Source organism: Novosphingobium mangrovi (genome assembly GCF_022818885.1).
In the GTDB taxonomy this organism is placed as follows: domain Bacteria; phylum Pseudomonadota; class Alphaproteobacteria; order Sphingomonadales; family Sphingomonadaceae; genus Novosphingobium; species Novosphingobium mangrovi.
This window is the reverse complement of record NZ_JALHAT010000003.1, coordinates 279,237-334,976: the sequence shown is the minus strand read 5'-3', so window position 1 is coordinate 334,976 and position 55,740 is coordinate 279,237. Positions and strand designations below refer to the sequence as shown.

54 protein-coding genes, 5 tRNA genes and 1 riboswitch (2 of these 60 running past the window's edge) are annotated in these 55,740 nt (G+C 64.4%); of the genes, 34 read left to right on the top strand and 25 right to left on the bottom strand.

Annotated elements, in window-relative coordinates; all coding sequences use genetic code 11:
* The 7 genes from mrdA to MTR65_RS03830 form a co-directional block, all read left to right on the top strand.
* Positions 1 to 1,786, top strand: the 3' portion of a protein-coding gene (mrdA, locus tag MTR65_RS03860) for a penicillin-binding protein 2 (protein WP_243797217.1). 320 nt of this gene lie to the left of the window's left edge; the window shows 1,786 of its 2,106 coding nt (coding positions 321-2,106); its start codon lies off the left edge, out of view; its stop codon occupies positions 1,784 to 1,786.
* A complete protein-coding gene (gene rodA, locus MTR65_RS03855; RefSeq protein ID WP_243797215.1) occupies positions 1,783 to 2,907 on the top strand; it encodes a rod shape-determining protein RodA in 1,125 nt (374 codons plus the stop codon). The genes mrdA and rodA overlap by 4 nt, the downstream gene beginning before the upstream one ends.
* A gap of 115 nt (positions 2,908 to 3,022) precedes the next feature.
* Positions 3,023 to 3,098: transfer RNA gene (locus MTR65_RS03850), tRNA-Lys, on the top strand.
* Between the two features lie 39 nt (positions 3,099 to 3,137).
* Positions 3,138 to 3,213, top strand: a tRNA-Thr gene (locus MTR65_RS03845).
* Positions 3,214 to 3,252: 39 nt separating this feature from the next.
* Positions 3,253 to 3,328: transfer RNA gene (locus tag MTR65_RS03840), tRNA-Thr, on the top strand.
* A 39-nt stretch (positions 3,329 to 3,367) separates the two neighbouring features.
* A tRNA-Thr gene (locus MTR65_RS03835) sits at positions 3,368 to 3,443 on the top strand.
* Between the two features lie 41 nt (positions 3,444 to 3,484).
* A tRNA-Lys gene (locus MTR65_RS03830) sits at positions 3,485 to 3,560 on the top strand.
* Between the two features lie 24 nt (positions 3,561 to 3,584).
* Here MTR65_RS03830 and MTR65_RS03825 read toward each other — a convergent pair.
* From MTR65_RS03825 to MTR65_RS03810, 4 genes are all read right to left on the bottom strand, one after another.
* The gene (locus MTR65_RS03825; RefSeq protein ID WP_243797213.1) at positions 3,585 to 3,917 is read right to left on the bottom strand and encodes a PilZ domain-containing protein; all 333 of its coding nucleotides are present in this window, start codon (positions 3,915 to 3,917) and stop codon (positions 3,585 to 3,587) included.
* Between the two features lie 76 nt (positions 3,918 to 3,993).
* On the bottom strand, positions 3,994 to 4,158 hold the full coding sequence (locus MTR65_RS03820) for a hypothetical protein (RefSeq protein WP_243797211.1): 165 nt from the start codon (positions 4,156 to 4,158) through the stop codon (positions 3,994 to 3,996).
* Positions 4,159 to 4,208: 50 nt separating this feature from the next.
* On the bottom strand, positions 4,209 to 8,459 hold the full coding sequence (locus MTR65_RS03815) for a translocation/assembly module TamB domain-containing protein (RefSeq protein ID WP_243797209.1): 4,251 nt from the start codon (positions 8,457 to 8,459) through the stop codon (positions 4,209 to 4,211).
* Complete coding sequence (locus MTR65_RS03810; RefSeq protein WP_243797206.1) at positions 8,459 to 10,783, bottom strand: autotransporter assembly complex protein TamA; 2,325 nt, start codon at positions 10,781 to 10,783, stop codon at positions 8,459 to 8,461. Before MTR65_RS03810 ends, MTR65_RS03815 begins: the two co-directional genes overlap by 1 nt.
* A 104-nt stretch (positions 10,784 to 10,887) precedes the next feature.
* Here MTR65_RS03810 and MTR65_RS03805 point away from each other — a divergent pair, with 104 nt between their 5' ends.
* The 5 genes from MTR65_RS03805 to MTR65_RS03785 all read left to right on the top strand — a co-directional run bounded on the left by MTR65_RS03805 (position 10,888) and on the right by MTR65_RS03785 (position 15,046).
* Positions 10,888 to 11,931: a YihY/virulence factor BrkB family protein gene (locus MTR65_RS03805; protein WP_243797203.1), complete on the top strand. Its 1,044-nt coding sequence runs from the start codon at positions 10,888 to 10,890 to the stop codon at positions 11,929 to 11,931.
* 75 nt (positions 11,932 to 12,006) lie between these two features.
* Entirely contained in the window at positions 12,007 to 13,308 is a 1,302-nt protein-coding gene (gene ribB / locus MTR65_RS03800; protein WP_243797201.1) for a 3,4-dihydroxy-2-butanone-4-phosphate synthase, read from the top strand.
* A gap of 13 nt (positions 13,309 to 13,321) precedes the next feature.
* A complete protein-coding gene (gene ribH, locus MTR65_RS03795; RefSeq protein ID WP_243797199.1) occupies positions 13,322 to 13,744 on the top strand; it encodes a 6,7-dimethyl-8-ribityllumazine synthase in 423 nt (140 codons plus the stop codon).
* 304 nt (positions 13,745 to 14,048) lie between these two features.
* A complete protein-coding gene (locus MTR65_RS03790) occupies positions 14,049 to 14,213 on the top strand; it encodes a hypothetical protein (protein ID WP_243797197.1) in 165 nt (54 codons plus the stop codon).
* Between the two features lie 227 nt (positions 14,214 to 14,440).
* Positions 14,441 to 15,046: a helix-turn-helix domain-containing protein gene (locus MTR65_RS03785; RefSeq protein WP_243797195.1), complete on the top strand. Its 606-nt coding sequence runs from the start codon at positions 14,441 to 14,443 to the stop codon at positions 15,044 to 15,046.
* A gap of 96 nt (positions 15,047 to 15,142) precedes the next feature.
* On the opposite strand, the gene eno is transcribed toward MTR65_RS03785, so the two are convergent.
* Positions 15,143 to 16,429, bottom strand: a complete 1,287-nt coding sequence (gene eno, locus MTR65_RS03780; RefSeq protein WP_226635587.1) for a phosphopyruvate hydratase — start codon at positions 16,427 to 16,429, stop codon at positions 15,143 to 15,145.
* Positions 16,430 to 16,626: 197 nt separating this feature from the next.
* Here eno and MTR65_RS03775 point away from each other — a divergent pair, with 197 nt between their 5' ends.
* The 5 genes from MTR65_RS03775 (at position 16,627) to MTR65_RS03755 (ending at position 18,767) form a co-directional block, all read left to right on the top strand.
* Positions 16,627 to 17,148 (top strand): hypothetical protein, encoded by a 522-nt coding sequence (locus MTR65_RS03775; RefSeq protein WP_226635589.1) that lies wholly within the window; start codon positions 16,627 to 16,629, stop codon positions 17,146 to 17,148.
* Positions 17,149 to 17,174: 26 nt separating this feature from the next.
* Entirely contained in the window at positions 17,175 to 17,570 is a 396-nt protein-coding gene (locus tag MTR65_RS03770; RefSeq protein WP_226635591.1) for a phage holin family protein, read from the top strand.
* A complete protein-coding gene (locus MTR65_RS03765; RefSeq protein ID WP_243797193.1) occupies positions 17,567 to 17,884 on the top strand; it encodes a hypothetical protein in 318 nt (105 codons plus the stop codon). Before MTR65_RS03770 ends, MTR65_RS03765 begins: the two co-directional genes overlap by 4 nt.
* Positions 17,877 to 18,416: a hypothetical protein gene (locus tag MTR65_RS03760; RefSeq protein ID WP_243797191.1), complete on the top strand. Its 540-nt coding sequence runs from the start codon at positions 17,877 to 17,879 to the stop codon at positions 18,414 to 18,416. The genes MTR65_RS03765 and MTR65_RS03760 overlap by 8 nt, the downstream gene beginning before the upstream one ends.
* A gap of 126 nt (positions 18,417 to 18,542) precedes the next feature.
* On the top strand, positions 18,543 to 18,767 hold the full coding sequence (locus MTR65_RS03755) for a DUF4170 domain-containing protein (RefSeq protein WP_039393863.1): 225 nt from the start codon (positions 18,543 to 18,545) through the stop codon (positions 18,765 to 18,767).
* A 108-nt stretch (positions 18,768 to 18,875) separates the two neighbouring features.
* Here the strand turns inward: MTR65_RS03755 and greA are convergent, their stop codons facing one another.
* The 4 genes from greA to carA all read right to left on the bottom strand — a co-directional run bounded on the left by greA (position 18,876) and on the right by carA (position 24,305).
* Complete coding sequence (gene greA / locus MTR65_RS03750; protein ID WP_226635597.1) at positions 18,876 to 19,352, bottom strand: transcription elongation factor GreA; 477 nt, start codon at positions 19,350 to 19,352, stop codon at positions 18,876 to 18,878.
* Between the two features lie 137 nt (positions 19,353 to 19,489).
* Positions 19,490 to 22,813, bottom strand: a complete 3,324-nt coding sequence (gene carB, locus MTR65_RS03745) for a carbamoyl-phosphate synthase large subunit (RefSeq protein WP_243797188.1) — start codon at positions 22,811 to 22,813, stop codon at positions 19,490 to 19,492.
* Between the two features lie 29 nt (positions 22,814 to 22,842).
* On the bottom strand, positions 22,843 to 23,142 hold the full coding sequence (locus MTR65_RS03740; protein WP_243797185.1) for a hypothetical protein: 300 nt from the start codon (positions 23,140 to 23,142) through the stop codon (positions 22,843 to 22,845).
* Positions 23,139 to 24,305 carry a glutamine-hydrolyzing carbamoyl-phosphate synthase small subunit gene (carA, locus tag MTR65_RS03735; RefSeq protein WP_243797182.1) on the bottom strand — a complete coding sequence of 389 codons (1,167 nt, stop codon included), beginning with the start codon at positions 24,303 to 24,305 and terminating at the stop codon, positions 23,139 to 23,141. The genes MTR65_RS03740 and carA overlap by 4 nt, the downstream gene beginning before the upstream one ends.
* 160 nt (positions 24,306 to 24,465) lie before the next feature.
* Here carA and MTR65_RS03730 point away from each other — a divergent pair, with 160 nt between their 5' ends.
* The 4 genes from MTR65_RS03730 to MTR65_RS03715 all read left to right on the top strand — a co-directional run bounded on the left by MTR65_RS03730 (position 24,466) and on the right by MTR65_RS03715 (position 29,616).
* The gene (locus MTR65_RS03730; RefSeq protein ID WP_213501649.1) at positions 24,466 to 24,918 is read left to right on the top strand and encodes a GatB/YqeY domain-containing protein; all 453 of its coding nucleotides are present in this window, start codon (positions 24,466 to 24,468) and stop codon (positions 24,916 to 24,918) included.
* 38 nt (positions 24,919 to 24,956) lie between these two features.
* A complete protein-coding gene (gene dnaG / locus MTR65_RS03725) occupies positions 24,957 to 26,843 on the top strand; it encodes a DNA primase (RefSeq protein WP_243797180.1) in 1,887 nt (628 codons plus the stop codon).
* Between the two features lie 54 nt (positions 26,844 to 26,897).
* Complete coding sequence (rpoD, locus tag MTR65_RS03720) at positions 26,898 to 28,907, top strand: RNA polymerase sigma factor RpoD (protein ID WP_243797178.1); 2,010 nt, start codon at positions 26,898 to 26,900, stop codon at positions 28,905 to 28,907.
* Between the two features lie 118 nt (positions 28,908 to 29,025).
* The gene (locus MTR65_RS03715) at positions 29,026 to 29,616 is read left to right on the top strand and encodes a hypothetical protein (protein WP_243797175.1); all 591 of its coding nucleotides are present in this window, start codon (positions 29,026 to 29,028) and stop codon (positions 29,614 to 29,616) included.
* Here the strand turns inward: MTR65_RS03715 and MTR65_RS03710 are convergent, their stop codons facing one another.
* Both MTR65_RS03710 and MTR65_RS03705 read right to left on the bottom strand, forming a co-directional pair.
* On the bottom strand, positions 29,617 to 30,072 hold the full coding sequence (locus MTR65_RS03710) for a DUF3237 domain-containing protein (protein WP_243797173.1): 456 nt from the start codon (positions 30,070 to 30,072) through the stop codon (positions 29,617 to 29,619). It lies immediately after the preceding gene.
* A complete protein-coding gene (locus MTR65_RS03705; protein WP_243797170.1) occupies positions 30,069 to 31,376 on the bottom strand; it encodes a flavin-dependent oxidoreductase in 1,308 nt (435 codons plus the stop codon). Before MTR65_RS03705 ends, MTR65_RS03710 begins: the two co-directional genes overlap by 4 nt.
* A gap of 252 nt (positions 31,377 to 31,628) precedes the next feature.
* Here MTR65_RS03705 and rpiB point away from each other — a divergent pair, with 252 nt between their 5' ends.
* From rpiB to MTR65_RS03665, 8 genes are all read left to right on the top strand, one after another.
* Positions 31,629 to 32,066: a ribose 5-phosphate isomerase B gene (gene rpiB / locus MTR65_RS03700; RefSeq protein WP_243797168.1), complete on the top strand. Its 438-nt coding sequence runs from the start codon at positions 31,629 to 31,631 to the stop codon at positions 32,064 to 32,066.
* 20 nt (positions 32,067 to 32,086) lie between these two features.
* Complete coding sequence (gene glyA / locus MTR65_RS03695; protein WP_243797165.1) at positions 32,087 to 33,385, top strand: serine hydroxymethyltransferase; 1,299 nt, start codon at positions 32,087 to 32,089, stop codon at positions 33,383 to 33,385.
* A gap of 4 nt (positions 33,386 to 33,389) precedes the next feature.
* Positions 33,390 to 33,617 (top strand): hypothetical protein, encoded by a 228-nt coding sequence (locus tag MTR65_RS03690; RefSeq protein ID WP_039393887.1) that lies wholly within the window; start codon positions 33,390 to 33,392, stop codon positions 33,615 to 33,617.
* 37 nt (positions 33,618 to 33,654) lie between these two features.
* Positions 33,655 to 34,143, top strand: coding sequence for a transcriptional regulator NrdR (nrdR, locus tag MTR65_RS03685; RefSeq protein ID WP_243797162.1), 489 nt, complete (start codon positions 33,655 to 33,657; stop codon positions 34,141 to 34,143).
* Positions 34,136 to 34,912: an RNA methyltransferase gene (locus MTR65_RS03680; protein ID WP_243797160.1), complete on the top strand. Its 777-nt coding sequence runs from the start codon at positions 34,136 to 34,138 to the stop codon at positions 34,910 to 34,912. Before nrdR ends, MTR65_RS03680 begins: the two co-directional genes overlap by 8 nt.
* 107 nt (positions 34,913 to 35,019) lie before the next feature.
* A riboswitch (SAM-I-IV-variant riboswitch) is annotated at positions 35,020 to 35,125 on the top strand.
* 39 nt (positions 35,126 to 35,164) lie between these two features.
* The gene (locus tag MTR65_RS03675) at positions 35,165 to 36,091 is read left to right on the top strand and encodes a homoserine O-succinyltransferase (protein ID WP_243797158.1); all 927 of its coding nucleotides are present in this window, start codon (positions 35,165 to 35,167) and stop codon (positions 36,089 to 36,091) included.
* Positions 36,092 to 36,334: 243 nt separating this feature from the next.
* Positions 36,335 to 36,946 carry a 30S ribosomal protein S4 gene (gene rpsD / locus MTR65_RS03670; protein WP_148626548.1) on the top strand — a complete coding sequence of 204 codons (612 nt, stop codon included), beginning with the start codon at positions 36,335 to 36,337 and terminating at the stop codon, positions 36,944 to 36,946.
* Positions 36,947 to 37,092: 146 nt separating this feature from the next.
* The gene (locus tag MTR65_RS03665; RefSeq protein ID WP_243797156.1) at positions 37,093 to 37,281 is read left to right on the top strand and encodes a hypothetical protein; all 189 of its coding nucleotides are present in this window, start codon (positions 37,093 to 37,095) and stop codon (positions 37,279 to 37,281) included.
* A 13-nt stretch (positions 37,282 to 37,294) separates the two neighbouring features.
* Here MTR65_RS03665 and MTR65_RS03660 read toward each other — a convergent pair whose 3' ends face one another.
* The 3 genes from MTR65_RS03660 to MTR65_RS03650 form a co-directional block, all read right to left on the bottom strand.
* Positions 37,295 to 39,286: a S9 family peptidase gene (locus tag MTR65_RS03660; RefSeq protein ID WP_243797154.1), complete on the bottom strand. Its 1,992-nt coding sequence runs from the start codon at positions 39,284 to 39,286 to the stop codon at positions 37,295 to 37,297.
* Between the two features lie 144 nt (positions 39,287 to 39,430).
* Positions 39,431 to 40,066, bottom strand: coding sequence for a ParA family protein (locus MTR65_RS03655; RefSeq protein ID WP_243797153.1), 636 nt, complete (start codon positions 40,064 to 40,066; stop codon positions 39,431 to 39,433).
* 107 nt (positions 40,067 to 40,173) lie between these two features.
* Positions 40,174 to 41,334: a L,D-transpeptidase family protein gene (locus tag MTR65_RS03650; protein WP_268739216.1), complete on the bottom strand. Its 1,161-nt coding sequence runs from the start codon at positions 41,332 to 41,334 to the stop codon at positions 40,174 to 40,176.
* A gap of 81 nt (positions 41,335 to 41,415) precedes the next feature.
* On the opposite strand from MTR65_RS03650, the gene MTR65_RS03645 reads away from it, so the two are divergent.
* Both MTR65_RS03645 and MTR65_RS03640 read left to right on the top strand, forming a co-directional pair.
* Positions 41,416 to 42,015, top strand: coding sequence for a murein L,D-transpeptidase catalytic domain family protein (locus tag MTR65_RS03645; protein WP_243797148.1), 600 nt, complete (start codon positions 41,416 to 41,418; stop codon positions 42,013 to 42,015).
* A gap of 132 nt (positions 42,016 to 42,147) precedes the next feature.
* The gene (locus MTR65_RS03640) at positions 42,148 to 42,474 is read left to right on the top strand and encodes a DMT family transporter (protein WP_243797146.1); all 327 of its coding nucleotides are present in this window, start codon (positions 42,148 to 42,150) and stop codon (positions 42,472 to 42,474) included.
* A gap of 4 nt (positions 42,475 to 42,478) precedes the next feature.
* Here the strand turns inward: MTR65_RS03640 and tgt are convergent, their stop codons facing one another.
* The 9 genes from tgt to MTR65_RS03595 form a co-directional block, all read right to left on the bottom strand.
* Positions 42,479 to 43,612 carry a tRNA guanosine(34) transglycosylase Tgt gene (tgt, locus tag MTR65_RS03635; protein WP_243797144.1) on the bottom strand — a complete coding sequence of 378 codons (1,134 nt, stop codon included), beginning with the start codon at positions 43,610 to 43,612 and terminating at the stop codon, positions 42,479 to 42,481.
* A gap of 84 nt (positions 43,613 to 43,696) precedes the next feature.
* Positions 43,697 to 44,752, bottom strand: a complete 1,056-nt coding sequence (locus MTR65_RS03630) for a DUF481 domain-containing protein (RefSeq protein WP_243797141.1) — start codon at positions 44,750 to 44,752, stop codon at positions 43,697 to 43,699.
* Positions 44,753 to 44,769: 17 nt separating this feature from the next.
* The gene (locus tag MTR65_RS03625; protein WP_243797139.1) at positions 44,770 to 45,543 is read right to left on the bottom strand and encodes an ABC transporter permease; all 774 of its coding nucleotides are present in this window, start codon (positions 45,541 to 45,543) and stop codon (positions 44,770 to 44,772) included.
* Positions 45,540 to 46,490 carry an ABC transporter ATP-binding protein gene (locus tag MTR65_RS03620; protein WP_243797136.1) on the bottom strand — a complete coding sequence of 317 codons (951 nt, stop codon included), beginning with the start codon at positions 46,488 to 46,490 and terminating at the stop codon, positions 45,540 to 45,542. Before MTR65_RS03620 ends, MTR65_RS03625 begins: the two co-directional genes overlap by 4 nt.
* A gap of 72 nt (positions 46,491 to 46,562) precedes the next feature.
* A complete protein-coding gene (gene queA, locus MTR65_RS03615; protein ID WP_243797134.1) occupies positions 46,563 to 47,603 on the bottom strand; it encodes a tRNA preQ1(34) S-adenosylmethionine ribosyltransferase-isomerase QueA in 1,041 nt (346 codons plus the stop codon).
* 61 nt (positions 47,604 to 47,664) lie between these two features.
* Positions 47,665 to 48,354, bottom strand: coding sequence for a peptidylprolyl isomerase (locus tag MTR65_RS03610; protein WP_243797131.1), 690 nt, complete (start codon positions 48,352 to 48,354; stop codon positions 47,665 to 47,667).
* Between the two features lie 95 nt (positions 48,355 to 48,449).
* Positions 48,450 to 48,977 carry a pantetheine-phosphate adenylyltransferase gene (gene coaD, locus MTR65_RS03605; RefSeq protein ID WP_226635642.1) on the bottom strand — a complete coding sequence of 176 codons (528 nt, stop codon included), beginning with the start codon at positions 48,975 to 48,977 and terminating at the stop codon, positions 48,450 to 48,452.
* Positions 48,978 to 49,047: 70 nt separating this feature from the next.
* Positions 49,048 to 49,956 (bottom strand): polyprenyl synthetase family protein, encoded by a 909-nt coding sequence (locus tag MTR65_RS03600; protein WP_243797128.1) that lies wholly within the window; start codon positions 49,954 to 49,956, stop codon positions 49,048 to 49,050.
* A 3-nt stretch (positions 49,957 to 49,959) separates the two neighbouring features.
* Positions 49,960 to 50,214, bottom strand: coding sequence for an exodeoxyribonuclease VII small subunit (locus MTR65_RS03595; RefSeq protein ID WP_226636511.1), 255 nt, complete (start codon positions 50,212 to 50,214; stop codon positions 49,960 to 49,962).
* A 138-nt stretch (positions 50,215 to 50,352) separates the two neighbouring features.
* Between MTR65_RS03595 and purL the strand changes: the two genes are divergently transcribed.
* Complete coding sequence (gene purL, locus MTR65_RS03590; protein ID WP_243797125.1) at positions 50,353 to 52,512, top strand: phosphoribosylformylglycinamidine synthase subunit PurL; 2,160 nt, start codon at positions 50,353 to 50,355, stop codon at positions 52,510 to 52,512.
* A gap of 85 nt (positions 52,513 to 52,597) precedes the next feature.
* On the opposite strand, the gene MTR65_RS03585 is transcribed toward purL, so the two are convergent.
* Positions 52,598 to 53,302, bottom strand: coding sequence for an HD-GYP domain-containing protein (locus MTR65_RS03585; protein WP_243797123.1), 705 nt, complete (start codon positions 53,300 to 53,302; stop codon positions 52,598 to 52,600).
* Positions 53,303 to 53,539: 237 nt separating this feature from the next.
* On the bottom strand, positions 53,540 to 54,436 hold the full coding sequence (serB, locus tag MTR65_RS03580; protein ID WP_243797120.1) for a phosphoserine phosphatase SerB: 897 nt from the start codon (positions 54,434 to 54,436) through the stop codon (positions 53,540 to 53,542).
* Between serB and miaA the strand changes: the two genes are divergently transcribed.
* Together miaA and ilvB are read left to right on the top strand one after the other, a co-directional pair.
* Positions 54,429 to 55,415, top strand: coding sequence for a tRNA (adenosine(37)-N6)-dimethylallyltransferase MiaA (miaA, locus tag MTR65_RS03575; RefSeq protein WP_243797118.1), 987 nt, complete (start codon positions 54,429 to 54,431; stop codon positions 55,413 to 55,415). The genes serB and miaA overlap by 8 nt on opposite strands.
* A 177-nt stretch (positions 55,416 to 55,592) precedes the next feature.
* A protein-coding gene (gene ilvB / locus MTR65_RS03570; RefSeq protein WP_243797116.1) for a biosynthetic-type acetolactate synthase large subunit crosses the window boundary here: on the top strand, positions 55,593 to 55,740 show its 5' end (the start). It continues 1,595 nt past the right edge of the window; only the first 148 of its 1,743 coding nucleotides appear in the window; its start codon is at positions 55,593 to 55,595; its stop codon lies off the right edge, out of view.

Genomic DNA, 55,740 nt, shown 5'->3' with positions numbered 1-55,740 from the left:
CGTCGCGATGCTGGGCGATCTACTCGACCTCACCCCCGTCGCGCGTCAGGACCTGCAGGACAAGCTGGAGGACGCCCGTGGCTTCGCGCCCGTCCAGGTCGCGAGTGGCCTCGACCTTGACCGCTTCTCGGCCGTCAGCGTGCGCCTGCCCGAGCTGCCCGGCGTCGTTACCCAGCGTGGTTACTCGCGCTATTACCCCGACGGCGTGAACGTCGGCCACCTTATCGGTTATGTCGGCGCCGCCTCGGCCGAGGAATACGAGAAGGACCGGGATCCGCTGCTCCTGACGCCGGGCTACAAAGTCGGCAAGGACGGCCTGGAGAAGGTGTTCGAGAAGGAACTGCGCGGCAAGCCGGGTGCGCGCCGCACCGAAGTCACCGCGCGCGGGCGCATTATCCGCGACCTCGAGACCCGCGACGACATTCCCGGTGACACCGTCAAGCTCACCATCGATGCGGGCCTGCAGTCCTATGCCGCCCGGCGCATCGGCACCGAGTCCGGCTCGGTTGTCGTGATGGACTGCCACAACGGCGACATCCTCACCATGGCTTCGATGCCGAGCTTTGACCCCAACAGCTTCTCCGATGGCATCGGCCGCCTGGAATGGAAGATGCTGTCGGATGATGACCATGTGCCCTTGCGCAACAAGGTCCTGCGCGGGCTCTACCCGCCGGGGTCCACCGTCAAGCCGATGGTCAGCCTCGCCTTTCGCGAAGCAGGGCTTGACCCGAACGAGACCGTCTATTGCGGCGGTGGTCTGCGCGTAGGCAACCGCGTATTCCACTGCTGGAACCGGCGTGGCCACGGCCAAGTCGACATGGCCAAGGGCATCTACCAGAGCTGCGACGTCTATTTCTACGCGATGGTTCAGCGCATGGGCATGGACGTCGTGGCTGCGATGGCGCGCAAGCTGGGCCTGGGCCAGGAATTCGACCTGCCCGTCGTCGGCCAGTCCTACGGGACGGTGCCGGACCCGGCCTGGAAGCTGCGCAAGTACGACCGCGAATGGCAGACCTTCGATTCGGTGAACGCCACCATCGGCCAGGGCTACTTCCTCGTGAACCCGCTGCAGCAGGCGGTCATGGCCTCGCGCATCGCGAGCGGCCTCAACCTGCAGCCGCGCCTGATCCACACGGGCAAGCCCCAACACGCTGAATCGCTGGGTATCCCGCAGGACCACCTCGACTACATCCACAAGGCGATGTCGGACGTGGTCAACGGACCGGGTACCGCGCACCGCGCCGCGCTGCCGATGAAGGACGTGCTGCTGGCGGGCAAGACGGGTACCGCCCAGGTCGTCAGCCTCAGTGTCTCGAACGGCAAGACCGGCCCCTTCAAGTACCGCGACCACGGCCACTTCATCTGCTTCGCGCCCTGGGACAAGCCCCGCTACGCCTGCGCCGTTGCCATCGAGCACGGCGGCGGCTCGGGCGCGGCCTACCCCATCGCGCGCGACGTGATGACCTACCTGTGGGACAAGGAGGCCGCGATGGAGCGGCTGACCGAATATGAAAGCCAGTGGGGCGGCACCGCACAGGAGCGCGCCGATTCGCGCTACGCCTCCTATGTCCAGCAATACGGCGTCTCGGCTCCCAAGGTCTCGACCGAACAGGAAGCCGAAGCCGTGCGCGACGCTGAAAACACGCAGAGCCAGCCACAGCCCATCATGAGCGAAGCCCAGAGCCCCCGCCCCGAGCCGGTTGCATCGCCAAGCGCGAACGCGTCGCCGGATACGTCAGACGCGGCGTCCTCCGCCGCCACCAGTACCGGGCAGTCCACGCAATGAGCCTGATGAACCTGCCTGCGGTCTTTGCACGCCAGCCCTGGATCGTGCTCATACCACTTTTCGCGCTCGTGGGCCTGGGCGGCGCCGTGCTCTATTCGGCGGCCGGGGGCAGTCTGCAGCCCTATGCGCAGAGCCACGTCCTGCGTTTCGGCCTGTTCCTGGTGATGGCCTTCGTCATCTCGATGTTCAGCCGCAATTTCTTCCGGATCATGGCTTATCCGACCTACGCACTGATCCTGATGCTGCTTGTGCTGGTGGAACTGGTCGGCGCGGTTGGCATCGGTGTCGGCAGCGGCAGCCAGCGCTGGCTGGACCTCGGCTTCATGACGCTCCAGCCCTCCGAACTGATGAAGCCCGGTATCGTCCTCGTCCTGGCCAAGTTCTACGAGACCCTTCCCGCGCCCCTTACCCGCAGCTGGCGCGGCCTGGTGCCGGCCTGCATCCTGATTGGCATTCCGGCCGTTTTCGTGCTGATCCAGCCCGATCTGGGTACAGCGCTCGCGATCTGCTTTGGCGGCGTCGTCATCATGTTTCTCGCCGGGCTGCCGATCAGCTGGTTCATCGGCGCCACGGTTCCACTCATCGCCATTGTCCCCGCCGCCTTCTTCTTCGTGCTCCACGACTACCAGAGGAAGCGCGTCCTGACGCTGTTCGACCCCGAGGCCGATCCGCAAGGGGATGGCTATCACATCATCCAGTCGAAGATTGCGATCGGATCGGGCGGTGTGTTCGGCAAGGGATTCGGCAACGGATCGCAGAGCCACCTGCAATATCTCCCCGAGGCCCATACCGACTTCGTATTCGCCACCATGGCCGAGGAATGGGGCATGGTGGGCGGCCTCTTCGTGATCGCGGTCTTTGCGATCATCCTGGGATGGGGGCTGCGCGTAGCGGCCAAGGCTCCGGACCGCTTCTCCAGCCTGCTGGCGGCCGGAATGAGCACGACGATCTTCTTCTATGTCGCCATCAACCTGATGATGGTCATGGGCATGGCGCCGGTCGTTGGCATCCCGCTTCCGTGGATGAGCCATGGCGGAACCTCGATGCTCACCAACATGATCTGCCTTGGCGTTTTGCTCGCCGTAAACCGCTGGAACCGTGGACCTTCATCATTCAGCTGAAAAAAATTTAAGTTTTCTCTTCCCTTCCTCGAATGAGCCTGTATAGGAGCCACTCCGCCGCCGAATCGGCGAAGCCAAACGGCTTCACACCGGCTCACGGCAGAAGGCTAAAAGTGGACGCATAGCTCAGTTGGTAGAGCAGCTGACTCTTAATCAGCGGGTCCTTGGTTCGAGCCCAAGTGCGTCCACCAAGCCTTCATCAACCACTCTTCGGAGTGGCCCTTTCGTGGGGACGCATAGCTCAGTTGGTAGAGCAGCTGACTCGTAATCAGCGGGTCCTTGGTTCGAGCCCAAGTGCGTCCACCACGCCGGCACAACCCACACGTCGGAGAGGCCCTTTCGAGGGGACGCATAGCTCAGTTGGTAGAGCAGCTGACTCGTAATCAGCGGGTCCTTGGTTCGAGCCCAAGTGCGTCCACCACGCCGGCACAACCCACACGTCGGAGAGGCCCTTTCGAGGGGACGCATAGCTCAGTTGGTAGAGCAGCTGACTCGTAATCAGCGGGTCCTTGGTTCGAGCCCAAGTGCGTCCACCACTACCTTACCAACCATCCTTCGAAGGATGGCCCTCTCGTGGGGACGCATAGCTCAGTTGGTAGAGCAGCTGACTCTTAATCAGCGGGTCCTTGGTTCGAGCCCAAGTGCGTCCACCACCCCCCCTCTCCTGACATCGACGATCACGCTGGGTCCTGTGGCACCGCCATGGACAGTCCGTAGCGGGCATTGAGTTCGGTTATCGTTGCCGGCGCAAGTGCGCGCACGAATTCGATGCCGACAGCGCCATCGCGCACCCAGCGTACACGCGCCTTGCGCGGCTTGAGATGTGCGAATCGCAAAGTGACTTCTTCGCCTTGTGCAAAGCTTTCGCGGCTCCGCAGGATCGAGCAGCCGCCAGCTCCAAGATTACCGATCTCGACATCAAAGACCTTCCAGGGTGACTTGCGGCAGCGCGCGCTTAGCAGCACCTCATGGCGACCGGACAGCCGATCACCGGGATTTCCGGCGTACATTTCAAAACCTCTCGTGATGCGCGACCTTGTGCTGCAATCGTTAGCAAGTGCAGGTAAACACGAGGTTGCCTCAGGCCTACCTGACAGGCGCCGTGGTAACGCCCTCGCCGCCCGTGGGGGCGGTCGTAGGTGCCAGAGGGGTCAGCTGCGCATCAATCGCCTTGCTGCTCGCCTCAATGCGCTTCGTGGCGTCCTCGTAGCGCTCCTCGAACCCGGGCTCCTGCTGGCAGGCAGCGAGCAAGCCCGCTCCTGCCAGCACCAGAGTTCGCAAGACAAGAGCACATCGCGGCATCAATAATCCTTCCGGATGCGCACGTTGACGCTGTTGACGCCCGAACCACCGGCCTGGCTCAGGACCGAGAGCCAGTTGGTCACGCTGACCTCCAGCTGGGTCGCGGTGAACCCGCGGGCATCGGTGATGAGTTCGACGTAGATGTCATCGGTCAGGTACTGACCTGCGGCAAGCGCCGTTCCGCGCCCGCTGTCCTCATCCGCGCCCAGAATACGCAGACGGTCGACCCCGGTCGCCGAGCGCAGCGATCCGAGCGGGTTGAGACCGCCCCCCGAAGCGCGCAGCGAGTTGAGCGAGGAAGCGAGCTGAACGGCCTGGATCGCCGAGAGGTTCGCCACCGAGCTGCCGAACAGGATGCGCGAGACGATTTCGTCGTCGGGCAGGCTGGGCGAGGAGTTGAAGTCGAACTGCGGATCGTAGGCCTGGCCCGAGACAATCACGCTGACCTGGACATCCTCGATCGATTCGGTCGCCGTGATGGCAACCGTGGGGTCGATTGTGCGGCCACCATTGAAGGTGATGAGACCCTCGCTGAGATCGAAGGAGCGCCCTGCGAAACCCAGGGTCCCGCGAACAAGCTCCACTTGCCCTGCCATCGTCGGCTCACTGCTGGTACCATTGATGGAGAAGTCCGCTGACCACTCCGATTCCAGGCCCATGCCGGAGACGTAGAGCTTCTCAGGCGCAAGAAGATGAAGGTCGAGCCGGATGTTGCCGAAGGCGCCCGCCATGCTTTCCGCTTCCTCGTCGCCCGTCACGCGCACCGGCCCACGGCGCGGCTTGAAGCGCACACCGGTCAGCTTGGGCACCTCGGAGACGCTGTCCATCACGATCTGGTAGCGCGTTTCGGGAAGCCGGATTTCACCCGACAGGAGCGGCGTTTCGCTGGGCTTCTTCTGGAAACGCAGCGAACCGCTGGCGCTGGCGGACAGCGAACTGCTCTTGGCGAGGCGCGCATCGTCGAGTTCGACCTTGATGTCCATCGGATAACCGCCGGCTGCAGAGAGGCTGACAAAGCCGCTCGCCTGGATCGTGCCATCGCCAGCCTTGCCGGTCAGCGAGCGCAGGGCAAAGCGATCCCCGGTAAAGGCGCCTTCCAGATCCATCTCCGAGAGGCGCGTCCCGTAGGCCTGGTTCTCATAGGTCAGCCCTCGGCCCTTCACCACACCCTCCAGGCATGGGTCCATGAGCTTGCAGGAGAAGTCCGCAGCGAGCCCCACAGAGCCCGTCAGCGACTGGCCAGGCTGGCCCGCAAAGGAAAACAGCGTCGCAGCAGGCCCGTTGTAGCGGATACCACCGCTCAAGGGCGCCTCGAGAAGCCGCGTCATCCACGGGCCTTCGCTCGCCGGAAGCGGCCGCAGGTTGGCAGCCATACGGCCGATCACGCTGCCTCGGCGGCGCACGACCGAGCGCACTTCTGCCCCGTCGGCCAGCAACTTGCCGACAAGATTCATGTTCACCGGCTCGCTCACAGTGCTGGAACTGGTCCGCGTGAAGTTCGCAAGCGTCAGGCGTGCATCGGCCTGCGGGAAGGCAGCTGCATTCTCCTGCGCGAAATCGACGCTGCCATTGACCGTGCCCCCAAGGCCGAGGCCCGGCATGAAGGCATTGGCCATGGCGACATCGAGCCCTTCGAGCCGCGCCTTGAGAGACATGCCCGCGTCATAGTCACCCGAGAGGCGCAAGGTGCCTCCGCCAATCGAGACGGCGCTGGGCAGAAGCTCGTAGCCATCCTCCTTGATCGCGATGCGGGCCGGGTTGATCGTCTTGACGGTCTGTCCGCGCATCCGACCGCGCAGGGCAACCCGCCACAACTCAGGCTGCATCTCGGCGTTGAATCCAAGCCGGAAGGGAATGCCGCTTACACCCTCGATCAGCCCCTTCGCCTTCCCCGCACCGTCGCGGTAATCGATCAGCACGCGGCCTGCAGCCAGATCGTATTCGCCCATGCTGACGCCCGACACCTGCGCGTCCGCGACGAGCAGTGGCTGATCGTAGAGCACCGCACGCCCATCAATGATAGCCGATCCGATGGCGAGATTTGCAGGCCCCTGGAATACCGTGTCCTTGGCGCGAAGGTTGAACTTCGCCGCCTGGTATTCGCCGTCCGCCGAAAGATCGACCTTGCCGCCGACCCCATTGCCCGAGGCGCTCAGCTGACCTGCGAAAGGCCCACTGGCGGTCTGGACAAGGCGTCCGGCGAAATCGATTCCTGAAAGCGTAGCGGAATTGATTTGCACCGCCATGGCCTTGGCCATTTCCAGCGTGACGTCGGCCTTGAGCGGGCCATAGTCGGTATCGCTCGTCATATCGAGACGATAGCCGCCCTTCGCCCCGGTCACGCGCGCATCGACATTGGCCAGCCCAATGCCGAGCCCCGGCCGTTCGGCCGTGAGGCGTGCATCGGGATCAGTCATGGTACCCTTTACCCGCACCGCAATAGCGCCGTACTGCTCGGACGTGCCATCGGCGTTGAAGGCGATGCGGCCATCGGGCGACCACAGGCCCGATCCGCCACGCACGTTGAGATAGGGCGCGGTCAGATTGACATTCGAAAAGCGCGCCACACCGTCCGCACCATAGCGCACCCGCGAGGAAACCGCGAAATCGCCACCAAGGTAGGTCGCGACGTTCTCGTTCAGGAGCTTGGTCGAACGCGCCTTGACTGTACCGTCGAGACCGTAGTTCGCACCCTCGCCCTTCAGCTCCATGTCGGCGTTGATCGTGAAGATGCCGACGCTGGAAAGCTCGTAGTTGTCGATCCGGCCATCGAGCGCGCCGGTATAGAAGCCCTCGCTCATGTCCGCGGCCAGGAGCAGCCCGGCATCGATGCGGTCAGAGCGCAGGCGCATGTTGTCCGAGAGGATGCGCGTCCCCTTGATCGCAACATCGCCATCAAGGCGCACCTGCTCCAGGGTTCCTCCGGCGACCGCGTCGAGCCCGGTAATCCGGGCGACGCGTGCCGAGACAGGAATGAGAATCCGCTCGGCATCGACCGTAGCCGCCCCGCTGGCGGTGAAGCCCTGCAGGCCCATATCGTTCATGACGAGGCGCGCAGCCGTGATTTCATAGTCCACGGACGGCGTCGTAAAGGCGCCATCGAGGGCAAGATGGGCATCGACCCCGGAACCGTGCAGGTTCTCGGTCAGCACCGAAGGGCTGAGCAAGGTGAAGTCGAGCGTGAAGTCCTCGAAGGTGTTGTCGGACAGGTCAATCCGGCCCGCAGGCACGAGACGGAAAGCATCACTGCTGACCTGCCCCTGGAGCGCCATGCTGCGCTCGGCCAACGCGGCGGTTACATCAAGTCGGGTGATCGGCCCCAGCAGGGCCGCTGTCGGCCCTTCGAAAAGACGCGCAACCTGCGTGTCTCCGCGGACCTGGAAGGTGCCGTCGCGCGCGCGCAGAGCGAGATCCGCCAGCGGTGCGCCGCCGTAAGTGCCTTCCAGCGTGCCATCCCAGCTCGCCCAGTCACCCTTGCCGGTCAGCGCCAGATCCATCGGCTGCGTGAAACCGGCCAGCGCGGCAATGACACCCTCGGTGGGCGCCTTCAGATCCAGATCGATACCAAGGCGGTTCTTCGCAGGCTGAGCGTCGAGTTTCACGAGGAAACTATCGCCCCCCTCCTTGCCTTCGATGGGGATCGTCGCGCCCTTGGCATCGACGATGGCCCGGCCATCGGAAATATGCGTTTCGCCCGAGAGTGCCATGATCCGGCGCTCGCCCGAAACCGGCGCCTCGGCGATGAAACGGTCGATCCGCAGCTCGCCGATGTCGATGTCGAGATCGGGAAGCAGCGGGCCTTCGCTCGGCGGGGTTTCCTTGAACACCGGCACGCGGCGCAGAACCATCTGGTCCGCGGTCGCACTGCGCACATCGACGTGGTTCTGGAGATAGGCAAAGGGCCGCCAGTCGACGTGGATCTCGGGCGAGAAGAGGAATTCCCCCTTGGTGTCACGCACCGAGAGGTCATGCAGCGTCATCTCGCCGTAGAGGGAGCCCTCGATCCGACCTACGCGAAGCCGCATGCCGTTCTCGAAGGTGAGGCCCGCGATCTGCTCGGCCACGAAACGATGTCCTGGTCCCGTGTCGATGCCGAAGATCACGGCCGCAACAAGCACCACGATACCCAGTACCGCCGCGACGACCGTCTTCACGAGCCGTACGCGCGCGCGATGCCACAGGCTCGGCTTGGTCGGGGTGGTTTCCACAGCGTCGGTTTCGCCGGTGTCGGGAAGTTCGTCCTGGGCCATCAGAAGGCCTGCCCGATGGAGACATAGACGTTGATGGAAGATTCTCCTGGGCGCCGGTTGATCGGCGTCGCCACATCAAGACGCATCGGTCCGAAATTGGTATAGAAGCGGCCGCCGATACCCACGCCGTAGCGGATATCGTTGAACTGGGGCATGGTCTCGCGATAGGCTTGGCCCGCGTCGACGAAAGCAACCACACCGTAGTTTCCGAAACGGTAGCGGGCCTCGACGGAGCCCTCGTTGAGGCTGCGCCCACCGACCGGACGGTCATCGGGGGCCTGCTCGCCAAGCCCCTGATAGCTAAAGCCGCGCACCGAGCCACCGCCACCGGCATAGAGGCGCCGCGAGGGCGCGAGATCGAACAGACCGACCCCCTGGATCGTGCCGAACCGGACGCGCCCGGCGATCACCAGGCTGTCCGTCACCGGGTAGTAGGCCGAGCCATCGATGCGCGCGCGCAAGTAAGGATTGAACCCCTTGTTGAGGGTCGCCTCTGGCTGGATCAGCGTGGTCAGGCGAAAGCCCCTGGTCGGATCGAGAAGGCTGTCGGACGTGTCCCATCCAACCTGACCGTTGACGCCCGCGATGTAGTAGGTGCGGCGGCTGCGATCACCCGTTTCCGGACGATAGTCGGTCTCGGCCGTACCGATCAGTTCGACACCGACGCCATAGGTCAGCCGTTTCTGCCACAAGGGCGTGGAATCGCGGCTGATGCGCGCCGCGAGGCGTCCGGTGTAGGCGTCATACGCGTCGTAATCGTTGTAGAAAGCTTCGGCGGTCAGTTCGAGCGTGCGGTCGCGTTGGCCCGCATTGGAGCGACGGAAGGTACTGCCAAGCCCCATCTGCTGCGTGCCGAGGATTCCGTTGAAGCTGACAGCGCCTTCGGGCGGGAACATGTTGCGGTGGGTCCAGGCCGCCTGCGCGGTGATGCCCTCACCCGCCGCATAGCCGAGCGAGCCGGCAATCGTGCGGGCAGGTCCCTTCTCCTGCTTGACGTGGAGGCGCACCGCCTCGGTGCAGTCCTCCAGCACCTCGCCGGTCTGTTCAGGCTCGACCGCGACCGTTGAGAACAGGCTCGTGCCGATGAGTGCCTTGCGCAGATCGTCGACCATGCGGCTGTCGTAGAGATCGCCCTCCTCGAAACGCGCCAGCACTTCCACGTGGTCGGCATCGAAGGCCGTGTCGCCATCGGTGGTGATACCGCCAAAACGTCCGCGCGGACCAATCGCGACGGGCAGTGTGTAGACGCCATCGCCCGTATCGCGGTCGAGCAGGATATCGCGCTGGCCGACCTTGGCGAAAGGATAACCGTTCTGCGGCAGGGCTACTGCCACGCGCGCTTCGGCCCCCTGCACGCGCTGCGCCACGATCGGCTCTCCGACCTTGAGCGGCATGTTGTCCGCAATCAGGCCCTCCGGCTCGGTCGGATCGGCCTCGATCACGATGTCCGAGAACGTGAAGCGTTGCCCGGGAACTACCGAAATGCGCGCGGTGAGATCGCCCTCGTCGCTGTCGCGCGCGGGCGCAAGGCGCGTGCGGATACGCGGGGTGTACCAGCCATCGGCTTCGAGCAGGCTCTGGAGAAGCTGCGCATCCTCCTCAAGACGGGCCGAAACCATGGCCGAGTTGTTCGCCTTCCCGTCGCCCTTCTCGAGGGCGGAGAGCGAGTTGAACATGCTCTTGATCGCCGTCGGGCTTTCCTCGTCCGCGCTTTCAAGCCCCTCGAGCTCGACGCGGTAGCGCACCTCGCCCTGCTCCTCCTCACCGCCCTCCTCGGCAAATTCGACCGGGGTCACCTCGAACTGGTCGAGAGGCGGCAAAGGCTCGGAAAGCTCGGCGTCGCGAATGGGTGCGTTTTCGATCTGGCGGACCGTCTGCGCATCGTCGGGGAGCGACTGCACCGTCTGTACGGGAGCCTCTGGCGCAGGCGCAGGCGCAGACGCGCCCGCATTCTCGCCATCACCGGCCATGCGGCGTTCGAAATCGGCGATCGATTCGAGCGGCTTGTCGAGTTCGGGATCCTCGCTCGCGCCCAGATCGGGCACCCGGGAATTAAATTCCTCGTCATCAATGACGGGCTCGACCTCGGGCAAATCAGACGCGTCCGGCAAAGCGGGCACATCCATCGCACCGGCCTTCAGCGAGGAGGGCTCCTCGGCACGCTCCTGTATGGCCGGATCGCCCGGCACCTGGTTTTCCTGCGCCAGAACGGGCGCGGCGTAGGCCAGGCCGACCGAAAGTGACAGAAGTGCGCAGCCGCAGCGGATAACACGTGCCCCCCTGGTTCGGGTACGGAGACAAGGTGTATCGCTTAGTCCGTTCATAAACAACGCTGTTTCTGTCCCCATGCGCGCCAAGGCCGTGTCCACACCGCCGATAACCCTTATCGCATTGCAACCACAATGGTTCCCGTTCAGTTTGTTAGCGCATGACCGAGGACTATCTCCCCCCTGACGCCCCGCCCGGTGCGGATTCCAACTGGCCCCTGCAGATGCCGCCGCGCGCCTGGCTGCGAATCCTGCGCAGGGTCTGGATCATGGCCGGCTTCCATGAACTGGGCCTTCTGGCAGGAGGACTGGCGTTTTACTGCTTCCTCGCGCTGACCCCGCTGATCGCCGCAACGGTGATGATCTACGGTCTGGTCGGCGATGCCGACACCGTGCGCAAGCAGATGCAGAGCATCGTCGATGTCGTCCCGCCCGAAGTCGCCCAGGTCCTTCAGGCGCAGCTCATCCAGATCGTTTCGACCAGCTCGGGCGTTACCGGCCTCGCCCTTGTCATTGCCCTGTTCTTCGCCATCTTCGGCGGGATGCGCGCGGCCAACGGCATGATCAGCGCGCTCAACATCGTCAACGAGGAGCACGAGACGCGCGGCACCATCGCGGTTTCCTTCCGCGCCGCGAGCCTGACCCTGGCCGCCGTCTTCATCGCGCTGACCGGCGTCCTGGCAGGCGGCGTCTTCACCTGGCTGCAACGCCAGGCCTCGTTCTACCTGGGCACCTCGACCGCAACCCTGTTCACTTGGCTGACATGGCTCGCCGCGCTGATCCTTGGCACCTGCGGCTTTGCCCTCATCATGCGCTTCGGGCCCGACCGGCGCCCCGCCAAGTGGCGCTGGCTCGCGCCCGGCGCGATGTTGGCGACGTTCCTGTGGCTGGCGATCTCCTTCGGCTTCTCGTTCTATGTCGCCTATATCAGCGACTACAACGCCACGTATGGATCGCTCTCGGCCATCGTTGTCTTCCTGATGTGGCTTTACCTCTCGGCCTACGGAGTCCTCCTGGGCGCCCTCCTCAACGCCGAGATCGAGCGCCAGGTGTTCCGCGACACGACCGCGGGCCGCACACGCCCTCCTGGCGAGCGCGGCGCGGTTCTGGCCGACATTCTCGATGACACGATCCCCACGCTCGAGGATCTCGAGCAGCACAAGGTTCGTCGCGCGCGTCTGGCGCGTCAACGCCTCGATAGCTGAACATCGGATATTCGCCCCTTGCATTGTGATGTGATAAAGGTCTAACGGCCGCACATCGCAATGTGAGAAAGACCAATGCCCTCCAAAGTCATCGACCAGGTCCGCAAGCTCATCACCGAAGGCGGCATGAGCCGCGCCGGACTTGCCCGCGCCGCAGGCCTCCACGCCAATACCCTGCGCGACTGCACCGAGGATAGCTGGAACCCCACCACCGAAACCCTCGCCAAGCTCGAACATGTGCTCTTCTCGAACGACGAGACCCCTGTCCTCGTCCCCATCGAGGAGATCATCGACGAGGCGCGCAACGGCCGCATGTTCATCCTCGTTGACGACGAGGATCGTGAAAACGAAGGCGACCTCGTCATCCCGGCCCAGATGGCGACGCCTGCCGCGATCAACTTCATGGCCTCCCACGGCCGCGGCCTCATCTGCCTCTCGCTCACCAACCAGCGCGTTGACGAACTCGGCCTCGACCTGATGAGCCAGCACAACGGCACCCGGCACGAAACCGCCTTCACCACTTCGATCGAGGCGCGCGAAGGCGTCACCACAGGCATCTCCGCCGGCGATCGTGCCCGCACCGTTTCGGTTGCCATCGACGGCACCAAGTCCAAGGCCGATATCGTCACCCCCGGCCACGTCTTCCCGCTGCGCGCTCGTGATGGTGGCGTTCTCGTGCGCACCGGCCACACCGAGGCCGCAGTCGACATCTCGCGCCTCGCCGGACTCAATCCCTCGGGCGTGATCTGCGAGATCATGAAAGACGACGGGACTATGGCCCGTATGGACGATCTGGTCAGCTTCGCGCGGCTCCACGACCTCAAGATCGGGACCATTCGCGATCTCATCGCCTACCGCCGCAAGCACGACCGCATGGTCGAGAAGACCAACGAGCTGACCTTCACGAGCCGCCATGGCGGTCAGTGGACAGCCTGCTGCTACCACAACCGCGCGACCGGCGATGAGACCATCGCGCTGGTCAAGGGCCGCATCGACCCTACGCAGCCGACACTGGTGCGCATGCACACCCTCTCCACCTTCGTCGACATCTTCGGCGAGGAATCGCAGGATCGCTCCGACCTCCTGCAGCGCTCGATGAAGATCATCGCCGAGGAAGGCTCGGGCGTCATCGTCGTCATCAACAGCCCGATGTCGCAATCTTTCTCCGAAGTGATGGACCTCAAGCGCCAGTTCCGCGATGGAAAGAATCCGGACCTGGAGGAACTGCGCGATTATGGCGTGGGCGCGCAGATCCTGGCCGAACTGGGAATCCACGACATGATCCTCCTGACCAACACCCGTCATTCGCTCGTCGCGCTCGAAGGCTATGGCCTCGATATCGTCGGCGAACGCCCCATCACGTCCAGCGAAAGCTAAGGAAGCTACCACCATGGCTCGTTTTCTCATCGTCGAAGCCCGCTTCTACGACCACCTCAACGACATGCTCGTCGCAGGCGCCCGCAAGGCGCTGGAAGCCGAAGGGCACTCGGTCGATGTCATCACCGTTCCCGGCGCGCTCGAGATCTCCGGGGCCCTCGCCCTCGCCGACGGCGCCGGTGAATACGATGGCTATGTCGCCATTGGCGTCGTCATCCGCGGCGAGACCTACCATTTCGAGATCGTCGCGGGCGAAAGCGCACGCGGCATCATGGCGTTGACCATGGACGGCATCGCCATCGGCAACGGCATCCTGACCGTAGAGAACGAAGAGCAGGCCCTCGTCCGCGCCGATCCGGCGCAGAAGGACAAGGGCGGCGAAGCGGCCAAGGCGGCACTTGCCCTGCTCAAGCTGCAGGACAAGTTCGGCCGCTGAAAACGGCATCACCACCGCCTTGCGAAGGGCGCCGCGGCACTGGCCCGGCGCCCTTTTTCGTGCGCGCCCCGACCACTAAACCACGGTAGCTTTCGCCCTTGCACCAGTCCCGAAACGCAACAGCGCGCAAACCCCGATTGCCCCGCCTTCGAATGGCCCTAAGAAGGGGCCATATGGCGTTTTAGAGCCATAACGGATGTTAATGTGACATCTGGCTCGGAACGCTCGATGCAGGGGGCGTTCATAAGAAGCCAAACCCGGGGTCGCAGCCGGTACACCGACAGCCGACAGGAGAAACGGCACCATGAAGGACCGGGCTCAATTGCAGGAATTGCTCGATGATCTCTACGACCGCCTCGCCCAGCTCGACATGGCGGGGGAAAGCGTGGCCGCAGCCCACCTCGATGCAGCCGTGACGTTGCTCAACCGATCGCTCGAACTGCTGCCAACTGCAACCGAAATGGAATAACCTCGTAAAGACGCGGTCCCGTAAGCGCGCTTAAGGTTGTTGGGCCATGTCAGACGATCGGGGCAAGAATTCGTCAGGACGGGACTTAAAGGCCGCAAGCACCATGGGATGCGGCTCAGTCAGGAATTGTACGCAGGATTGCTCCGACGTCGATGTGGATCTCGGCTCCCGGTTGGCCATCCGGCCCATCGGACCACCCACTCCTTGTGCGACGGTGATCCGGACTGATGGAAAATACAGACCAGAGGATGCGAAACCGAAACAAGGCGATCCGCCTGATCGGCATCGCCAACGAGCTCCTGGCCATGGCGCGCCAGCTCGAACTTGACGACGACGCACCCGAGGGTGCCTCGCCCTTCGATGTCCTGCCCGATCTTGCCGCAGCCGATGGGCATACACGGCGCCTGAAGGCAGCCACGTCCGCCAACGACACGGGCCGAAAGGACCATCCCATCTGGGTGGAACTCGCCCGCCAAACGTACGAGGATCGGCGGCGACGCTCCAAGATCTTCCAGTCGGATGACCTGTTTGGCGAACCGGCTTGGGATATCCTGCTGGACCTGTTCATTGCGGCCAAGGAACGGCGCAGCGTTTCGGTGACGAGCGCGTGCATCGGCTCTGCCGTGCCCTCCACCACCGCACTGCGCTGGATCACGATCCTGGAAAAACAGGGACTTCTCCTGCGCGAAGCTGACCCCGGCGATGCCCGCCGCGTCTACGTGAAGTTAAGTGCGCGTGGCTACGGAGCTATGCTCGAATACTTCACCGCCGCCTCGCGCTCGGTGGTCCTGCTCGAAGAAGGCGGCACTACCGCGGCCCTCAAGATGCAATAAAAAAGCCCCGATACCAATGCGGCACCGGGGCTTCTTCAACTCTGGGCAAGGAGCACCGCGCCTTTGTGCGACGCGTGCGCCTGCCGCGTCTGCCTATCAACCAAGCGAAACCTTGAAGGCTTCGGCACCGGCGTAGTGCGCCGCGCCGCCCAGCTCTTCCTCGATGCGGATGAGCTGGTTGTACTTGGCAAGCCGGTCCGAACGCGCGAGCGAGCCGGTCTTGATCTGGCCGCAGTTGGTGGCAACAGCGAGGTCGGCAATGGTCGCGTCCTCGGTTTCGCCCGAACGGTGCGACATGACCGCCGTGTAACCGGCACGGTTCGCGATCGAGACGGCTTCCAGGGTCTCGGTCAGCGTGCCGATCTGGTTGACCTTGACGAGGAGCGAGTTGGCGAGGCCCTGCTCGATGCCCATGGTCAGGCGCTTGGGGTTGGTCACGAAGAGGTCGTCACCCACCAGCTGAACCTTGTCGCCAACCTTTTCGGTGAGCGCCTTCCAGCCTTCGAAGTCGTCCTCGGCCATGCCGTCCTCGACCGAGATGATCGGGTAGGCCGCGCACAGATCGGCAAGATAGTCGGCGAAAGCGGCGGGGGCGAGCGAGAGCCCCTCACCGCTGATCTCGTACTTGCCCTCGCGGAAGAACTCGGTCGAGGCGCAGTCCAGGGCAAGCTGGATGTCGGAGCCGGGCTTGAAGCCGGCCTTCTCGATGGAGGCCATCACGAAGTCGAGCGCATCGCGCGTGCTGGCAAGGTTGGGGGCAAAGCCGCCTTCGTCACCGACCGCAGTCGCCAGGCCCTTCTCCGACAGACCCTTCTTGAGCGTGTGGAAGATCTCGGCGCCCCAGCGCACGGCCTCGGTGATCGAACCGGCGCCGACCGGCATGATCATGAATTCCTGGAAATCGATCGGGTTGTCGGCGTGCTCGCCGCCGTTGATGATGTTCATCATCGGAACCGGCAGCACATGCGCCGAGACACCACCGATGTAGGAATAGAGCGGCAAGCCACGGGCATTCGCGGCCGCCTTGGCAAGCGCCAGGCTGGTGCCCAGGATCGCGTTCGCGCCCAGGCGGCTCTTGTTCTCGGTCCCGTCGAGATCAATCATCGCCAGGTCCAGGTCGCGCTGGTCTTCGGCATCGAGGCCGATCAGGCACTCGGCGATATCGTCGTTGACCGCGTCCACGGCCTTGAGCACACCCTTGCCCAGGTAGCGGTCCTTGTCCCCGTCACGAAGTTCGACCGCTTCATGCGCACCCGTCGACGCGCCCGAGGGCACAGCGGCCCGGCCGAAGCTGCCGTCTTCCAGCAGCACGTCGACCTCCACGGTGGGGTTGCCACGGCTATCCAGAATTTCACGGCCATGAATATCGATGATCGCGGTCATTTTCGAAACCTCCTCTGTCGCCACGTTCCAGTGACTCTGGTTGGCGCTCTAAGCAGCGGAACAACCTGTGACAAGTTGCGTTGCAGCATTATTGAGTAGCTTGTGTTACCCTGTGTGCACACCATATCATTCAGACGCCGCACGCCATGCCGGGGCAAAGGCAGACTGCGGCGATTGGGCAAAGGAAGGAAACCTCGATGGTCGAATCCACCGTAGACGACACGACGACCCCTGGCGCGGATGCCGCCAAGAGCCACTTCACCAAGGCGGTCGACGAAGCCAAGGCTGGCGCCCACGCCCTTGCGGACGAGTATCGCGCCAAGTTCTCCCAGAAGAAGGACAGCCTGAACGAGGAAGCAAAGCACTGCTCGGATGAGGCACGCGGAAAGGCCGACGCCTTTGCCGCCGACGCCAAGGCCAAGGCCGGGGAATACGCCGTGGAAGGCAAGGCGCAGACGAGCAAGGCCATCGTGCGCCTCTCCAAGGTCATCGACGACAACGTCGCCTACATCGACGACAAGGCGGGCGTGAAGTACGGCGATTATGCGCGCTCCGCCTCCAAGTCGATGCAGGACGCGGCCGCCCGCCTCGATGAAAAGTCGTTCGAGGAACTGGGCGAGGACACCCGCGCCTTCGTGCGCTCCAATCCGACACTTTCGGTCGGCATGGCCGTGGCCGCAGGCTACGTCCTGGGCCGTCTGTTTTCGAAAAGCAGCTGATCCCCCCTGACGACCGAGCCTGATTGATGCTTCACCAACCCCCGCCGGGGACCGAGCCGAGCCCGGGAACCGACGACGTCACCCTTGCCGAGGATCTGCGCCTCCTTGCCGATGAGGCCAAGGTCCTCGCCAAGGCCGAACTTGGCTTCCAGAAAGCGCGCGCGGCCTATGCCGGGCAGCAGGTCAAGAAGATCGTGGCCCTGCTCGTCATCGGGCTTGTGCTGCTTTTCTTTGCGGCCATGGCGGCCGTGGTCGGCCTCGTCATCGCACTTGGCCAGGTGATCGGCGCCTGGGGTGCAATGGCCGTTGTCACACTTGGACTTGCCGTTCTGGCGGGGCTATGCGCAATGAATGCCAAGCGCAAGCTCGGCGCCATGAAGCGCGTCATCGCCAACACGACCAGCGAAGAGGCTCGGCCATGAAGAGTTCGGCCCAAGAGGTGATGGCACAGCGCGAGGTGCGCAACGCAGCCAAGGACGCCTTCGACGCGCGCTACGGCGCGATCCGCGCCGACATGGAGGAGCGCGGCCTTGCCGGGCGCATCCTCGACGAGACCGTCGAGGCCGCGCGCGGCGCTTTCGACGAAGCCGTGGCCGTCGTCGAGGACAACCCGGCGGTCGTGGGCGGAACCCTCGCCGCGCTGGCGCTTTGGATATTCAGAAATCCCGTAATCTCCTGGGTCGAGACGCTGCTGCGGCTTGATCACGACCATGAAGAGGACACCGACAATGGCTGACAGCGAACCCACCACCCCCGCCACTTCGGCAACCAGCGCGAATACGGGCAACATCGTGGCCCTGCACTCCTCGAGCAAGGACGAACGTCCTTCCGAGAAGGTGATCGGCTTCGTGAAGCGCCACCCGGTCATCACCGTGGCCGGCGGCCTTGCGGTAGGCGCGGCCGTAGCCGCACTCCTCCCGCGCCGGATGACGCGCGGCGCCGCCACGCGTGCCGTCAGCATTGCCCAGACGGCAGGCACCACCACCCTCCTGTTCGGCAAGCGCGCTGGCGACGAGATCCGTCTCTTGGGCCACCGCGCAAGCGACGAGACGCACGCGGCCCTCGAAGGACTCGAAGAGCGCGCCGAGCACGCGGGCGACTACGCCGCGGGCAAGCTTGAAAAATTGGCCACTGCAGCGCTGGGATTTGCATCCTCCATCGCCCGCAAGAGCGGCAAGCGCATCGAGCAGGCTGGCGAGGCGACCAGCGAAGGCACGCACAAACTCGCGGATTTCGCGGAAGATCTGCGCAAGAAGGTGGGCCACTGAGGCCTCTTGATAATGATTTGCAGGAGCTGAAATAGCCCGATTTCCGGGAAGATCCGGCCTTGCCCCCAGCCCAGTCGGAAATTATAGGGCCAAGGCGTCTCCCAACAGGAAAAAGTGGCACATCACATGCAGCAGAAACTTCACCTCGTGATGGGCGGCCGGGTCAAGGATCCGACCGGTCTCGAATTCGTCGACCTCAACGACATGGACATCGTGGGCGTGTTCCCGAACATGGCAACCGCGAAGGACGCTTGGAAGTCGGCCGCACAGCGCACCGTCGATGACGCCGAGATGAAGTACGTGATCGTGCACCTGCACCGTCTGCTCGACCCCGAGAACAACGAAGTCTGATCCAGATTTCGGCACACACGAAAAGAGCCGGGAAGGACACCCTTCCCGGCTCTTTTCGTGTGCCGGTGGCGGTCCGGGCGATCAGATCAGCCCGGAATGCACGTCACATCAGATAAAGTCGATCTTCTCGACGAGGTAGAACTTGTCACCCGAAGGCACGGTCACCTCGACCTCTTCGTTCACCTTCTTGCCGATCAGCGCCTTGCCGAGCGGCGAGTTGTAGCTGATGCGCCCAGCCTTCGCGTCGGCCTCATACGGCCCCACGATCTGGTACTTCACCGGCTTGTCGTCATCGTCGAGCAGGGTCACGGTTGCGCCGAAGATGATCTTGTCACCCGACAGCGTTGCGGGATCGACGATATGCGCGCGGCTGATCTTGTCCTCAAGATCGCCGATCGTGGCCTCGATCTGACCCTGGCGTTCCTTCGCCGCGTGATATTCCGCATTTTCCGAAAGGTCGCCGTGCGCACGCGCTTCCTCGATCGCGTCGACGACACGAGGACGCTCTTCGCGCAGCGCCTTGATCTCTGCCATGAGCCGTTCGTAGCCCTCGGCGAGCATCGGCAGCTTTTCAACACTTGCCATCTAAATCTTCCTCCTGTTGCCGTCCCATGCTCGCCCCGCTGCGTCCCGTCAGGCGACTAGTCACCTGCCCGGTCCCCGGCGCGCGCGCCATGAGGGACCGGTCCGATCTGCAGCGATGTGGGAAGGCAAGATCGATTTCAGCTATAATAATCTTGCAACGAACGGACTTCAAGCTGGCTCCCGCGAATCGTCGCGATTGCCTCGCTTGCCGCGATGCTCGCGGCGGCCGTGGTGAAGATCGAGACCTTCGCGGTCAAGGCCGAGGCCCGGATCGACTGCGAGTCCTTGAGGCTCTGCCACCCCTCGGTCGTGTTGAAGATCAGCGAGACCTCGCCATCCTCGATCTTGTCGACGATGTGCGGACGGCCCTCGGCCACCTTGTTCACCAGTTCGACCGCGATCCCGGCCTTCGCCAGGAACTGCTGCGTGCCCGACGTCGCGATGATGCGGAAGCCTTCATCAGCCAGCTTCTGGACGGCGGGAAGGATGTGGTCCTTGTCGCTGTCCTTGACCGAGACGAAGACCGTGCCTTCCACCGGCAGGCGCATGCCTGCCCCCAGCTGGGCCTTGGCAAAGGCGCGCGGATAGTCGCGGTCGATGCCCATGACCTCGCCGGTCGACTTCATCTCCGGGCTCAGCACCGGGTCGGTGCCCGGGAAGCGCGCGAAGGGGAAGACCGCTTCCTTGACCGCGAAGTAGTCGAGCTCACGCTTGATCGGCGGGAAGGTCGAGAGCTTTTCGCCGGCCATGACGCGCGCGGCAATCTTGGCGATGGGCTGGCCGATGGCCTTGGCAACGAAGGGCACGGTGCGCGAGGCGCGCGGGTTGACCTCGATGAGGTAGACCTCACCGTCCTTGACCGCGAACTGCACGTTCATCAGGCCGCGAACGCCAAGACCGAGCGCAAGCGCGTGCGACTGGCGCTCCATTTCCTCGATGATCTCGGCGGGCAGGCTGTAGGCGGGAATGGTGCAGGCGCTGTCGCCCGAGTGCACGCCCGCTTCCTCGATGTGCTGCATCACACCGGCAACCACGACTTGGTCGCCGTCGCACAGCACGTCGACGTCGCATTCGACGGCATCGCGCAAGTACTGATCGATGAGAACCGGGCTGTCGCCCGAGACCTGCACTGCGGTCGCGATGTAGTCATCGAGCTGCTGCTCGCTGTCGACGATCTCCATGGCGCGGCCACCCAGCACGTAGCTGGGACGCGTCAGCACCGGGTAACCGATGCGGTTGGCGACCGCGACGGCCTCGTCACGGCTGCGCGCCATGCCGTTGGCGGGCTGCTTGAGCTTGAGCTTGTCGACCAGCGCGGCAAACCGCTCACGGTCTTCGGCCAGGTCGATGGCGTCGGGCGAGGTGCCGAGGATCGGGATACCTGCCTTCTCAAGTGCGCCCGCCAGCTTGAGCGGGGTCTGGCCACCGAACTGGACGATGACGCCGACAAGCTCGCCCTTCGACTGTTCGACGCGCAGGATTTCCAGCACGTCTTCGGCCGTCAGCGGCTCGAAGTAGAGACGGTCGGAGGTGTCGTAGTCGGTCGAGACGGTTTCCGGGTTGCAGTTGACCATGATGGTCTCGAAGCCGGCCTCCTCCAGCGCGAAGCAGGCGTGGACGCAGCAGTAGTCGAATTCGATGCCCTGGCCGATGCGATTGGGACCGCCGCCCAGGATGACGACCTTCTTGCGCTCGGACGGCATGGCCTCGTCCTCGGGCTCACCGAAGAGAGGCGCTTCATAGGTCGAGTACATGTAGGGCGTGATCGCCTCGAACTCGGCCGCGCAGCTGTCGATGCGCTTGAAGACGGGGCGCACGCCCAGCTTGTTGCGAAGGGCGCGCACTTCCTCTTCGCTGGTGGCACCAGCCATCGCGCGGATCGTGTCGTGCAGGAGCCCCGAGCTCTTGGCCTGGGTTTCGCCCAGACCGCCTGCGACATGGACCGAACGCACGGCGAGCGTCGCCAGGCGCTTGTCGGAGAAGCCCATGGCCTTCACGCGGCGCAGGCCGGCCGCATCGATCGGGAGGCCATGCTCCATGATCTTGGCTTCCTCGGCGATGATCTCCTCGATGTGGCGCAGGAACCACAGGTCGTAGAAGGTGATCGCGTGGATTTCCTCGATCGTGAAGCCCTCGCGCATGGCCTGGGCCACGTTGAGGAGACGGGTTGGGGTGCGCTGCGAAAGGGCCGCGGTGATGGTGTCGCGGCTTGCGCCTTCCAGCTCGACCACGCGGTTGAAGCCGTCGAGCCCGGTTTCAAGGCCGCGCAGGGCCTTCTGCATCGATTCCTTGACGTTACGGCCGATGGCCATGACCTCGCCGACCGACTTCATCGCGGTCGAGAGTTCGGGCTTGGAGCCCTTGAACTTCTCGAAGGTGAAGCGCGGGATCTTGGTGACGACATAGTCGATGGTCGGCTCGAACGAGGCGGGCGTGGCGCCGGTAATCTCGTTGGTGACCTCATCGAGAGTATAGCCGACGGCGAGCTTGGCCGCGACGCGCGCGATGGGGAAGCCGGTGGCCTTCGAGGCCAGCGCCGAGGAGCGCGAAACGCGCGGGTTCATCTCGATGACGATGAGACGGCCGTCCTTGGGGTTCACCGCGAACTGGACGTTCGAACCGCCGGTTTCGACACCGATCTCGCGCAGCACCTCGAGCGAGGCGGTGCGCATGATCTGGTATTCCTTGTCGGTCAACGTGAGCGCCGGAGCGACCGTGATCGAGTCGCCGGTGTGGACGCCCATCGGATCGACGTTCTCGATCGAGCAGATGATGATGCAGTTGTCCTTGCGGTCGCGGACAACCTCCATCTCGTACTCTTTCCAGCCCAGCAGCGATTCCTCGATGAGGACCTCGGTGGTGGGGGACGCGTCGAGACCCGACTTCACGATCGCCTCGAACTCGGCCTTGTTGTAGGCGATGCCGCCGCCGGTACCGCCCAGCGTGAAGGAAGGACGGATGATCGAAGGCAGACCCGTGCGCTCGAGGACGGCAAGAGCCTCGTCCAGCGTGTGGGCGACACCCGAACGCGCGCTTTCGAGGCCGATCTTGTCCATCGCCTCGCGGAAGCGCTGACGGTCCTCGGCCTTGTCGATGGCATCGGCGTCCGCGCCGATCATCTTGACGCCCCACTTCTCCAGCGTGCCGTCATTGAACAGCGCGAGCGCGCAGTTGAGCGCGGTCTGGCCACCCATCGTGGGAAGCACCGCGTCGGGGCGCTCCTTCTCGATGATCTTGGCGACGACCTCGGGCGTGATCGGCTCGACGTAGGTCGCATCGGCCATGTCCGGGTCGGTCATGATCGTGGCCGGGTTCGAGTTGACGAGGATGACCCGGTAGCCCTCTTCCTTGAGAGCCTTGATCGCCTGGGTGCCGGAATAGTCGAATTCGCAGGCCTGGCCGATGATGATGGGTCCCGCGCCGATGACGAGGATCGAGGAGATGTCTGTGCGTTTGGGCATGGTTCAATCCTGCCTTGAGATTATGCGGGTCAAAGGGGAGACGAAGCGGTCGGGGCCGGGGTTCCCGGCGCCTCGGCTTCGATAATGCGGGCCTGAGGGAGCGAGCGGCGCACCTCGCGAAGGGTGCAGGCCTGCTCGGCCGCGCTCAGGTCGGGAGAGAGAGTAACCACCGGAGCGCCCTTCCCGCCCGAGAACATCGCCTCGGGCACACCGCAGATTTCCGCGATGGCCTTCCCGTCCGTCGTCACCACCTGGGCCTTGGGCGGCGGTTCGCCGCAGGCCGCCAGCGCGAGGGCGGGAAGGAGAAGGGAAAGGCGCGAGGAGATCATCCCAGCATCCCGACGAACTTCTCGAACAGGTAGAAGCTGTCCTGCGGGCCCGGCGAGGCTTCGGGGTGGTACTGCACGCCGAAGGCCTTCTTGCCCTTGATCGCGATGCCGCAGTTGGAGCCGTCGAAGAGCGAGACGTGGGTTTCCTCGATGGTGTCGGGGAGCGTCGCGTTGTCGACCGCGAAGCCGTGGTTCATCGAGGTGATCTCGACCACGCCGTCCTCGTGGCGCTTGACCGGGTGGTTTGCACCGCGGTGGCCCTGGAACATCTTGGCGGTCTTGGCGCCCGCCGCGATGGCCAGCATCTGGTGGCCAAGGCAGATGCCGAAGATCGGCACGTCGCGGTCCAGCAGCCCCTTGATGACGGGAACGGCATAGGTGCCGGTTGCCGCCGGGTCGCCCGGGCCGTTCGAAAGGAACACACCGTCAGGCTTGAGCTCAAGAACCTTATCGAGGCTCGTTTCGGCCGGAACCACGGTGACGCGCGCGCCGGCCTTCACCAGGTTGCGGAAGATGTTGTCCTTCGCGCCATAGTCGAGTGCGACGACGTGCGGACGATCATCGCCCTCAGCGGCGGCGTAGCCTGCGCCCAGCGTCCAGGTCGAACCTTCCCAGCTCTCGTCCGCGGTGCGGGTGACGACCTTGGCCAGGTCCATGCCCTCAAGGCCCGGCCAGGCCTTGGCCTGCGCGATCAGGGCGGGAACGTCGAAGTTTCCTTCGGGATCGTGCGCGATGACCGCGTTGGGGGCGCCCGTCTTGCGGATGCGGCGGGTCAGGGCGCGGGTGTCGATGCCCGAAAGGCCGACCTTGCCCTTGGCCGCGAGCCAGTCGCCGAACTCACCGCCTGAGCGGAAGTTCGAGGCGAGCGTCACGTCTTCGCGCACGACACAGCCAACCGCGCCGTCGACCTTGGATTCCAGATCCTCGTCGTTCACGCCGACATTGCCGATGTGAGGAAAGGTAAAAGTGACGATCTGGCCCGAGTAGGACGGGTCCGTCATCACTTCCTGGTAGCCGGTCATGGCCGTGTTGAAGCAGACTTCGCCTTCTGCCACACCCACAGCGCCAAAGCCGCGGCCCCACAGAACCTCGCCTGTGCTGAGTACAAGAGCGCCCGTGGCTCCTTCCGGTTTAGGCGCAGGCGAAGATGCGGCGTCGGCCATAATGGGTCGCTCCGTTGAGGGTGTTTCTGACATGTGTGCTAAGGCGCTCCCGCTAGAGAGGGTTGTACATCACGTCAAGGCGGCTAGATGCAATTTTCGCGCTGCCTTGCTACTTATGCAATCCCAGCACGTCCCACATCCATACACCGACAGGAAAACAATGCTTCGTGATTCGATCAAGGCCGCCCAGATCGCAGCCATGAAGGCCGGCGACAAACCGCGCCTTGCAACCGTTCGGCTGATTCTCGCCAAGCTCAAGGACCGCGACATCGAGCTGCGCACCAGCGAAGCGCCCGCCGATGACGACGCCATGGTGATCGAGGTCCTGCAGAAGATGGTCAAGCAGCGCCGCGAATCGATCAAGCTGTTCGAGGAAGGTGGACGCCCCGAACGCGCCGCTGAGGAACAGGCCGAAGTCGAGGTCATCGAGACCTTCCTCCCCGCCCAGATGAGCGAAGAGGAAACCAAGGCCAAGATCGAGGCGATCAAGGCCGAAGTCGGCGCGAGTGGCATGAAGGACATGGGCAAGGTCATGGGCCTGCTCAAGGAGCGCCACGCAAGCGAGCTCGACATGGGTAAGGCCAGTGGCTGGGTGAAGGCCGCGCTCTCCTGACACCCCTCTCCTTCCCGCTCTAAGGCAGGCTTTCTTTCGTGCTTACGCCCCAATGGCTCGACCAGCTCCGTTCCCGCACCACGCTATCGGCGCTGGTGGGCCGTTCGGTGCGCCTCCAGAAGGCGGGGCGTGAGCACAAGGCCTGCTGCCCCTTCCACGACGAGAAGTCACCCAGCTTCTACGTCAACGACGAAAAGGGGTTCTACCACTGCTTTGGCTGCGGCGCGCATGGCGATGCGATCCGCTGGATGACCGACCACCAGGGCCTCGCCTTCATGGACGCGGTAAAGGAGCTTGCCGGCGAGGCCGGGATGGATGTCCCCGAGCCCGACCCGCGCGCCGCCAAGGCCGCGCAGAAGCGCGATACGCTCAACGACGTGACCACGGCCGCGCAGGAGTGGTTCCGCCACAACCTGACCACGCCCGAGGGCGCCGAAGCGCGCGCCTATCTCCAGACGCGCGGGTTCGATCCACGCATCGTCGCGCGCTTCGGCTTCGGCTTTGCGCCCGATGAACGTCAGGCCCTCAAGCAGGCCCTGGTGCGCTTTCCCGAACCGATGCTGATCGAGGCGGGCCTGCGCATCGAGGTCGAGGACCGCGATCCCTACGACCGTTTCCGCGGCCGACTGATGCTTCCCATCGAGGATGCGCGCGGCCGGGTCATCGCCTTTGGTGGACGCATTCTCTCCAAAGAGAAGACCAAGGCCCCGAAATACCTCAATTCTCCTGACACACCGCTGTTCGACAAGGGGCGCACGCTCTATAACCTGCACCGCGCCGCACCCGCCGCGCGCCAGTCGGGCCGGATCGTCGTGGTCGAAGGCTACATGGACGTGATCGCGCTGGCGGCGGCCGGTATCGACGAGGCCGTCGCCCCGCTCGGCACCGCGCTTACCGAGCACCAGATCGAGATGCTCTGGCGCCATGTCGAGGCCCCGATCCTGTGCTTTGACGGCGATGCCGCCGGACAGCGCGCGGCGCTGCGCGCGATTACCCGCGCCCTCCCCCTGCTACGCCCGGCCCACACCTTGCGCATCGTGCGCCTGCCCGAAGGGCTCGACCCTGACGATCTCATCAAGGCGCGTGGACCTGCGGCGATGGAAGAGGTCCTCGGCGAGGCCCGCAGCCTGCTCGACGTGCTGTGGGAGGTGGAGAAGGACGCGCATCCCCTCACCACGCCCGAGGACAAGGCGGGGCTCAAGGCGCGCCTTATCCAGCATGTCGAGACAATCCAGCACCCCGACATCGCCAGCCTCTACAAGCGTGAGCTGCTCGACCGATATGGCGAGTTCGCTTTCCCGCGCCGCGAGAACCGCTGGCAGGGCGGACAGGGCGGCGGCGAATCGCGCCGTCCATTCACGCCGCGCGGCCCCGGCCAGGGACGCTGGAACGGGCGTCCAGCAACGCCCCCCTCGCTCCCCGAATCAATCGAGAAGCTGAAAAAGGCACTTTCAGGCGGATCGCGCGACGGGCTTGCGGCCGCGGTCATCGCCGGGCTGATGCGTTGGCCCGAACTCGTGCCCCGCCACGCCGAGGCGCTGGCCCGCACGCCGGGCCTTGATTCGCGCTTCGACGCGTTGCTCGAATGTTGCGACGCCATGGCACCGCTTGAAAAAGACGCGCTATCCACCATATTGTCGGAAAATGGTCTGGAAGTTCCCAGAACCGCTGAATATTCGGGGTTTCGCTTCGGCTTTCTGGCCCCGGGCGCAAATGCAGAGCATGCGGCAGCGGAACTCGCTCAGGCCATCGATCTCTTGGTGGAACGTCCGGTCCTGGAGGCAGCATTGGCACAGGCAACAGCCCGGTTCGAAAGCGAGGTTTCGGACGAAACTTTTGCCGAGCAGCAACGTCTCCTCAAGAGAAAGCTGGAATTTGATAAACGCCTCAGGCAAATGGCGACAAGACATGCGTCTTCGTCCTGATTGTATAATTATACGCTCACAGGGTGTCGGGCAGCACGGGATAACGGCGGAAGAATGAGCAAGAACGAGACCAACGGCGGCGAAAACGACGGTACCGACGCGCCGCTGATCGACCTCAACGAGGCTTCGGTCAAAAAGCTGATCGCGCGCGCCAAGCGCAAGGGCTACATCACGATCGACGAACTCAACGAGGCCCTGCCCCAGGACCAGATGAATTCGGACCAGATCGAGGATATCTACGCCGCGATCAACGAGATGGGCGTCAACATCGTCGAGAACGACGAGGACGCGCAGAACGAGGACGAGGAAGAAGTCGAGGAAGTCGATTCCTCCGACGACACCTCGCCCAAGCCGGCCGTCGAGACCAAGAAGAAGGAAACGGTCGAGCGCACCGACGACCCGGTGCGCATGTACCTGCGCGAAATGGGCGCGGTCGAACTGCTCAGCCGCGAGGGCGAAATCGCCATCGCCAAGCGTATCGAAGCCGGCCGCGACATGATGATTCTGGGCCTGTGCGAGAGCCCGATCACTTTCCACGCCATCATCCAGTGGTCCGAAGCCCTCAACAACGAGGAAATGCAGCTGCGCGAGATCCTCGATCTCGACGCCATGCTATCCAAGGAGCCGGCGCCCGAAAGCCTCAACGAGGACGGTGAGAGCGAGGACGACGGCGAGATTTCCGAGGCCACCGCAGGGCCCTCCTACAAGGACGACGACGAAGAGGAATCTTCGGAAGAAGGCGAAGAAGGCGAGGACGGCGAAGGCAGCCGCAAGGAAGAGGAAGAGGAAGAGGACAACACTCTCAGCCTCGCTCAGATGGAAGCGGCTCTCAAGCCCGAGGCGCTCGAGAAGTTCGCCACCATCACCGAGCTGTTTCAGGCCTTCGAGAAGCTCCAGTCCGAACGCCTCGAAGCGCTCGCGCTGGGCATCGATTTCCCGGCCGCCAAGGAAGACCGCTACAACGAGCTGCGCGAGGAACTCACCGCGCAGGTCGAATCGGTCCAGTTCCACGCGACCAAGATCGAATACCTCGTCGACAACCTCTACACCTTCAACCGTCGCCTCACGACGCTGGGCGGCCAGATGCTGCGCCTTGCCGAGCGTCACAAGGTGAAGCGCGTCGACTTCCTCAACAGCTACGTCGGCCGTGAGCTCGACGACACCTGGCTGCCGGAAGTGGGCAAGAAGGACAAGAAGTGGGCCGCGTTCGCCGAGAACGAAGCCGACGCTGTTGAACGCATCCGCCAGGAAGTCTCGGACATCGCGGCGGCCACCGGCATGGCGCTCCCCGAGTTCCGCCGCATCGTCAACATGGTCCAGAAGGGTGAGCGCGAGGCGCGCATCGCCAAGAAGGAAATGGTCGAGGCGAACCTGCGCCTGGTGATCTCGATCGCCAAGAAGTACACGAACCGTGGTCTCCAGTTCCTGGACCTCATCCAGGAAGGCAACATCGGCCTGATGAAGGCGGTCGACAAGTTCGAGTACCGCCGCGGCTACAAGTTCTCGACCTATGCGACGTGGTGGATCCGTCAGGCCATCACCCGCTCGATCGCCGACCAGGCGCGCACGATCCGTATCCCGGTCCACATGATCGAGACGATCAACAAGCTCGTGCGCACGAGCCGCCAGTTCCTCCACGAGCAGGGCCGCGAGCCCACCCCAGAGGAAATGGCCGAGCGTCTCTCGATGCCGCTCGAGAAGGTGCGCAAGGTGATGAAGATCGCCAAGGAGCCGATCTCCCTCGAAACGCCGATTGGCGACGAGGAAGATTCGCACCTGGGTGACTTCATCGAGGACAAGAACGCGATCATCCCGGTCGATGCCGCGATCCAGTCCAACCTCAAGGAAACGGTCACCCGCGTCCTTGCCAGCCTCACCCCGCGTGAGGAGCGCGTGCTGCGCATGCGTTTCGGCATCGGCATGAACACCGACCACACGCTGGAAGAAGTCGGCCAGCAGTTCTCGGTGACCCGCGAACGTATCCGTCAGATCGAGGCGAAGGCGCTCAGGAAGCTCAAGCACCCGAGCCGCAGCCGCAAGATGCGCTCGTTCCTCGATCAGTAAGGAAACGGGTTTCCCATCGATCACGAAGCGCCCGCGGACCTGCTCCGCGGGCGCTTTTCTTTGCGATTGGAAAGGCTCATCTTTTGTGCTTGGTATCCCCGAAGGGGGACATCGATTTATGCGCGGCACCTTACGACTTGCGGTCTGTCTGAGCCTGCTCACCTGCGGCATGACAGCAAGCGCCCAAGAGCAGAGCACCACACGGCGAACTACCGCCACAACGCGTGGTGATAGCCAGCAACTGGCCAGGCGGGTGACAGCGGCTGCCTATCCTCGCGACGTCCGCAACCGGGAGATGGACCGTATCGTGGACACGGCTCTCGACGATATTCGCGCAAGCTACGCCTTTGCAGACACAGCTCCGCCCTTTGCCCGCGACATGATCGAGGAGCATCTTGCCCGATTTTCCGCAGAGATGCGCAGGTTCGCCTACGACACGATCGCGCTTCGCATGACGCAGTTGCTCGAACGCGAGTTCGCTCGCAGGTTCAATCGCCTGTCGTTGCTCGCGCTGGACGCGCGGACCGGCACAGCTCAAGGTCAGGAGAGCCTTCAGCAGATCGGCCGGGAAATCTACACGAATGATCCCGGCATCCTTGAAACCGAAGACGCTATCGTTCGGACCTTCGTGGCCGCCGAGCGCGATAAATCACGGCAGTTGCGCCAGAACATTCGTGACATTCAGGCTGGCCGCATTCTCAGCCCCTGATCAACCGACGCGGTGGACCGAGAGGTAGACCGTGGATCCCGTCTTGCCGCCTGCGGCCACGAACAGCGAACGATTGACCCACGCATAATCCGGGTGCCCGGTGTCGAGCCGGATCGCGGTCCGCATGTAGTATTCCGAAAACTCGAGTGTTTCGCCCGCCGCGATGCGTTCGGCCGCCTCGGGCGGCATATGGCGCAATCCCTGGCTGATGACCTCGATCACCGCGCCGTCATCCGTTTCAATGGCGTAGCGGGCATCGAGATAGGCAACATCGTCGGTGCGCACGGTCTGCCAGTCGGCGCCGATGGCGAGCAGCTTTCCGTTGATCGCCTTGCCCGTCACGCGCCCGCCGACAATGGGAATGATGCGGCGGGTGCCCTGGGCGTTTTCACCCATCTCGTGTGGGGGCGAAAGCTCGACCTCGAATTCGCAGATATGCTCCAGCGTGGGGGTCACTGTAGTTTCTCCTCGATCTTGTGGGCACCCTCGACGCGCGCGCCGGGTGCAATGGTGGCGGGCGATGCGTTCAGTTCCTGCATCGCGAAGCCCGCCGCGCGCTGGTAGGCGCGCATGAATTCCTCCCGCTCGGCCTTGGGGATCACGTCCTCGATATCCTCGAAAATGCCGCCGCAGCGCTCCTCGACCATACCCAGCAGACCAAAAGGCCCGGCCCCTCGGTTGCGCAGCGCCAACTGGCCGACCGGCGCGCAGTAGCGGGCATCGAACGCGGCCAGCGCCTCGGCGCCCACACCCATTTCAAGGAACAACGCGCCGATCCGGCGCGCATCCATGATCGCCTGCGACGCGCCATTGGAACCTGTCGGGTACATCGGATGCGCGGCATCGCCCATCAGCGCGACCGGCCCATCGACCCAGGTCGGGATCGGATCGCGGTCGATCATCGGGTTCTCGTAGGCCACGTCCGCGCCTGCGATTAGCGCGGGCAAATCGATCCAGTCGTAGACGAAATCGGTGAAGTGATGGGCAAAGCTCTCGACGTCGACCGGGCGGAACCAGCCCAGGCTCTGCCAGTCATGGTCCTCATCGAAGGTCTGCTCGGCGATCCAGTTCACGTCGCACAGGCCCTCGGCATCCGGTTGCGAGATCGGGTAGATGACGACGCGGTGGCGCGCCGTGCCCAGTCCCACGAACGACGACCCGGTGCGAATGGCCTTGGCGCGCGTGGTGCCGCGCCACATGACCGTGCCGCCCCAGTGGATCGGCGCCTGGTCCGGGTGCATCTGGGCACGCACGCTCGAATGAATACCGTCCGCGCCGAACAGGAGCGTGCCGTGCTCCTCGACCTCGGTGCCATCGGCAAGGCGGCACAGCGCGGTGACCGAGCCATCCGCCTCCTTGCGGTACCCCGTGACGCGCTGGCCCAGGCGCACCTTGTCCGCGCCAAGCCGGGCAATCGCGGTTTCATGCAGCAGCATGTGGAAGCGCCCGCGATGCACCGCATACTGGTCCCAATGATATCCGGCCAGGCGTCCGCGCGGCTCGCTGTAGATCTCGCGCCCGTTGAGGCCGACCAGCGCCCATTCCTTGGCTGGAATGCCGATGGTGTCCATCATCGCCTGGTCAATGCCAAGGTCGGCCAGTTCGCGCACCGCGTTGGGCTGCAGATTGATCCCGACGCCCAGGGGACGGGGCTCGCGCACGCTTTCCAGGACGAGGCAGTCAACGCCAATCTGGTCGAGGGTCAGGGCGAGGCAAAGGCCTCCGATACCGCCTCCGGCGATGAGAACGCGTGGTTGCACCCTGACTTTCCTTCTTTCGCTGCGCATTATCGGCCCCATTCGGCAAGTTTCTTGCGCGACCGGGTGGGGCGCGCGTACACCGAGGCTGGCCGCGACGCAACCAGATGCACCTCGCCCACCCAACCCTTCTCTCCGGCACGCAGCCATTCTTGCCCAACAATCAAAGATAAGCGCTCAGGGACTCGCAAAACGACACCGCGATGACTAAGGGGGCGCTATCAACTCCTCTCTCTGTCAAAAGATCCATTCGCCATGCGTATTGCCATTGCTTCCGATCATGCCGCCGTGGACCTCAAGGCCACGCTGCGCGACTATCTTATCGAACTGAACCACGAAGTGGCTGATCTCGGCCCCGAAACGGCCGACCGCGTCGACTACCCCGACTACGGCTACCTGCTCGGCTCGGTCGTCGCCGACGGCACCGCCGACTACGGTGTAGCGCTGTGCGGTTCGGGTATCGGCATCTCGATGGCGGTCAACCGCAACCCGGCCTGCCGCTGCGCGCTCGTCTCCGAGCCCCTCTCGGCCGCCCTTGCGCGTGAGCACAACAACGCGAACTGCATTGCGATGGGTGCGCGCCTGACCGGGATCGACATGGCCAAGGCCTGCCTCGACGCCTTCCTTTCGACCGAGTTCGGTGGCGGACGCCACGCTGGACGCGTCGAGAAGCTCTCCAACCCTCCCGCCTGAACCCAAGGGGCCCTTCGAACATGACCGTTGATACCGCAATCCGTTCCCCCGGCTTCTTCACCGACAGCGTGGCCGACAGCGATCCCGCGATCGCCGCCGCGATCGGCAAGGAACTGAAGCGCGAACGCAAGCAGATCGAACTGATCGCGTCGGAAAACATCGTCTCCAAGGCCGTCCTGGAGGCGCAGGGCTCGGTGCTGACCAACAAGTACGCCGAAGGCTACCCGGGCAAGCGCTACTACCAGGGCTGTGAACCCTCGGACGTGGTCGAGAGCCTCGCCATCGAGCGCGCCAAGGAGCTGTTCGGCTGCGAATTCGCCAATGTCCAGCCCCACTCGGGCGCGCAGGCCAACGGCGCGGTTCTCCTCGCCACGGTCAAGCCGGGCGACACGATCCTGGGCATGAGCCTCGATGCCGGTGGCCACCTCACCCATGGCGCCCGCGCGGCGCTGTCGGGCAAGTGGTTCAACGCGGTCCAGTACGGCGTGACCAAGGACACCCACCTCATCGACTACGACGAGGTCCAGAAGCTGGCGAGTGAACACCAGCCCAAGCTCATCATCGCGGGCGGCTCGGCCTATCCGCGCGTGATCGATTTCAAGCGCATGCGCGAGATCGCCGATAGCGTGGGCGCCATCTTCCAGGTCGACATGGCGCACTTCGCCGGTCTGGTCGCGGCGGGTCTGCACCCCTCACCCTTCCCCTACGCGCACATCGCGACCACCACCACGCACAAGACCCTGCGCGGTCCGCGCGGCGGCATGATCCTCACCAACGACGAGAAGCTCGCCAAGAAGATCAACTCGGCGGTCTTCCCGGGTCTCCAGGGTGGTCCTCTGATGCACGTCATCGCCGCCAAGGCCGTGGCCTTCGGGGAAGCCCTGCGCCCCGAGTTCAAGGACTACGCGGCCAAGGTGATCGAGAACGCCAAGGTGCTGGCCGACACGCTCAAGGAGCGCGGCGCGGCCATCGTCTCGGGCGGCACCGACACCCACGTGGCTCTTGTCGACCTCTCGCCGCTCGGCGTGACCGGCAAGGACGCGGACGAGGCGCTCGAGCGTGCGGGCATCACCTGCAACAAGAACGGCATCCCCTTCGATCCGCTGCCGCCGATGAAGACCAGCGGCATCCGCGTCGGCACGCCGGCGGGCACGACCCGCGGTTTCGGCCCGGAAGAGTTCCGTGAAATCGGCAACATGGTCGCCGATGTCCTCGACGGTCTCGCCAAGTGCGGCGAGGCAGGCGATGCGCAGGTGGAACAGAACGTGCGCGCGCGCGTAGAAGCCTTGTGTGACCGCTTCCCGATCTACGAGGACTAAAACCATGACCGACCCCCAGCGCCCCAACGACACTGGCGACTTCGTGACCGATGCACGCCTTGAACTTTCCGGAATGCTGCGCGATGGCCTCGACCATCCCTCGACCCGGCCGGTTCTCGTCTGGGGGGCGCTGGGTGCGGTGGCAGGCGCAGCCCTGCCCTTCGTCTCGGTGGGCCTCGGCCTTGCCGCAGGCGCCGGATACAAGTTCTACAAGCGCGTGCGGCCCGACTGAGGCCGCGCCCGCTCCCTTTTTGAAACGATAGGCCCGAATGCGCTGCCCTTTCTGCGCCCATGACGATTCCCAGGTAAAGGACAGCCGTCCGGCCGAGGACAACGCCGCGATCCGCCGCCGCCGCCAGTGCTCCAGCTGCGGCGCGCGCTTCACCACGTTCGAACGGGTGCAGCTGCGTGAGATCACGGTGCTCAAGTCCGGCGAGGAAGGCGAGGAACGGCGCGAGCCCTTCGATCGCCTCAAGATCGAGAAATCGGTCTCGCTCGCCTGCCGCAAGCGCGGGATCGACCGCGAGCGGATCGACCAGCTCGTCTCGGGCGTCCAGCGCCAGATCGAGACCACCGGTGACGCCGAAATCCACTCGCGCGAGATCGGCGAGATGGTGATGGACGGCCTGCGCCAGCTCGACTCGGTCGCCTACATCCGCTTCGCCTCGGTCTACCGCGCCTTCAATGAGGCCCGCGACTTCGAGGAATTTGCAGGCACCGTGCGCGACGTGGCGACAGGCGACACCCAGAATGACTGACACCCCCACCCCTTCCGCGCCGACGTTCGGCACCGTTCCCGAAGACCGCAAGCCCATCGTGGTGCTCGTGCGTCCGCAGCTGGGCGAGAACATCGGCAAGGCCGCGCGCGCCATGCTGAACTTCGGGCTCACCGAAATGCGCCTCGTTTCGCCACGCGACGGCTGGCCCAACCCTTCGGCAGGCCCTGCCGCGGCAGGTGCCAACGTGATCCTCGAAGAGGCGCAAGTTTACGAGACGCTGGCCGATGCCGTGGCGGACTGCACCAATGTCTATGCCACCACCGTGCGCAAGCGCGGCGTGACCAAGCGCGTGGTGACGCCGGAAGAAGCTGCGGGCGAAATCTACGCCGAGCCGGGCCGCTCGGCCTTCGTGTTCGGGCCTGAACGCTCGGGGCTCGAAACCGAGGACGTGGCGCTCGCGCGCTCGATCCTCACCGTCCCGATTAACCCGGAATTTGCCTCGCTCAACCTCGCGCAGGCCGTGATCCTGTGCGCCTATGAGTGGTCGAAGGGCGCAGGCCTGTCCCAGCCCACGCAGGAAGAAGTCCTCCCGCCTGCACCGCAGGACGAACTGGAAGGGCTCATCGGCCATTTCGAGAAGCTGCTCGAACCCAAGAACTACTTCTGGCCCGAGACCCGCGCCGAGGCGAACCGCCTGACGCTGCGCAACCTCCTCACCAAGCCCGCGTGGAACCACCTGGAAGTGCGCACCATGCGCGGTGTCCTCTCCACGCTCGAGAAGGCCCGGCGCCCACGCGGCGAAGACTAAGCGCCCCTTCGGGCGTTGCGCCCTGTCCCGCAACGCCCGCTCACCCATTTTCAACCCGTTTTGCGTAAAATCCCGTTTTGCTTTTGCACGGCTGGGTGTATGGGCACATCCAGCATCAAGAGTTGGGGCGACGCCCAACGCCAACCTGCCGTTCCGGGCAAGGTGGTACTCCGCAAGGAGGATGTGGCCGTCCCGGCAAGCAAACGGACACGCCACATTTCGCGTCGCTTCCGCCCAGGAGTACGACGTCAAATGCCGATCAAGATCCCCGACGACCTGCCCGCACGCCAGACCCTCGAAGCCGAGGGCGTGACGGTCATGGGCGAGGCCGACGCGGTGCGTCAGGACATTCGCCCGCTGCAGATCGGGCTGCTCAACCTCATGCCCGACAAGGTGCGCACCGAGACCCAGCTCGCGCGCCTGCTCGGCGCCACCCCGCTGCAGATCGAACTGACGCTGGTGCGCATGACCGACCATGTCTCGCGCAACACAGCACAAGACCACATGGAAGCCTTCTACCGTCCTTGGGAGGACGTGCGCGAGGAACGCTTCGACGGCTTCATCATCACCGGTGCCCCGGTCGAACGCATGCCCTACGAGGATGTGAACTACTGGGAGGAACTGCGCCAGATCCTCGCCTGGACGCAGACCAACGTCCACCGCACGCTGACCATCTGCTGGGCCGCGCAAGCCGCGCTCTACCATTTCCATGGCATCCCCAAGCGCGTGCTCGACGCCAAGGCCTACGGCCTCTACCCGCACGAGGTCCATGCCCCCGCCTCGCCCTTCCTGCGCGGCTTTGCCGATGTCTTCAACGTCCCCGTCTCGCGCTGGACAGAAGTCTGCCCCGATGCACTGGGCGCCGCCGAGCGGCTCGAGGTGCTCGCCTCCAACCCGGTCACGGGTCCGTGCCTCGTCGATGACCCCGCCCACCGCATGCTCCACATGTTCAACCATCTGGAATACGACACCGAGACGCTCGCCAACGAGTTCTTCCGCGACGGCGGAGCGCAGTTGCCGCACCGCTACTTCCCGGAAGACAACCCGAGCCGCCGCCCCCTCAATTCGTGGCGGGCCCACGGGCACCTTTTGATCGGCAACTGGATCAACGCGATCTACCAGACCACCCCCTTCGATCTGGCCACGATGGGCATGGCAGGCTCGCTCGAAGCGCTGTAAGCGGTCGGGACGCGGCCCCGTGCGCGCCGAAGGGGCGTTTGCGCTTGACTTTGCGGCCCCATCCCGTAAGGGCCAGCGCTTCACGGGACGCCTTCCCTTTCGAGAGTTGGCGCCTCCTTCGGCCCCGCACCCCGGTGAAGCGGCGGCCGCATCCGGCATTTCATGGCCGGATGGTGCGCTCCGGGAAACTAGGGATCGCCTTGCCACGGTGGCACAGGCGGCAGCAGAACGGAAAGAAACGTTATGTCGAAGCGTAAGAGCGCTAAGTACAAACTCGATCGCCGCATGGGCGAGAACATCTGGGGCCGTCCCAAGAGCTCGGTCAACCGCCGCAGCTACGGCCCGGGCCAGCACGGTCAGCGCCGCAAGGGCAAGCTGTCGGACTACGGTCTGCAGCTGCGCGCCAAGCAGAAGCTCAAGGGCTACTACGGCGACGTGACCGAGAAGCAGTTCAAGCGCACCTACCAGGAAGCGTCCTCGATGAAGGGCGACACCGGCATGAACCTGATCGGTCTCCTGGAGCAGCGTCTGGACATGGTCGTCTACCGCGCCAAGTTCGCGCCGACCATCTTCGCGGCTCGCCAGATCGTCTCGCACGGCCACATTCGCGTCAACGGTGTGAAGTGCAACATTGCTTCGCGTCGCATCCGCGTGGGTGACGTGATCTCGCTCGGTGAAAAGGCCAAGGAAATGGCTCTCGTCATCGAAGCTCAGGCTCTGCCCGAGCGCGAGATTCCCGACTATGTCGCTTCGGAAGGCGACAAGGTGACCTTCGTCCGCGTGCCCACGCTCGACGAAGTCCCCTACCCGGTGAAGATGGAACCGAACCTCGTCGTCGAGTTCTACTCGCGCTAAGAGTTCGGCTCCTTCGGGAACGAAATTCTTTCGGAAAGGGCGGTCCCCCGGGGCCGCCCTTTTTTCGTGGCAACTCGCGGAAAAGCTGCGTCATTTCATCGCGAAAAAGCGGAACCTTCACAGGCCTCGTGTATTGCGCAGGGGCAATGACCCGCTTTCGCTACATCACTCCGCACCGCACCGGCAAATGGTACCCCGATCTCGAGACCGCGCAGCGTCATGCCTGCGACATTGGCGCGGGATTCCGGGACGAACGCACCGGCCGCTTCGTCGCCTATGTCGACACCTATCTGGAGGAAGACGAAGCCGAACTCGCGCTCGGCTCCGTTTCCTGAGGGAAACCTCCGCTCAGTCGAGATTCAGCTGCGTGTGCAGGAAGGCATCGCTGTCGGCCAGGAGCTGCGTGCGCGCCTCGCTGCTGTAAAGAAAGTGATCGAGCCCATCGAACTCGACATAGCGCACCGACTTGCCGGCCTGCTCCAGCTTCTTCGCCATGACCTGGCTTTCGCGCACGCCCACGTTCTGGTCGAGCGTGCCATGGAACAGCAGCACCGGCGCCTTGATCTTCTCCGCGTTCTGCGCCGGTGAGCCTTCGCGCAGATGCGGGCCGCTGCCAATCTGCTCGCGCACCAGCGCGGCGTTGGTGAAGCCCTCGGCCTCGGCGCGCAGGATTTCAAAATCGGTGACAGGGGCGACGGCTACCACGGCCTTGAACAGGTCCGGGTCGAGCACGCCGCTCTGGAGCGCAGCGTACCCGCCGTAGGACCAGCCGAAGATCGCCAGCTTGTCCGGCGCGGCAATGCCCTGCGCCACCAGCCAGCGCCCCGCGTCATTGACATCGCCAATAGCCGTCTTCCATGACTTGAACCCATTTTCCTTGTACCATTCCGAACCGTAACCGGCGGAACCGCGGTAATTGGGCTGGAGAACGGCAAAACCGCGTGCGGCAAAGAACTGGACCATCCAGTCGAACCCCCACTCGTCGCGCGCGCTCGGCCCCCCGTGCGGCATGACGATCGCGGGCAGATCGCGGCCCGTGCTGCCCGGCGGAAGGGTCAGGTAGCCCGGGATCTGAACGCCGTCCCCGGCCGGGAACATGACCGGCTTCATCGGCGCCAGCTCCAGGTCGACCAGCTTCGGGCGCACCGGCAGGACTTCCTCAAGGCGCCGCTCGGCCTTGTTGAAGAGATAGAGCATGCCCGGCTCGGTATCGCCGGTCACGCGCAGCAGGAGGTTTTTCTCCTCGCGGTCGGCATCGACGACCCGGACAGCGACCTCTCCGGGCAGCGCGCCGGCGAGCGCCTTGGACAGCGCCCCCATCTCGGGATCGAAATAGACCTGCTCGCGCCGCTCGCGCGCATAGGAGAGACCCACAACGCGGTTGTCGCGCCCGATGCGGATGAGGCCGTCGATATCGACGACCTCATCCGCAAAGAGCTTCTCGCGCGCCAGCGAGCCATCGAGCGCGACCGCGTAGAGGCCGCGGTGCCCGTTCTCCCACGCCCATCCGAAAGCGCGGTTGCTCTTGCCATCAACGGCGAGCGGCTCGAAGCGCAGGACGCCTGTCTCCTCCGGACCACCCCAACTCGAGAGCCACTGCCATTCCCAGTCGCCGGGCGTGCGGTAGAAGAAATCCTCACTCGGCTTGAGGAGCCCGGTCGCGCCGGTCTGCTGGCGGCTCTTGACGCGAATTGTTCCATGGCCGTCGGTGATGTACCCGGTCGCGAATTCGTCGGGCTTCTCGACCCGGCGGCGGCGTCCCTTGATCGTGTCGACCATCTCGACACCAAGGCCCTCTTCCTCGTTCGCGAGGCGCGTGCCGATGGTGTTTTCCGGCACGAAGACCTTGGTCATCAGGACGCGCCCGGGCTCACCTTCCACGTCCCAGTCAATCACGCTCCCCCCGTTCTGGAAGAACGTACGCGCGCGCAGGGATTTCGTGTTCGACAGAAGCATCGCATTCTTGCCGTCATCGTCCAGCCCGAAGATGCGGGTGAAACTTGCCAGCTGCCCGGCATAGTCCACGATGTAGTGCACCTGGCAGACCAGGCGCGCATTGGTGGACCATTTGCAGAAGCGCAGTTCCCCTTCCTCGGTCGGGACGCTGGTGATGGCCGTCGGGAAACCACCCTCGGCAAGGTTGGCGACTTCGAGCACAAGGCCACCCTTGCGCGGCGAGATGAAGGCGATCTTCGTTCCGTCCGGGGACAGGCTGATCTGGGTAATATCCTCCAGAGCCCCGAACCGCGCGGCCAGCTGTTCTCCACTTTCCCCGGACTGCGCCTGTGCCTGCAGCGGCACGGCCGCCGCCATCGCCGAGCCCAGAAACAGCCCGGACACGAGCGCACGCAAACCTCTCGAAACCACCCCGAAACCCCTCATTTTCCTACTACGGAAACGGACTATGCGAGCGTCCAATGAGGCGGTCAAGTTGCCGAAATTTAATGCAAAGTAATTTCAGGGAAGAGTTGCGCAGAAAACGCACTATTCGCCCGGTCGCAGGCCCACCTGTTCGCAGACCCAGCCCCACAAGGCATCGACTTCCCCCGCCGCCTTGCCTTCGGGTTCGATTTCACGGGCGACTTCGCCGCTTCCGGCGCTGCGGTGAAAGGCCGCGCGCTCTCCGAAATGGTGAGGACTGACCGAAAGCCCGAGGTTCCGCGCAGCCTCGGCCGCCTCTTCAAGCATCCGGGTCGCGCGCGCGGGAACGGCGTTGAAGACCACGTGGGCCGGCTTGGAAGCATAGGCCATGAGCCCTGCCGTGGCCTCCAGCGCATGGAGATCGAACGCCCGCGCCTTGGTGGGAACAAGCACGATGTCGGCCACGCGCACCGCCTCGCGCGAGGCGGTATCGCCATGGGGCGGCGTGTCGATCACGATGACGTCGGCGCCGGCACGCTTGGCCCGCTCGACCGTGCTGAACAGGCGTACCGGGGGACAGGTGATGACTTCGGGCAGGAACTCGCCGCGCCAGTCTCCCCAGGCCGCGGCGGTCGCCTGGGGGTCGGTATCGATCACCTGGACCTGGTTGCCCGCGTAGACCGCGCTGGCGGCAATGTGGAGGGCGAGCGTCGTCTTGCCCGACCCGCCTTTCTGGCTGACAATCGCTATCGTGGTCATCCGGGCTGTCTCTCTTCACCCCGCTGGAGAACGTGTCCGCCCTGCGAATCAAGGCCTGGACCATGCGAATGTCCGGGCCCTGCCCCGCCTTGTCCAGTAAAAGACCTTCAGCCGCTCAGGGCACACTCGGTTTCTTGCATGGCGCCGTCAGAGGAGGCCACGGCCGCCGCCATACGCGCGTCGCGTCCGTAGATGTCGGGATAGACCTCCACCCCGGGCCCGTCCTGCGCGCGGCCAGCCGTCAAATAGGTAATGTAGACCGGCAGCGCCTTGCCCAGCGTCAGGCGAGTCTCGCGCCGTGACGCAAGGACCGCGTCGATCTCGGCGCGCGTGGCTGCGCCTTCCAGCAAGGTCGCCGCAAAGCCGAGCGCGTCCCCGGTACGGATACAGCCGTGGCTGAAGGCGCGCACCTCGCGCTCGAACAGTGCCTTGCCCGGTGTGTCGTGCATGTAGACGCTGTAGGGATTTGGCATGTCGAGCTTCATCTGGCCCAGCGCGTTGTTCGGCCCGGGCTTCTGGCGCCAACGCCCGCCCGTGCGCACGTAGCCCTTGCTGGCCGGGAACCGCCCGTTGTTCTCGCGCACGATGCTTTGCGGGATATTCCACCAAGGATTGAAGATGACCCCACGCACTTCGGCCCGGAAGGTGGGAGACGGGGTCGCAACCTTGCCCACGATGACAGGCCAGGAACCTACCTGCGCCCCCTCACGCCACAGGCGTGCCGTGAAGGCCGCCGTATTGACGAGAATGTAGTCGCGCTCCATGCGATGGGGCAGCCAGCGCCAACGCTCCATGTTGCGCGCCAGCGTGGCACGCCGCTGGGGATCGGTCTCCTGCGCAAAGGCCTGTCGCAAGGCCGCGTAGTCCGGATGGTCTGGCCATAGCGCATCCAGAAACGAGCTCAGCCCTCCCCCGGCCCGGGCCCGGGCGAGCCATGCGGCGATGTCGATCTCGGCGTCGGGGTCGGCAATGTGCCAGCCGCTCCGCATGCGCGCAGATGCCTCGCCCATAAGAGCGGTCCGGGCCAGATCGAGAGCCAGTTCCTGTGCCGCGCTGGTAATGACTTCGGTGTCACCACCCTTTCGCGCATCCTCGAGGACCGAGGTGTCGAGCAGGCGCAGACCATGCTCGGGCAAAGACCCTGCCGCCGCCTCGAGAGCGGCCAGCTCCGTCTGCGACCAGGGGGCCGTTTGCGCGTCCGCAGCTGCTCCTACGAGCGCAAATGCAAGACCCGTGGCACAAAGCAATGAATTGACATGTCTTTTCATATACAAAAGATTCGTTGTCTGAGTTTATGACTTAATATATACATATAACAGACAAACAATAAACGGGTCGGACACACAAGCATGAACTTCAACAGGCGCCACTTCCTTGGCGCGCTCGCCACGGGTGCGGCTAGCCTGGCTTCGCCCATCTCTTTTGCAGCCACTCCCAGCCGCCAGATGCCGCGTGGACTTGCGCAGGCCAAGGCCGCGCTCGACGCGCATGGCGCGCGGGTGCGTCACCGCGACATCGTGGGTCTTGTGGATTTCAGCGCCCCCTCCGGCGACCCGCGCTTCAGCCTTGTCGATATCGGCAACGGCCGGGTCATCGCGGATTTCCACGTCGCGCATGGGCGGGGCTCGGACCCGGGCAATACCGGGATGCTCCAGCGCTTCTCGAACCGCCCGGGATCGAACGCCTCGTGCCAGGGCAGCTTCCTGATCGGGGAAACCTACTATGGCAAGCATGGCCGCTCGCGCCGGATCCATGGGCTCGATCCCGAAAATTCGATGGCCTATCCGCGCGCCATCGTGATCCACGGCGCCTCCTACGTCTCGGCGGACATGGCCCGCCACACCGGGCGCGTGGGGCGCAGTCTCGGGTGCTTCACGGTGTCCCAGCGCGACATCGGCCCCGTGCTGAGCAAGCTGGCCCCGGGCCGCCTGCTCTTCGCCCACCGCTAGGACCACCATCCGGCAGGCATTGACGCCATCCGAAGCCGGTATTAGCCAAGCCCTGCAAGGACGACCTTCACCCTCGCCTCAGCGGGGGACGACAAAACCGGGACGGCCCGGCAGCACACAGGAGGCTGCCACATGGCATGGGTTTTCGTCGTACTCGCGGGTCTGCTCGAGACTGTCTGGATCTATTTTCTCAAGAACACCCAAGAGGGGGTCACCGCATTGGGTGCCCTCGCCATGGCCGCCTCCCTGCTCGGCAGCTTCTGGCTTCTGGCCCTTGCCATGCGCACGATCCCGCTTGCCGCGGCCTATGCCGCCTGGACCGGGATCGGAACCCTCGGCGCGTTCCTGCTTGGCTTTCTGGTCTTCGGGGAGCGGCTGAGCCCGGCGGCGATCGCCGGGCTCGTGCTCATCGTCTCGGGCACCGTGCTCCTGCGCGTGGCAACAGGCAGCGGCGCCTGAGGCGCTATTTGCGGTTGGCGAAGTAGTCGCGCCGGAAATCGGCCGCGAAGGCATCGAAGCGCTGCTCCGCAATCGCATCGCGCATGCCCTGCATGAGCTGCTGGTAGAACCAGATGTTGTGCTCGGTCAGCAGCATCGCGCCGAGCATCTCGCCCGAACGGATGAGGTGGTGCAGGTAGGCGCGGGTATAGGTCTGGCAGACCGGGCAACCGCAGCGGTCATCGACAGGCCCGGTGTCCTCGGCATGGCGCGCGTTGCGCATGTTGAGGGGACCATTCCAGGTGAACGCCTGCCCGTTACGTCCCGAGCGGGTGGGCAGCACGCAGTCGAACATGTCGACCCCGCGTTCGACGGCGCCAACCAGATCGTCAGGCTTGCCCACGCCCATGAGGTAGCGCGGACGATCCTCAGGCAACTGCTGGGGCGCAAATTCAAGCGTCGCAAACATCGCTTCCTGGCCCTCGCCCACGGCGAGGCCGCCGATGGCATAGCCATCGAACCCGATGTCGACGAGCGCATCGGCGCTGGCCTTGCGCAAGCCCTCGTCGAGCGCGCCCTGCTGGATACCAAAGAGCGCCGAACGCTCGGCATGCTCCTCCCCGCTGTCAAAGCCCTCTCGGCTGCGCTTGGCCCAGCGCATCGACATCTCCATCGAGCGCGCAATGACATCGCGCGGCTGGTCGATCTTGGGGCATTCGTCGAAGGCCATGACGATGTCCGAGCCCAGCAGGCGCTGGATCTCCATCGAGCGCTCGGGGCTGAGCATGTGGCGTGAGCCATCGAGGTGGCTGGCAAAGGTCACGCCCTCCTCGGTAATCTTGCGCAGGTCCGAGAGGCTCATCACCTGATAGCCGCCGCTGTCGGTCAGAATCGGGCGGTCCCAGTTCATGAACTTGTGCAAGCCCCCCAGGCGCGCCATGCGCTCGGCCCCGGGCCGGAGCATGAGGTGGTAGGTGTTGCCAAGGATGATGTCGGCCCCGGCCGCGCGCACGTCCTGTGGCTTCATCGCCTTGACCGTGGCAGCGGTGCCCACGGGCATGAAGGCGGGCGTGCGGATCTCGCCCCGGCGCATCTGGATGACGCCGGTACGGGCCCGACCGTCGCGGGCGTGGATCGAAAACTGGAAACGCGGTTTCATGCCCCGCCCGTTAGAGCATTTTCCCATGAGATGGAATTATCTGATGGTTCGGAAAAAACGCGGCGGGCCAACGCCCCGGGCCCATCAGAAACCGTAGACCAGTGAAAAGCTCGAGGTCGTATCGGTCTTGAGCGTTCCGGTGGCCGGTGAGGTCTCGTGCTCGAAATTATAGGAGAGCTTAAGTTTGATGTGATCGGTCATCGCGGTTTCAAGCGCGGTGAGCGAGGTGAACGTATTGTTTTCCGTGCTCACGTACCCGCTGGCAACCTGCGAGAGCTTGACCGTATCATTGAGTTTCCAGGCAAAATCCAATGACATGAGAGCGGAATACTGGGTGTCACTGGGTTGGTCGACATAGTCGATTATACGCATTGCCGGGCCAGCTTCGAGCGAAAGCGTCATGGCGCTGGTGTTGATCAGACGTCGACCAAGACCGCCCGACAGCGAGAAGCGGTTGTCGAAGCCTGAAATCGGATCCTTCTCGTACTGCGCGCGCGAATAGATGAAGTAGCCTTCATGCAGCGTGTAGCGCGGCTGGTAGGCAAGGACGTACTTGTTGTTCGTCGTGCGCCCTTCGGTCTCCTGGTAGTTGGCACTGGCGGTGATCGTATGTTGCCACTTGATGCCCTGCCGATCGAACTTCATGCCGCCGGTCACGCCGAAGTTATTGGTATTACCGGTGTTGCGAAAGCCGCCCAGTTCAACCTGCCCCTTCCAGAGCTGAAGAATGCCGGCTTGCCGGATCCGCCGCTGCTTCGCTTCGAACTCGGCGCGCTCCTCGGCCGCGCGGCGGTCGCGGTAGCTCTTGTGCATGCCCCGGATCTCGTCCTTGAACCAGGGCTGCACCTTGATTGCGAACTTCACGACCGCATCAACCTCGGCGTCCTCGTCGCCCTTCATCGATTCCTCGAGCATGGCCCGCACGTTGCGGGGCAGGGTCGGGCGGTCGGCATCGACGAAGGGGATCGGCTCCACGAAGGTCGGAAGCAAGACAACGACGGGCCGGGGCGGAATGGGATCGGGCATCGCGATGACGTCCCAGTCCACGGCGCTGCCCTCCGGCGGCTCATCTTGCGCGAAGGCCGGAACGGAGAGCAGGACAAGGGGAAGGACGAGGCTTGACCGGAAGCGAAAAGGCATTGGCGATGGTTACGTAATCACGAACGCAAACGCCAGCCCGTTGCAAAGATTCGTGCAATAATTGCAATGCAGATACCCAGGAAGCCGAGCGCCATGAGAAGCGAGACGATCACCGGGAAATCCGCCTGCCCATAGAAGCACCAGCGCAGGCCGTTGACGAGATAGACCATCGGATTGGCGAGAGCCACCGAACGCCAGGGCTCGGGCAGGAGGTCGATCGAGTAGAAGGTCCCGCCCAGAAACGTCAGCGGCATCACGAACAGCGAAGGCACCATGCCGACCTGCTCGAAGCTCCTGGCCCAGATCCCGAGGATGAACCCGAAGAGCGAGAACGAGGCCGAGACAAGCAGGACAAAACCGAGCACCAGCACCGGATGGACAATCGTGTAGTCGACAAAGAAGCGCGCGGTCCCCAGAATGATCGCGGCGAGAACCAGCGATTTGGTCGCCGCCGCGCCAACGAAACCGACAAGGGTCTCGGCAAAGCCGACGGGAGCCGAGAGCAGCTCATAGATCGCGCCGGTGAAACGCGGCATGTAGATACCAAACGCGCCATTCGCCGTGCTCTCGCTCAGGAGTGTGAGCATGAGCAGGCCGGGGACGATGAAAGCGCCGTAGTCGACACCCTCAAGGCCGGATTCCATGCGCCCCCCGATGGCCGCCCCGAAGACGACGAAGTAGAGCATCGTCGAGAGCAACGGCGCGATGATGGACTGGAGCGCGGTGCGCAGGGCCCGCGCAAGTTCATGCTTGTAGATGGTCCACGCGCTGCGGGCGTTGAACAGGCTCATGCGCCCTCTCCCGTGTCGGACTGGTTTTCGAGGAGGTTCACGAAGATCTCCTCCAGATTGGATTCGCGGATATCGATGGCGGTGTAGTCGACCCCGTGGGCGATCAGCGCCTTGGTGACCGCGGCCACCTCGGACTTGCCCTGCCCGGTGCCATCCCCACCGCGGTAGACAAGCGAACGGCCATCTTCAGCCAAGCTCAGCGAGTGGCCCGACAGCCCCTCAGGGAGGGCGCTGATCGGCGCTGCCAGTGTGAACACCGCTTCGGTGCGGCCGAGCCGGGCCATCATCGCGCGGGTTTCCTCGACCATGCGGATACGGCCCTTCTGGATGATCCCCACGCGGTCGGCCATTTCCTCGGCCTCCTCGATGTAGTGGGTGGTGAGGATGATCGTGGTGCCCTGCTCGCGCAGCGCGGAAATGTGCGTCCACATGTCGCGGCGCAGTTCCACGTCCACGCCCGCGGTGGGCTCGTCGAGGAACAGCAGTTCGGGATCGTGGGCGAGCGCCTTGGCGATAAGGACCCGGCGCTTCATCCCGCCTGAAAGCGCGCTCAGCGATTCCTCGCGCTTGTCCCACAGGCTGAGCGCGCGCAGGATTTCTTCCACCCGCGCCGCATCGGGCGCGAGGCCGAACAGGCCGCGCGAATAGTTCACGGTGTGGAGCACCGTCTCGAACATGTCGGTGGCGAGTTCCTGGGGGACGAGTCCGATGCGGCGGCGCAGGGTGCGCCAGTGGCGCCCCATGTCCTTGCCAAAGGCCCGGATCGTGCCCGAGCTAGGCTGGACCAGGCCGCAGACAGCGCCGATCAGCGTGGTCTTGCCCGCCCCGTTGGGCCCCAGAAGCGCGAAGATCTCGCCCTTGCGAATGGTCAGGTCGACACCGTTCAGCGCGGTGAAGCCCCCGTCATAGGTCTTGGTCAGACCCTCGATTTCGAGAATGTCCTGCATGGCCGGGAACATGGGAGGAAGCCCACGCGCTTCCAAGGCCCCACACCGCAATTGCCGGACAAAAAAGAAAGATCAGGCCCGCGCGCCGGGGATCAGCAGGCTGGAATCGCCATAGCTGTAGAAGCGGTAGCCGTGCTCGATCGCGTGGGCATAGACCGCCTGCATCTTCTCCAGCCCCATCAGGGCCGAGACCAGCATGAAGAGCGTCGACTTGGGCAGGTGGAAGTTGGTCATCAGCCCGTCGATCGCCTTGAAGCGGTAGCCCGGCGTGATGAAGATCGCGGTGTCGCCTTCGAAGGGACGGATCACGCCGTCCTCGCCCGTTGCGCTTTCCAGAAGCCGCAGGCTGGTCGTGCCGACTGCGATGATGCGCCCGCCCGCCGCGCGCGCGGCGTTGAGGCGATCGGCCGTCTCGGCATCGATCCGGCCCCATTCGGAATGCATCTGGTGTTCGGCAGTGTCGTCCGCCTTGACCGGAAGAAAGGTGCCCGCCCCGACATGGAGCGTCAGCGTCTCGCGCCCGACCCCGGCCGCATCGAGCTTCGCGACCAGTTCAGGCGTAAAGTGCAGCGCGGCCGTGGGCGCGGCCACCGCGCCCTTCTCGCGCGCGAACATGGTCTGGTAATCGCTCTTGTCCGCCTCGTCGGTGTCGCGCTTGCCTGCGATGTAGGGAGGAAGCGGCATGCGTCCGGCGCGTTCGAGCAGGATTTCGACCGGCTCTTCGCCCTGGAAGGCAAGCGTCCAGCTGCCGTCGCCCCAGCGATCCTCGGCGATGGCTTCAACCTCGGCGGGAAACTCGATGCGGTCACCAACCTTGAGGCGCTTGCCATTGCGCACGAAGGCCTGCCACCGGCGCAGGTCCAAGCGCTTGTGCAGGGTCGCGCCGATGCGCGCCTCGCCGCGGCGGCCCTCAAGCTGGGCGGGAATGACGCGGGTGTCGTTGAAGACCAGGATGTCGCCCGGCGCCAGGACCTCGGGAAGCTCACGCACGATGCGGTCGGCCAGCGGCGCATCGCCATCGGCCACGAGAAAACGCGCCGCGTCACGGGGCTTGGCCGGGCGCAGCGCGATGTTCTCGCTCGGGAGATCGAAATCGAAAAGGTCTACTCGCATGACCGGCAGCCGCTAGACGCGAAACGCGCCTGCGGCAAGATGCAAGCGGCCTGGCGGCCTCTTACTGGGAGGCCGAGTTGTTGAGATCGTCGAGCGTGACGGGCGTATCGTCGGTCACGGCCGGAGCCGGGGCGGCCGGCTTGGGCTTGTGCTCGGAGAAAAGCGAGGCCTGGACGATCTTCGTGGGATCCTCGGGCGGCTCGCCCCGGTGGATCGCATCGACGTAGTTCATGCCGCCGATGACGCGGCCGAACACGGTGTACTTGTGATCGAGCGCGAAGCGCGGATAGAACACGATGAAGAACTGGCTGTTCGCGCTGTTCGGATCGTTGGTGCGTGCCATCGCAACCGAGCCGCGCACGTGCGGCATCGCATTGAATTCCGCTTCCAGATCGGGAAGGTCGGACCCGCCCTGCCCGGTGCCCGTCGGATCGCCGGTCTGCGCCATGAAGCCATCGATCACGCGGTGAAAGATCAGACCGTCATAGAAGCCTTCGCTGGCGAGCTTGCTGACACGTTCGACGTGGTGGGGCGCCCATTCGGGCACGAGACGAATGAGCACGCGGCCACCGTTGCTGAGGTCGAGGACCAGCACGTTCTGCGGATCATGGCTCGGGTCCATGTCGATCTTGGTGGGCAGCTGCGCCGGAGCCTCGGCGGCCGCAGCGTCCTTGTCCTTGGCGAACGCGACCGGGCTGGCAAGTACAGTGGCACCCAGCATCAGCGCGGCAACGGTATGGCGAAATTTCATGGATTACTCACAAGCTCGAAAACCGATCCTTGGCAGGGGCGATAGAGCCCTCTCGCTGTCGGTACAATGAATGATTTTGCGGGATGCCCCCGCGCTCAGTAGTCGCCGAGGCGCCCCCGCGCGTCGATCCGGGCAATCACGTCCTCGCGCACGGCCGGGCTCACGAACTTGGTGATATCGCCCCCGAACAGCGCGATCTCCTTGACCAGCTTGGAGGCGATCGGCTGCAGGCTGACGTCAGCCATCAGGAACACGGTCTCGATGTCGGGATCGAGCTGCTGGTTCATGCCGGCCATCTGGTATTCGTACTCGAAGTCCGCGACAGCGCGCAGGCCCCTGAGGATGATCGTTGCGTTCTGTCGCTTCGCGAACTTCATCAGGAGCGCATTGAAGGCGACCACCGTGACGTTCTCGACGCCCAGTTCCTTCACCTCGCGCTCGACCATCGCCATGCGCTCTTCGGGCGTGAACATCGGGTTCTTCGAGGGATTGGTCGTCACCCCGATGATTAGGCGATCCACCAGCTTGGCGCCGCGCCGGATGATGTCGGCATGGCCCAGCGTAATCGGATCGAACGTGCCGGGATAGACGCCCACGCGCTCCGCAGTCCGGGTCTCAGTCATTTCGGCTTCCTCCATGCGGCTCGCGGGCCGCGGCTTCCTGCCTTGATGCGCGCTGCCTTGCGCGAGAAAATCAGTGATCGCGCTCGACGATATAGCGCGCAACGCTGCGCAGAAGATCGGCTTCCTCGCCATGCCCCGAAAGGTGCCCGACGGCCTGTTCCACCAGCATGCGGGCCTGTTCGCGCGCACGGTCCGCGCCCATCAGCGAGACAAAGGTGGCCTTGCCCGCATCGGCATCCTTGCCCACGGCCTTGCCCGCCACCTCGGCATCGCCTTCATGATCGATGAGGTCGTCCGCGATCTGGAAGGCCAGCCCGATGTCGCGCGCATAGCTGCGCAGGTGCGTGCGTCCCTCGGGCGGAACATGGCCCAGGATTGCGCCCATCTCCACCGCGGCGCCCAGCAGGGCCCCGGTCTTGAGCTGCTGGAGGCGCGTGATCGTGTGCAGGTCGAATTCGGAGGTCTCGGCGACGAGGTCCATCATCTGGCCGCCCGCCATGCCTTCCGCCCCGCTGGAAGTCGCCAGCACGCGCACCAGTTCGATGCGGGTGAAGGGATCGGCGCTTGTCGCCGGATCGGACAGCACCTCGAAGGCGAAGTCGTGCAGGGAATCGCCCGCCAGCACCGCCGCCGATTCGTCGAAGGCCAGGTGAAGGGTAGGCTTGCCGTGGCGCAGCGCATCATCGTCCATGCACGGCAGGTCATCATGGATCAGCGAATAGACGTGGATCGATTCGAGCGCGATCGCCGCACGGATCGCTGCCTCGCGCTGAACACCGTACATACCCGCAACCGCCGTCAGCAGCAGCGGACGCAGCCGCTTGCCACCACCAATCGCGGCATAGCGCATCGCCTCGTAAAGACGCGCGCGCGCATCATCGGGTACCGGCAGCAGCGCATCGAACGCGCCGTCCACTTCGCCCGCAATCGCGACCAGCGCCTCTTTCAGCAGCGAATCGCCCGAAGCCCCCTCTCCCACGTCTCAGCGCTCCGGCGTGTCGAAAGGCTGGGTGGAGACCGGCGCGCCGTCGGGCCCGGTCACGATCTTCTCGATCCGGGCCTGGGCTGCATCGAGCCGCTTCTGGCAATGCTGACGCAGCTTCTCGCCCTTTTCATAGAGCGAGATCGAATCCTCCAGCGGCACTTCACCGCTTTCCAGCTGGCGCACAATGGTTTCCAGTTCGCGCAGCGCGTCTTCGAAGCTGAGCGTGTCGAGTTCGGGTGTCTGGGCATCCATGCGCCAAGCAATGGCGCTGCCCGGCACGAGGGTCAAGGTCGCACAGCCCTCTTCCGACAGGCAATTCGTGCATCAAAGGCCGGTTCGGCGATATTGGAGACTAGCAAGCGCGCACCGACATGGCTAAGGGCCGTGCGCATGAGCGAAATCACCCCTGACGTCGTCGAGGCGCATGGCCTCAGCCCCGAGGAATACGAGCGCGTCGTGAACGCGATGGGCCGCGTGCCCAATCTCCTTGAACTCGGCATCTTCTCGGTCATGTGGTCCGAGCACTGCTCGTACAAGTCGAGCCGCTTCCACTTGAAGCAGCTCCCGACCGAGGCTCCTTGGGTCATCTGCGGCCCGGGCGAGAACGCGGGCGTGATCGACATCGGCGATGGCCAGGCCGCCATCTTCAAGATGGAGAGCCACAACCACCCCAGCTACATCGAACCCTACCAGGGCGCGGCGACGGGCGTGGGCGGCATCCTGCGCGACGTCTTCACGATGGGCGCGCGCCCGGTCGCGAACATGAACGCATTGCGTTTCGGCCGTCCCGAGCACCCCAAGATGAAGCACCTTGTGCAGGGCGTGGTCTCGGGCATCGGCGGCTACGGCAACTGCGTGGGCGTTCCGACTGTCGGCGGCGAGACCAACTTCCACAAGGCCTACGACGGCAACATCCTCGTCAACGCGATGACCGTGGGCGTCGCGGACACCGACAAGATCTTCTACTGCGCCGCGACCGGCCTTGGTAACCCCATCGTCTACGTTGGCTCGAAGACTGGCCGCGACGGCATCCACGGCGCGACCATGGCGTCCGCCGACTTCGACGAGAAGTCCGAGGAAAAGCGCCCGACCGTGCAGGTTGGCGACCCCTTCACCGAGAAGCTGCTGATCGAGGCCTGCCTCGAGCTCATGGCGACCGACGCCATCGTCGCGATCCAGGACATGGGCGCAGCGGGCCTCACCTCGTCCTCGGTCGAGATGGCCAGCAAGGGCGGCGCAGGCATCCGCCTCGACATGAACCAGGTGCCCTGCCGCGAAGAGGCGATGACGCCCTACGAGATGATGCTCAGCGAATCGCAGGAGCGCATGCTCATGGTGCTGAAGCCGGGCAAGGAAGCGATGGCCGAAGCCATCTTCAAGAAGTGGGAACTCGACTTCGCGGTGATCGGCGAAGTGACCGACACCGGCCACATGGTCCTCGAATTCGACGGCGAGGTGGTCTGCGACATTCCGCTCGGGCCCTTGGCTGACGATGCGCCGGAATACCAGCGCCCCTATGTCTCGGCTGAGGACTACAAGACCTGGGCTGCGGTACCCGCGATGGGCGATGTGCCCGCGACCACCGATCTGGGCGCAGACCTCACCACGCTCGTCGGCTCGGCCGACCTCGCCTCGCGCGCGTGGATCTGGCAGCAGTACGACAGCCAGGTCGGCGCCGACACGATGCAGAAGTCGGGCGGCGACGCTGCGGTCGTGCGCGTGCACGACACCAAGAAGGCGCTCGCCATCAGCACCGACTGCAGCCCGCGCTACTGCTACGCGGACCCTTACGAGGGCGGCAAGCAGGCTGTGGCCGAGACCTACCGCAACATCTCGGCCGTCGGCGGCCTGCCGCTGGCGATCACCAACTGCCTCAACTTCGCCAACCCCCAGCGCCCTGAAATCATGGCGCAGATCGTGGGCTGCCTGAACGGCATGGGCGATGCCTGCCGGGCGCTCGATTACCCGATCGTGTCGGGCAACGTGTCGCTCTACAACGAATCGAAAGCCACCGGCGGCGGCTCGGCGATCCTGCCCACGCCCGCGATCGGCGGTGTCGGCCTGCTTGCCGACCACGACGCGATGGCGACCATTGCCTTCAAGAACGAAGGCGATGAAATCTGGCTGATCGGCGGCAAGGGCTCGCACCTGGGTCAGTCGCTCTGGCTCAAGACCATCGCGGGCAAGGAAGCGGGCGACGCGCCCGTCGTCGACCTCAAGGCCGAGGCCGCGAACGGCGGCACGGTGCGCAGCCTGATCGGCGCGGGCACGGTCAACGCCGTCCACGACATCTCGGATGGCGGCCTTCTCGTCGCGCTGGCCGAAATGGCGCTGGCAAGCGGCCTTGGCTGCACGCTCGAAGGTGAACTGACCACCGCCGAAGCCTTTGGCGAGGACCAGTCGCGCTATGTCGTGACAGCCCCTGCCGGCACTGAGATCCCGGGCGCCGAGAAGATCGGCAGCGTTGGTGGCACCACCGTCGCGGGCATCGAAGTCACCGAGCTGCGCCGCGTCAACGAGGCCTTCTTCAAGGACTGGATGGAAGCCTGATCGGTTTTCCTTGAGGAAACACAATTCACGCCCGCCCCCGCACCGCATGGTTCGGGGGCGGTTTCGTTTCGGCACTGTCGAGATTTCAGAGCGTTGCCGGTTCCAGGCTTTGGGCAAATACGGCCAGCAGGTCGGGATCGAAATTGCCGCGTGTGCGGCGCATCTCATCGAGCGCCATCGCGCTCGACCAGGCCTGCTTGTAGCTTCGGCTTGAAATCAGCGCGTCGTAGACATCGCAGATCGTCGCAATACGAACCGGCTCGGCAATGTCTTTCGCGATCAGCCCGCCCGGATAGCCGCTGCCATCGAGCCGTTCATGGTGATGGCGGCAGACCGCGATCATCATCGGGCTCGCCAGACCCCAACGCTCCAGAATCTGGCCTCCGCTTTCGGCATGGCCGCGCATGACCTCAGCCTGGGCCGCGTCGAGGCGCCCCGGCTTGTCGAGTATCTCATCCGGAATTGTCAGCTTGCCGATGTCGTGAAAAAGGCCCGCAAGGCCCATTTCCAGGACATATTCCCGGTCGTGCCCGGCGTGATGTGCAAAGTTCATCATCAGGCACGCCACCGAGAGCGCGTGCGAGCGCAGGCCCCTGCGCCCAAAATGGTCATGTACCGATGTCAGTATCCCTGCGCGATTTTCGCGCAGCCAACGCTCGATCTGGATGACAAGCCTGCGTGCCTCCTGCAGCCCCGAAGGCTCTGCGTGCAGGACCTCCTGCGCAATCAGGCCCAGGCGAAGGCGCACATCGACGCGGATGTCCATCTCCGTCTCCGGCGTCCAGGGCATGGCTTCGAGCCAGCCCTCTCGGGACGTCCTCCCGCTCTCTGCAATCCAACCACCGCCAAAGGCCATCAATCCCGCGTGTCCCGTGCCTTGACCATCAAGTTGCGGTCCAACCACCATAGCCGCGTTTACAAACGCTTAATGCCCCCGCAGGCGGAGAAGAAACGGCACTTTTGCGTGATATATGCAGGCAGGGGTCTGGAAGGCGCCCCGCTTCCGAAAGGCGCCTGCCTTGCATACTTAGCCGTGGACCCAGTCCTGTTCATCAATGCCAAGAAGGCGCAGGACGTCGGTGAGATCGCCCCGGTCGATCCAGCCATTGGCCGCAAGTCGCGCCTTGGGCTTGGCGTGGTAGGCGATGCCGTAGGTCGAGGCCTCCAACATCGGAATGTCGTTGGCGCCATCGCCCGTCGCAAGGCTGGGCACGAAGTCGCCGCCTTCGCCCGCAACAGCCGCGATTTCGGCCAGCAACGTCGCCTTCTTGACCGAACTGTCGACCACGGGTCCGGCCAACTCGCCAGTCAGCTTGCCATCGGCAACCGCGAGGCGGTTACCCACCACGTGCTCGAAACCCAGCATCGCGGCAATGGGATCAGCGAAGTGGTGGAAACCGCCGGTGACGAGCACGGTGCGGCAGCCGAACTTCTTGAGCGTCTCGACCAGTGTCTTGGCACCGGGCATCGGACGGATACGCTCGGCAAGGCAATCGTCGACCGCGGTCTCGCGCAGCCCTGCGAGAAGCCCCACCCGCTCGCGCAGCGCCGATTCGAAATCGAGCTCGCCCTGCATCGCGCGCTCGGTGATGTCCGCGATCCGCTCCTTGAGCCCGGCGAAATCGGCCAGTTCGTCGATGCACTCCTGCCCGATCATCGTCGAATCCATGTCCGAGATGAAGACCTTGGGCAGGATCGGCTCATGGTCGGTCACCAGGCCATCGCTCGCGCCGAAATGGGCATCCAGCGCGCCGCGCAAGACATCCGCGCCGTCGTCGGGCGAGGCGATCTGGAGCGTCTTGTCACAGAAGTCGAGCATCGCCGCCGAGGCCAGGCGCACCCCGCCCTTCTCCATCTCGGCGCGCACGGTGTCGATTTTTGCCGAGAGATTTTCTGCGTCTGCTATCAGCCGGGCGATGAGCACTGCCAAATTCCTTGATGCGAAATATGATTCCAAGGCCGGGGACCGGCCACCGCTGGCGCTCATTGCAGGGCCGACGGCCAGCGGCAAGAGCGATTGTGCGGTTGCCCTGGCTCAGGAGCTGGAGACGCGCGGCCGCAGCGCCGTGGTTCTCAACGCCGACGCCTCGCAGGTCTATGCCGATATCCCGATCCTGAGCGCCTGCCCGGCCGAGGAAGAGCGCGGCGGGATCGCGCACCGCCTGTTCGGCACCTGGGACGCAGCCACGGCCTGCTCCGCCGCTGACTGGGCCACGGCCGCCCGCACGGAAATTGCCGAGGCCCATGAACGCAGCGCCATCCCGATCCTCGTCGGCGGCACCGGCCTCTATATCCGCACCCTGCTTGACGGCATCGCCCCGATCCCAGCCATCGATCCCGCCGTGCGCGAGGCGGTGCGCGCCCTCCCCGTCGCCGAGGCGCACGCCGCGCTTTCGCGTGAAGACCCGCAGCGCGCCGCACAGCTCGCCCCGGCGGACACCACCCGCGTGGCGCGCGCGCTGGAAGTCGTGCGCTCCACCGGGCACCCCCTTGCCCATTGGCAGGAACGCAAGGAAGGCGGGATCGCCGATCAGGTCACGCTCTTCCCGGCCATTCTCATGCCCGAACGGCAATGGCTCTACGAACGCTGCGACCTGCGCTTCACGCGCATGGTAGAGGCCGGCGCCCTCCCCGAAGTCGAAGCGCTTCTGGCGCGCAAGCTTGATCCTGACCTGCCCGCGATGCGTGCGATCGGCGTGCCCGAGCTGGCCGCTCACCTGCGCGGCGAGATCACCTGCGAGGAGGCAATCGCGCGCGGCGCGCAGGCAACGCGCCGCTATGCCAAACGACAGTTCACCTGGCTGCGCCACCAACCCCCGGAAGACTGGCCTCGGATCGAATCTGAAAATTACACCCTAAAGTCCATTTGCGATATTTTATTTCGACGTTTTGGGTTGACGTGATATTTCGCAATGCCTAAAGGCTGCCTCGTCAAGCCCTCGGAAGTTGGGCTCGGAGGAGAGGATGACCCGGCGCGGCGATTGCCGTGCCGGGTCCGCTTCTTTGGAGGGAAATCCTCCTGACTTATCCATCTCGCGGCCCCCGGATTTCCGGGGCCCTGAGGCAAAAAGGAACGTGTTGTGAGTGACGAGCGCAGCGGCGCGAACATCCTGGTCGAAAGCCTGGTCCGGCAGGGCGTCGAATTCGTATTCGGCTATCCCGGCGGGGCGGTTCTACCGATCTACGATGCCCTATTCGGCGATGAACGCCTGCGTCATATCCTCGTGC

Coding starts and splice junctions, on each gene's coding strand:
- MTR65_RS03805 (WP_243797203.1), top strand. CDS start 10,888: ATGACCGAGGACTATCTCCCCCCTGACGCCCCGCCCGGTGCGGATTCC.
- carB (WP_243797188.1), bottom strand. CDS start 22,813: ATGCCCAAACGCACAGACATCTCCTCGATCCTCGTCATCGGCGCGGGA.
- miaA (WP_243797118.1), top strand. CDS start 54,429: ATGAGCACTGCCAAATTCCTTGATGCGAAATATGATTCCAAGGCCGGG.
- MTR65_RS03815 (WP_243797209.1), bottom strand. CDS start 8,459: ATGGCCCAGGACGAACTTCCCGACACCGGCGAAACCGACGCTGTGGAA.
- rpsD (WP_148626548.1), top strand. CDS start 36,335: ATGTCGAAGCGTAAGAGCGCTAAGTACAAACTCGATCGCCGCATGGGC.
- MTR65_RS03645 (WP_243797148.1), top strand. CDS start 41,416: ATGAACTTCAACAGGCGCCACTTCCTTGGCGCGCTCGCCACGGGTGCG.
- glyA (WP_243797165.1), top strand. CDS start 32,087: ATGACCGTTGATACCGCAATCCGTTCCCCCGGCTTCTTCACCGACAGC.
- coaD (WP_226635642.1), bottom strand. CDS start 48,977: ATGACTGAGACCCGGACTGCGGAGCGCGTGGGCGTCTATCCCGGCACG.
- MTR65_RS03625 (WP_243797139.1), bottom strand. CDS start 45,543: ATGAGCCTGTTCAACGCCCGCAGCGCGTGGACCATCTACAAGCATGAA.
- nrdR (WP_243797162.1), top strand. CDS start 33,655: ATGCGCTGCCCTTTCTGCGCCCATGACGATTCCCAGGTAAAGGACAGC.
- MTR65_RS03655 (WP_243797153.1), bottom strand. CDS start 40,066: ATGACCACGATAGCGATTGTCAGCCAGAAAGGCGGGTCGGGCAAGACG.
- MTR65_RS03770 (WP_226635591.1), top strand. CDS start 17,175: ATGCTTCACCAACCCCCGCCGGGGACCGAGCCGAGCCCGGGAACCGAC.
- MTR65_RS03755 (WP_039393863.1), top strand. CDS start 18,543: ATGCAGCAGAAACTTCACCTCGTGATGGGCGGCCGGGTCAAGGATCCG.
- eno (WP_226635587.1), bottom strand. CDS start 16,429: ATGACCGCGATCATCGATATTCATGGCCGTGAAATTCTGGATAGCCGT.
- MTR65_RS03650 (WP_268739216.1), bottom strand. CDS start 41,334: ATGAAAAGACATGTCAATTCATTGCTTTGTGCCACGGGTCTTGCATTT.
- carA (WP_243797182.1), bottom strand. CDS start 24,305: ATGGCCGACGCCGCATCTTCGCCTGCGCCTAAACCGGAAGGAGCCACG.
- MTR65_RS03715 (WP_243797175.1), top strand. CDS start 29,026: ATGCGCGGCACCTTACGACTTGCGGTCTGTCTGAGCCTGCTCACCTGC.
- MTR65_RS03620 (WP_243797136.1), bottom strand. CDS start 46,490: ATGCAGGACATTCTCGAAATCGAGGGTCTGACCAAGACCTATGACGGG.
- MTR65_RS03730 (WP_213501649.1), top strand. CDS start 24,466: ATGCTTCGTGATTCGATCAAGGCCGCCCAGATCGCAGCCATGAAGGCC.
- rodA (WP_243797215.1), top strand. CDS start 1,783: ATGAGCCTGATGAACCTGCCTGCGGTCTTTGCACGCCAGCCCTGGATC.
- rpiB (WP_243797168.1), top strand. CDS start 31,629: ATGCGTATTGCCATTGCTTCCGATCATGCCGCCGTGGACCTCAAGGCC.
- MTR65_RS03595 (WP_226636511.1), bottom strand. CDS start 50,214: ATGGATGCCCAGACACCCGAACTCGACACGCTCAGCTTCGAAGACGCG.
- MTR65_RS03630 (WP_243797141.1), bottom strand. CDS start 44,752: ATGCCTTTTCGCTTCCGGTCAAGCCTCGTCCTTCCCCTTGTCCTGCTC.
- MTR65_RS03740 (WP_243797185.1), bottom strand. CDS start 23,142: ATGATCTCCTCGCGCCTTTCCCTTCTCCTTCCCGCCCTCGCGCTGGCG.
- MTR65_RS03675 (WP_243797158.1), top strand. CDS start 35,165: ATGCCGATCAAGATCCCCGACGACCTGCCCGCACGCCAGACCCTCGAA.
- MTR65_RS03665 (WP_243797156.1), top strand. CDS start 37,093: ATGACCCGCTTTCGCTACATCACTCCGCACCGCACCGGCAAATGGTAC.
- ribH (WP_243797199.1), top strand. CDS start 13,322: ATGGCTCGTTTTCTCATCGTCGAAGCCCGCTTCTACGACCACCTCAAC.
- MTR65_RS03760 (WP_243797191.1), top strand. CDS start 17,877: ATGGCTGACAGCGAACCCACCACCCCCGCCACTTCGGCAACCAGCGCG.
- MTR65_RS03690 (WP_039393887.1), top strand. CDS start 33,390: ATGACCGACCCCCAGCGCCCCAACGACACTGGCGACTTCGTGACCGAT.
- rpoD (WP_243797178.1), top strand. CDS start 26,898: ATGAGCAAGAACGAGACCAACGGCGGCGAAAACGACGGTACCGACGCG.
- MTR65_RS03640 (WP_243797146.1), top strand. CDS start 42,148: ATGGCATGGGTTTTCGTCGTACTCGCGGGTCTGCTCGAGACTGTCTGG.
- greA (WP_226635597.1), bottom strand. CDS start 19,352: ATGGCAAGTGTTGAAAAGCTGCCGATGCTCGCCGAGGGCTACGAACGG.
- MTR65_RS03810 (WP_243797206.1), bottom strand. CDS start 10,783: ATGAACGGACTAAGCGATACACCTTGTCTCCGTACCCGAACCAGGGGG.
- MTR65_RS03790 (WP_243797197.1), top strand. CDS start 14,049: ATGAAGGACCGGGCTCAATTGCAGGAATTGCTCGATGATCTCTACGAC.
- MTR65_RS03680 (WP_243797160.1), top strand. CDS start 34,136: ATGACTGACACCCCCACCCCTTCCGCGCCGACGTTCGGCACCGTTCCC.
- MTR65_RS03585 (WP_243797123.1), bottom strand. CDS start 53,302: ATGCCCTGGACGCCGGAGACGGAGATGGACATCCGCGTCGATGTGCGC.
- MTR65_RS03825 (WP_243797213.1), bottom strand. CDS start 3,917: ATGTACGCCGGAAATCCCGGTGATCGGCTGTCCGGTCGCCATGAGGTG.
- tgt (WP_243797144.1), bottom strand. CDS start 43,612: ATGAAACCGCGTTTCCAGTTTTCGATCCACGCCCGCGACGGTCGGGCC.
- ribB (WP_243797201.1), top strand. CDS start 12,007: ATGCCCTCCAAAGTCATCGACCAGGTCCGCAAGCTCATCACCGAAGGC.
- queA (WP_243797134.1), bottom strand. CDS start 47,603: ATGCGAGTAGACCTTTTCGATTTCGATCTCCCGAGCGAGAACATCGCG.
- MTR65_RS03765 (WP_243797193.1), top strand. CDS start 17,567: ATGAAGAGTTCGGCCCAAGAGGTGATGGCACAGCGCGAGGTGCGCAAC.
- purL (WP_243797125.1), top strand. CDS start 50,353: ATGAGCGAAATCACCCCTGACGTCGTCGAGGCGCATGGCCTCAGCCCC.
- MTR65_RS03785 (WP_243797195.1), top strand. CDS start 14,441: ATGGAAAATACAGACCAGAGGATGCGAAACCGAAACAAGGCGATCCGC.
- MTR65_RS03775 (WP_226635589.1), top strand. CDS start 16,627: ATGGTCGAATCCACCGTAGACGACACGACGACCCCTGGCGCGGATGCC.
- MTR65_RS03610 (WP_243797131.1), bottom strand. CDS start 48,354: ATGAAATTTCGCCATACCGTTGCCGCGCTGATGCTGGGTGCCACTGTA.